Genomic DNA, 54,244 nt, shown 5'->3' with positions numbered 1-54,244 from the left:
GAACGGACTTTAATTTCTGTTCCACCTTTGGGCTCGCCCAGACTACCGGCTTGTTCTCCCCGGCGAGAAACTTTCTGCTTTTGAGGTATGCGAAGCTTGCGCCTATGAACCCTTCCACCTGTCTGCCGGGCATGATTTTCTCCATTTCCTGAAATGTGAGGCCAATGGGCGTCATCTTTTTGTAACTTCGATCAACTATGCCGAATCCATCAAGCTCAGGTATGTAGAAAATTATGAGCTGGTGAAGTGCCGTCAGTGGCGGGTAGCTAAGTACCGAGTGCAGCTTAACTCTTTCGATCCCGAATTTCCTGGCAAACTCGTTTACACCTTCAAACTCGTCAACGCCAAGCTGTCTACCTTTCGGAACCCTTATGAAGAGTTTTGAGCGCAGAGCTCTCTCGTAGGTAATTCCGCAGGGTGAAGGTCTATCGGGGGTGATTATGCAGAAGTGATCGGGTATGTGGCTTTGACATGATGTGCAGCAGAGGAAGAAGATAGCTTTTTCCTCCATGCTATTGATGATACTCTCCTATTATTTATAAGTTTTTAGGCCTTTTAATTGTGATATTCATAATCTTAAAGTTAATTATTTAAAATGTTATTAGTCAGTATCGACATCATAGCCTTAGGGTACTACACCAGAAACCGCAAACACGAAGTCAGCAGGATTGAACACAGAAACCAAAAGCGTAAAAACTTCGCAGTCAGTCCTGCTCTTGCATGGTTCAGGTAGGGGTTATTGGTTCGGGAAATTGTGATGGCGAGTTATTCAGCATTGCGGAGAGAGTTGGCGAGATTTTAGCTGAAAGAGGCTGCATTGTCATTAACGGCGGACTTGGGGGAGTTATGGAGGCGAGCGCCAAGGGAGCAAGAAGAAAAGGCGGAACAGTCATCGGTATACTCCCCACTGCCGATAAAAAGTACGCGAATCCCTACGTAAGTGTCACCATCGCGACGAATATGGGGCATGCGAGGAACATGATAATCGTTCATTCCAGCGATGCTCTCATTGCTATAGGTGGCGAGTACGGAACAATTTCTGAGATGGCAATAGCTCTGAAGGAAGGAAAGCGCGTGGTGGCTATACAACCCCCTGTCGTGCTTCCCGGGCTGATAGTTGCCGAAACGCCCGAGGAGGCGGTTGAAAAAGCTCTGGAGGGGTTCGAATGATTAGGGAGATTTCTGTGGAGCTGGGCATGAACGAGATGGCTGACATAACGGATGAGGTAAGGAAATTCGTAAAGGAGAGTGGCAAAAACGAAGGAGCAGTTCTCATCTTCAACGTTGGCTCAACTGGAGCGATAACGACTATAGAGTATGAACCAGGCTTGAAGAAAGATTTTCCGCGCATAATGGACAGAATAGCGCCGTATGGCGAGGATTACGAGCACCACAAGACCTGGCACGACGACAACGGTTCGAGTCACATCAAGGCGAGCATCGTCGGTCCAAGCTTGGTTGTGCCCTTCAGCAATGGCGAACTTTTGCTGGGCACATGGCAGCAGATAGTTGTTGTGAACTTTGACACGGGAAGGAGACGAAGGCGAGTAATTCTACAGATCCTCTAAAATTTGGCCTTCTTCAAAAACCACACTTCGAGCTTGAGACAGTTTCTTGCCTCACAATCTTTTTCGAGGCAGCCGAAGCAGGGAGGAAGACCCGTCAGATCTTCCATTCTCTCCATTATTGCCTGGAGGCTTAGCTCTTCCTCCTCTTCCTCTTCCTCCTCTGCTCCGGCCGGGACTATTTTGAAGGTTTTAACTCCGTCAACTACAACCTCTACTCTTCTTATCAGTCCTTCTTTTTCGAGCTTTCTCAGTATTCTCGAGCACTTGCTGCTATCTATTTTGAGTTCTTTCCACAGGTCTTTCTGGAGAATAGCCCCTTTCTCCTCGAGAATCTGTAGAATCTCTTCTCTTGTATCCATCAGGGGTTCTCCTTCTTTTTTTAAAATAAATTACTCTTCAAAGGGCTGAATCAGTATCACGTTGTTACCCCTGAGGACGAGATTTCCAAGGTTTCTCAGTTTCTCTCCGTTTTTGTACTCCACGGCATTCGACATGTAGATGTTCATGTAATCGTCAACGCTTTCGAGTCTTCCAACAAGATCGCTTTCCTCACCCTTCATTTCGACCCTGATCGTCTTGCCTACGAGTGACCTGACCATCTGATTCGGAAGCATAGTAATCACCTCCCTATTTTTGGCGACCATATATTTTATAGTTTGCCTTGCCAACAATTTGACCAGCGAGACAACAGAATATCAAAAACCGTATATATATCTTCTGCTACCCCTACGGCTATGTCAATTCTTGTTACAGGAGGAGCAGGCTTCATCGGTAGCCATGTTGTAGATAGGCTCGTTGAAATGGGTGAGGATGTAATCATTGTAGATAACCTTTCATCCGGCAGTAAGGAGTACGTTAATCCTGAAGCTGACCTTCACGTTATAGACTTGACGGATTCTGAAAAGCTTGAAGAGGTTATGAGAGGAGTGGAGGAAGTCTGGCACATCGCCGCAAATCCGGACGTAAGGATTGGAAGCGAGAACCCTCAGGCAATATATGACAACAATGTGCTCGCAACCTACCGCCTGCTCGAGGCGATGAGAAAGGTTGGGGTTGGCAGGATTGTTTTCACATCAACCTCAACCGTTTACGGCGAGGCTCCGACACCAACGCCTGAAGACTACCCCACGATACCTATATCCATCTACGGTGCTTCGAAAGTTGCGTGCGAGGCTCTTATAGCATCGTATTGTCACACATTCGAAATGCAGAGCTGGATTTATCGATTCGCCAACGTTATTGGCAAAAGGAGTAACCACGGAGTAATATATGACTTTATCATGAAGCTAAAGAGAAATCCAAACGAACTTGAGATACTTGGCGATGGGGAGCAGAACAAGTCGTACATATACATATCCGACTGCGTTGACGGGATGTTTTACGGTTTGAAGAGCAACGAGGTTGTCAACATTTTCAACATTGGTAGCGAGGATCAGGTAAAGGTGAAGAGGATTGCAGAAATCGTCTGCGAGGAAATGGGCCTGAATCCTGTTTTCAGGTTCACTGGAGGCAGGAGGGGCTGGAAGGGCGATGTTCCGGTTATGCTGCTTTCGATAGAAAAGCTCAAGGCCATTGGGTGGAGGCCGAAGTACTCTTCGGAGGAAGCAGTAAGACTCGCAACGAGAGATCTGCTGGACGACCTCGGTAGGGATTGACTGCCTTTAGCGTGTTAGCAAAAATTAAAGACTCTTCTCGAAAATCTTTCTCAGTTCTGTCTCGCCAACGGGTTTGGGACAGAGGACGAGTAACCTCTTTAGCTTGAGTGTTTTATCCACGAGTTCGGGGATATCATCTCTGCTTATTCCGAGTTCTGGCAGCGACGGTATTCCTGCTTCCTCCATCAGCCTGCTGATTCCTTCAGCAGCAGAATCGGCTTTGAGTAATTCGGCAATTCTTCTCACCTTCTCAGGGACTGCACTCTCTATGAATTCAAGGACTGCCCGGGCTGTTGAAGCGACGCAAACTCCATGCGGAGCGTGCTTTAACCCGCCTATTGCGTGGGATGCTGCGTGAGGGATGTGAACACCGGCGTTTCCAAAGGCCATTCCAGCCATGTAGCTCGCAATGGCCATGTTGAGTCTTGCTGTGGCGTTGCCGTTCATGGATGCGATAAAGTTCTCACCTATCAGCTCTATTGCCTTCTCGGCAGTAGCATCGCTCAAAGGAGTTGAGCCGGAGTAAAAGTACGTTTCAACCTCGCCGTATGGTCTGCACGTGTAAGCTTCAATCGCGTGCATCAGCGCATCCATCCCTGCACTGGCCGCAACGCTCTTCGGAGCCTCGATGCTTCCATCTATAATCGCCAGGCTTGGAAGCATACTCTCCTGAATTATCCCTACCTTCATGTTCAGCTCTGGCAATTTAACGACCGCAGCGCATGTGGTTTCGCTTCCCGTTCCAAAGGTCGTGGGGATTGCAATAAGCGGTTTAAGCTTTTCTACCTGCTTTCCCTTTCCAATAGGTTCAGGGATGTAGTCATAGATATCTGCTTGACCGTTCGTGCAGAGATTTATGAGCTTTGCCGCGTCGATTGAGCTACCGCCGCCTACTGCTATGAAAACATCTGGTTTGATCTCCTTTGCCGCACAGACTCCCTCCTCTATCACGTACACATCCGGCTCCGGCTTAACACCATCCCACAGAACAAACTCAACACCTTCAGCCTCGATGCTTTTAATGGCTTTTCTACACACATCGCTTTTTCCAACGTTTTTTCCCGTGACAACCATTACACGCTCTGCTCCGAGCTTTTTCAACTCACTACCCAGAACAGAAACTGTGTCAAATCCGATGATTGCCTTCGCTGCTCTAAACCTGAAAGAGAGCATGTTTTTCCCTGAACTTACTACTTTCTCCTTACCCTCGCCACAACGTCTCCCGGGGAGACCTTGCTCCCCTCTGTGACGTTCACGGATTCGACGACCCCATCGAAGGGAGTGGTTATGGGGTTTTCCATTTTCATTGCTTCGAGAATCAGTATTGCCTCACCCTCCTTTACCTCCTCGCCAGGGTTCTTTAGCACCTTTGTAACGATTCCTGCCATCGCAACTGTAATAGCTTCTCCATCGCCTGACTCTCCAGCCTCTCCAGAATCGAGGAGAATGAGGGGTGTGCCGGCGTTTACTTTTTCTCCCTCTTTTACGAGTATCTTCTTCACGACGCCGCTTGAAGGAGCAGCAATCTCACTTTCCATCTTCATCGCTTCGAGAACGAGAAGTGGCTGTCCCTTTTCGACCTTCTCTCCCTCTTCGACGACGATCCTGACTATCGTTCCGGCCATTTCCGCCCTCACTTCGTTACCACTAATGGCCTCAACTTCCTGAGTTTCCTCTATTATCAGCGTAGCACGCTTTCCATTGACAGACACTTCAAAAAGCGGTGGTTTTGCGCTTATAATTTCGACGTTGAATTTTTTATCATTGACTTTAATGTCGTACCTCATCGTATATTGCGGGGCAGGGGAGTTTATTAACCTTGCTCATTCGAGGGCAAAAGATTTTAATGAATTCGAAATATCACTGTTCATGGAAATTAGAAAACTCCAGCTTATCGGCGGCTCAAGCTATATGGTGAGCCTGCCCAAGAGCTGGATTACGGCCAACTCTCTCAGAAAAGGTGACGAACTCGTTCTCCACGTTGATACGAATCACATCAGAATTCACCCGAAGAAGTGCAGTTCGGTGTCAAAAGGCCATGTAAAGCTCCCTCGATGTGATTTCAGTTTTTTAAAGCGTTTCATGCATTCCCTCTATGTTCAGGGGCTTGACGAGATTATTGTTGAAGGGGACTTTAATCAGGGTTTTATTACGAGGATGAGCGACATAGCGAGAAATCTGATAGGAATGGAGATAATCGACGCAAAACCGAACAAAGTTACTCTCAAGTGTATTGCTGAGGTGGAACTTGTAGATGTGCTCAACAGGCTCTCTCAGATTGTATCCACGATGTTCCAGCTTCTCGAAACTGGTATAAAGAAAAACAACCCCCGTGAACTCCTTGAGGTCACTAAACTCGAAAGGGATGCTGATAGGCTCTACATGCTTGCAGTGAGACAGGAAAACAAACTTTTGAAGGAACTTTCTTGTCCAAGCAAGTGGAGTGACCTGCGCTTCGTCCTCGGTACGAGAGTAGTATCAAAGCATCTCGAGGACATAGCAGATTTGCTTTACAGCTTTTCCATTAAAGTTTCTGCTTCCCCGTCTGCTTTTTCCAGCTTCGTCCCAATTCTTGTGGAAGCGAAACGAGTCTTTGAAAGAGCCTACGCTGCGTACACGGGCAGTGATGTTCTGATGGCCGAAGATGCAATAAACGCCGCCGAACAGCTCCAGAAAGTTGCGAGCGGAGAGCTTCTGTGCGTTTCGATGCTGGTGAGGGGGGTTGGAGAGGTAGCTTTCAACAAGGCCGTCAGGGAGTCAGCGAGCGAAGATTGAGCAGTGAATTGACGCTTATAGCTGCCAGTGCCAGCGCTGGAAGAGCAGCAACTATGGTTGCACTTCTTCTGTCCAGATTCCTTGCGTGCATTATCCCGAATCTCCACAGGGTGAACTGCCACATAAGGGCTGCGAGCCCGAGCAGGGTGGATGCAAGCACCATATCGCTGCTCTTTAAAGCCTCCAGGCCATACTGCTCTACGAGTCTTGCGTTTTCGAGAGTAATGTAGAAGTTCGCCGGGAAAAGGGCTATCGAGGGAACGAAACTGTAGGCTGTCAGCTTCAGCGTGCTCTTAAACTCACCTTTTCCATCAAAAATTGCAGTGATTCCGTGGAAAATTGCCGCTATAACACTCCACATTATGAACACTCCTACTGCTGGCGAGATTATGGATGCAACATATGTGGTATCTGCAACAATCCTTGCCTGCTCTGCTGGCACTTTTTCCACCATTTGTTCGTAGATTGACTCTGAAATAGGTTCCGCGATCAGATATCCGTTTATCGATGCTAAAATTGCCGAAATCAGTACGATTGCGAAACCCCTCCAGAACTTCTGCTCCTTTTCCACTCTGAAGAACTCGTCAGGATTGAAAAGCAAATCAAGCATACAAAATAATGTGTTGCAGATATATATTAAATATTTGCTGAAGCTATTGAAGATTGTTGCTCCGCTAACCGACCCGGGATCATGCTTCATCACCCGGGCGTGGGAGCGGAGCAATGTACTGTTGCACTTCGAAGTATTTTAGCTTTATTGGTTGTTGATGTACTGTGTAGTATCCCAAAATTATTTCACAACCCTAAACCCAACTCTTGTGAGAAAACTAACGAACAAAAAGATCAGGTGGATAATCAGACAACTTGACAGAGGAACTCCAGTGAAGGAAATAGCTGCTGTGATGAGAGTAACACCAAGAAGAATCTACCAGATTAAAAAACAATACGAGGAAACAGGAGAAATTCCAGAACTGAGACAATCGGGAAGAAAACCCAAACAGATAGACAAAGAGATAGAACAAATAATCCTGCAAACCTACAACAAATACAGACTCAGCCCAGTTCCACTGGAAAAGCTGATAGAAAGAGATTATGGAATTCACATTCCGCACAACACCATATACAAAGTTTTACTCAAACACGGTTTGGTGGAGGAGAACATGAACAAGAAGAAGAGGAGGAAATGGGTTAGATACGAGAGAAAACACTCCATGTCCTTATGGCAGGGAGACTGGAAAATGCTTGGAGAGAAGTGGATAATAGCCTTTATGGATGATGCTTCTCGCTTCATAACCTGCTACGGTGTTTTTGATTCCGCTACAACTGAGAACACAATCAGAGTTCTGAGAAAGGGATTCGCTGAATATGGCATTCCAGATGAGATTCTTACTGATCACGGAACCCAATTTGTTGCTGCAAAAAGCAGAGAGAAGGCTAGGCACAAGTTTAAAGAATTCTTGAAGGAGAATGGAATAAGGCACATTCTGGCGAGGGTAAACCACCCTCAAACCAATGGAAAGATAGAGAGGTTCTTTGGTTTGATGGAGCAGAAAATTGGTCTTTTTGAATCGCTGGATGAGTTTGTTTACTGGTATAATTACGTGAAGCCTCACATGAGCCTGAATTTTGATGAACTGGAGATTCCTTATCAGGCGTTTCTGAGAAAGTTGCCCGCTGAAAGGGTGTTTGAGTTTAGCGGGAGGTGGTTGATTGAGGAGTGAAATTATTTCGGGATACCACAGTTGTTGATGTACTGTGCGTGTTTCTAAAAAATGGGTATAGAGAGTCGTTGGGAGGATTTCTACCATCGTAAAACTCTCTTAGCGTTTGAAGTTACAGGTTATTTTTGAAATACCTTGTGAGGCTACTCCCTTAAGGTCCGACCGAAGCCCGGCTCTATCAGGACCTCGCCCCCCTCAAGAGCTTTAACGCCCCGTACGTAAACCTGAGATGGAAATATTGCTTCAAACCCCTCGTAGGGCGTCCATCCAGCCATGGAATGGAGGGTACTTCCTCTGATCTTTTCAACCTTGGAGAAATCGAAGATGGCCAAGTTCGCATAGTTTCCGACTTCTATTCCTCCGTACCCTCTCAGTCCGAATATCGCAGCCGGATTCGTGGACAGTCTTTCGGTGACAGTTTTTATTCCCACAACTCCTTTTCTTACGAGGGCGAGCATGAGTGGGTACATCGTTTCGACTCCGGGAAATCCTGGCACACCCTCTTTTTTCTCTTCTGGTGTGTGTGGGGCGTGGTCAGAGGCTATTATGTCCACTGCTGCGATATTTTCGAGCAAGGCTATGGCATTTTCCTTGCTCCTGAGTGGTGGATTAACGTTGACAAAGCCGTTCAGCCTTTCCGCGTCGGCAATGGAGAGCAGCAGGTGATGCGGTGTTACTTCTGCCGTAGAACTCGAGCTACCTATAAGTTCCACGCTTTCTACAGTCGAAATGTGGCAGAAGTGGAAACTATCCATTTCAACACACTTCTTCACAGCCTTAATCTCTGCTTCCGGAGGCCTGCAATCGAAGTTGGGGATGTCGTTGCACTTCACGAGTTCTGCATCCTCTGCGTGGACTGTTATTCTGTGAATACCCGCGACTTTCTTTAAGGTCTCGTAGCTAACCTGCATCGTTGAATGCTGGAGGAAAACCTCTCCAACTGCCGGAATAACGTAACCTTTCTCCTCGATTTTCTTCAGAATTACTCCTATTTTCTCGGCGTTTTCTTCGGTCAGGGCAACGTTCAGGCCGTAGTCGATGTATGATTTCTTCTCTGCCCTCTTTACCCTCTCTAAGTACGCGTCTGCATCCGTTATCGCTGGATTGCAGTTGGGCTGGTCTACTGCGAGACAAACTCCTCCATGAAGTGCTGAGAGTGAGCCAGTTTCAATCGTTTCCTTGTGCTTTTCTTTGAAGTCTCTGAAGTGAACGTGAACATCTATTGCAGCAGGTAGAATAATTCCTCTTACATTTTTACCGTCGAGTTCTTTTCTTATCTGGAGGATTCTCTCTTCAAACTCGATTCCCGCCTCAACAATCTCGCCGTGGTAGAGGATTTTCCCTCTGAGAATCATTTAGGGTCATAGGGAACAAAGATTTATATACTATTCCGTAAAGTTTCGAAAGTAGTTTTATGCCGGAAATGTGTGATGGCGAGAATACCGGAACGGAGAATGTAATATGCTGGGAATGTAATATATCTGGGTGAGGGGAGAATATCATGAAATCAATAGTTGAGGAGGCTCTGGCAAGGGCTGAAAGAGAGAAGGAGAGACGATACGAGCCGGCTGAGAATGTAGAAGACGAGATACTGCAGATGCTGCACGAACTGAAGACCGAAATCAAGGTAATCGGTATTGGTGGCAGTGGTTGCAACACAATTTCGAGAATGTTTGAGGAGGGTATTGCCGGCGCGGAACTCATCGCAATAAACACAGATGTCCAGCACCTTTACTATACAAGGGCTCATAAGAGGCTCCTGATTGGAAAAAGGCGAACGAGAGGTCTCGGAGCTGGAAGCCTGCCGCAGGTAGGTGAGGAAGCGGCGAGAGAAAATGAGGAGGAAATCAAGGGACTTGTTGAAGGAGCGGACCTCGTTTTCGTTACGTGCGGTCTGGGTGGTGGAACCGGAACTGGAGCTGCTCCAGTTGTATGTGAGGCTGCTCAGGATGCAGGAGCACTCACTATTGCTATTGTTACATTCCCGTTCTCTGCTGAGGGTGCAATCAGAAGGGCTAACGCCGAAGCAGGCCTTGAAAGGCTGAGGGAAGTAGCCGATACCGTAATAGTAATCCCCAACGACCGCCTGCTTGAGGTAGTCCCCAACTACCCGCTGCAGCTTGCATTTAAGGTTGCAGACGAAATCCTTATGAGAGCTGTTAAGGGCATAACCGAACTTATCACCAAACCAGCGCTCGTTAACCTCGACTTTGCGGATGTGCGCACAATAATGGAGAAGGGCGGCGTAGCGATGATAGGTCTTGGAGAAGCAAGCGGCGAGGACAAGGCAGCAGAATCGGTTAGAAAGGCTTTGAAGAGTCCACTGCTTGAAGTGGATGTGTCGGGAGCGAAGGCTGCGCTCGTGAACGTTACTGGCGGCCCTGACATGACCATAGAAGAGGCAGAGAGTGTGGTCGAGGAAATCTACAGCAAGGTCGATCCAGACGCAAGAATTATATGGGGTGCCATGGTTGACCCCGAACTCGAGAACACAATGAGGACGCTGGTAATTATTACCGGCGTCAGGTCGCCGCAGATACTCGGGAAGAAGACCCAGGTGACCAAGAAGTTTGGAATAGACTTCGTAAGGTGATCATGGAATATGATCGACACAAACGTCAACGTCGGTAGTTTCAGAGAGAAACTCAAGGAGTACATCAACGTCCTCAAGATGACAAGGAAGCCGGATAGAGAGGAGTTCCTGATGACCGCAAAAGTAGCTATCGCAGTGATGTTCACTATAGGCTTTCTGGGCTTCGTGATCTACCTGCTTATGGATGTGCTGCCGGGGGCACTGCGATGAATAGGTTCTTTGCAATAAAGACGACAGCGAACCAGGAGAGGGTTGTGGCGAACCTGATGGAAATGGCTGTTAAAAAGTACGAGCTTGGAGTGTACTCGATTCTCGCCCCCAAAGAGCTGAAGGGATACGTGATTGTCGAAGCAGAGAAAATGGAAGATTTGCTCAAGGCAATAAGGGGCCTTCCACACGTGAAGGGTGTTGTTAAGGGCGAAGTAAACTTCTCTGAAATCGAACACTTCCTCACACCAAGGAAGGCCGCTGAGCAGATTAAGGAAGGCTTTACGGTCGAAATTATTTCAGGCCCCTTCAAAGGGGAGCTTGCAGTTGTGAAGCGCGTTGACGAAGCGAAGAACGAGATAACCGTCGAACTTATCGAGGCGGTAGTTCCAATACCGGTCACGGTTAAGGCAGACCACGTCAGAGTCGTGGATAAGAAAGAAGAGGAGGTGTGACAATGAGGGTAGTTGAAGTTCTCGTTCCTGGCGGAAAGGCAACACCGGGACCGCCCCTTGGCCCGGTAATCGGTCCTCTCGGTCTGAATGTCAAGCAGGTCGTTGACAGGATCAACGAAGCTACCAAGGAGTTTGATGGGCTTTCAGTTCCCGTTAAGATCATAGTAAAGGAAGACAGAACTTTCGATATAGAGGTAGGTATTCCACCAACGTCCGCCCTCGTAAAACGAGAGCTGAAAATTGAGAAAGGTTCAAGCAAGACGGGAAGGGAGTTCGTCGGCGATCTGACGATGGAGCAGGTCATAAAGATTGCAAAGATGAAGAAGGACGAAATGCTCAGCTACACAGTGAAAGCAGCGGTAAAGGAAGTCCTCGGCACGTGTGTTTCCATGGGTGTGACCGTTGAGGGCAAGCATCCAAAGGACGTACAGAAAGAAATCGACGAAGGTCTTATTGAGATTCCGGAAGAATAATTTTTTATCCTTTTACTTCTTTGTCTATTGTGTGGATTGCTTTTGCAAGCCTTAGCTTAATAATTTCTGCAACCCTTTCTGGTCGTTCTGCGAAATAAACGTACCCGACCCAACCTCTTTGAATGAGCTTCCTTTTTACGATTCCTTCCTCGAGCATTCTTTTGAGCCTTGTGCGGACTATTCTCGTTGAGAGCTGTAGCTCTCTCGCAATCTCGCTTACGGTCATTCCTCCCTTCTGTAGGAGTAGCTTGTAGATTTCGACCTCCGACGTGTGGAAAATCATTGACCTCAGAAGTCTGTTTACCGTGTCGAGCATGCTGTTCACCGCCATCGTTCTATGAACTACAAAGTTCATCGATGGTAAATAGGTTTTTCGGGGTTTCATTTATGGATATTAGCAAAGTTTTTAACTGCTCGTAGCAAGTGTGAGCAGGTGATTTGATGGATGAAGAATTTCAGAAATTGTTTGAGAAAGCCATGAATGCGAGAAATCCGGAAGAAGAAGTCGAATTTTTCTCGAAGTGTCTTGAAATGGAGCCCGAGAACATATATGTCCTGAATAATCTTGGAATAGCTCTTTACGAACTCGGAAGAATTGATGAGGCTATATCATACATAGATAGAGCGCTCGAACTCAATCCCGATTACGCTGATGCATGGTATAATAGAGGTATTGTGCTATCAGATGCGGGAAAGTATGATGAAGCGATTGCCTGCTTTGAAAAGGCCATTGCTTTAAACCCCGATGATGCGGCTGCGTGGAATAATATGGGTCTTGCGTACTATGAATCAGGAAATATGGGAAAGGCAATTGAGTGCTACAGGAAGTGCGTCAGCATTGACGAAGAGCACGCTGCAGCGTGGTACAACATGGGTCTTGCATACTACGAATCTGGAAGGTTCAACAAAGCAGAGGAGAGCTTTAAGAAAGCCCTCGAGCTGGATGAGTCTGTTGATACTCTGAACAACCTTGGTATAGTTTACGGAAAGCTCAGGCAGTATGAAATGGCCATGGAGTGTTTCAACAGAATCCTCGAAATCGATCCCGAGAACTCTGCTGCAACTTACAACCTTCTTATCCTGAAAAGGCTGATGGAAAAGGAGGGCTGAGCGGCTTGTCGGGGTTAGATCTGGGAAAAGTTAAGAAGGTTCTCGAGAACGTAAAGGGACTCGAAAACGTGGTAGTGTACCTCGTAAATCCAACTCCGGAGATGGAGGAATTTGCGAAGCTGGAGGAGTTTGGAGTAAAGGTAGAAGTTCAGGAGGACGGTGGAGAACCAGCAATCATTCTTCAGAGAGACGGTATCTCCATAACGTACAACGCAGCGCCACTTCAGATGGAGTTCGAGCCGTTTCTAAGGACTTTATCAAGGCTTGCGGAAATGAACAGCGGGCTCAGTGATGAGAATGTTAAAAAGCTTGAAGGATGCAAAGCAGAGGTCATCGTTTTCGTAGCTCCCTTCTGCCCCCACTGTGCGAAGGTCGTCGAGATAGCGAACAAAATGGCCATAGCAAATCCAGACATAAAAGTCAGAATAGTTGACGTTTCAGTCCTTCCCGACCTCGGGGGCAAGTATGGTGTAACGTCCGCCCCCACCGTAATTATAAATGGAGAAATAAAACTCGTGGGTGAGCTGAGCGAAAACGAGCTCGTTGAATGGGTCGCAAAGGCTAACAAGGACTATAAGCTCGATTACATCGTTACGCTCCTCAGAGAAGGAAGAATCGATGAAGTGAGGGAAATGGTTGAGAGAAACCCGGAGGACTTGGATGTTCTGGGGGATGTACTCAAACAGCCGGAGATAATGGCAAGGGTTGGAGCAATGGTTCTTCTCGAGAGGTTATTCAGGGAAGACCCAGAGAAAGTCAGGGCTGTAAAGGAGAAGATAATGAAACTCCTGCAAAGCGAGGATTCAACAGTTCTCCAGGATGCGGCCTTTATACTCGGCAAAATCGGCGAGAAGAAAGACATATCAGCTCTTGAATCGCTCCTCAAAAGCGAGGACAGTGATGTCAGGGAAGCTGCCAAGGAGGCCATTGAGGAAATCGAGGGTAGAAACTGAAGTTTATCTTAACGTTAAACCTGACAATCTAAAAGGGAGGTTATGGCCACTGTCGCCATAGGAAGGATTTTTGGGGATTACGAGGAAGCTGGCTCGAATGCAACCCTTCTATGCCCACCTCACCCGGAGTTTGGCGGTAGTAGGTACGACGTAAGACTCGAGAGAATAGCAAGCAGGCTACACCCTGTAGGTTTCTCAACGCTTCGCTTTGACTACAGCAAGCCATTCTGCGCGAAAAAGGCGGTTGAAGACGCGGTACTGTGTTTGCGCTATCTTAGAGAGCGGCACAGCTTTGTAGCAGTTGTGGGATATTCCTTCGGAGCAGTTGTGGCATCAAACGTGGCCTCGAGCACGGGATGTGATGCCGTCGTCCTTATTTCACCTCTTCTAAGAATCGACGGACTGACCATTAAAGATTCAAGACCTCCAAAGCTCATAGTGGTGGCAACAAGAGATGAGATTGCTACAGTAGATGAATCGGAACGGATTGCAGCGATGCTATCTCCACCAAAGGAAGTTGTTACGCTTGAAACAGACCACCTCTACACCGGGAAACATGACGTTCTTGCGGAAATCGTTGGAGATTTTCTTTTGAGGCTATCGAACACTGAATCCGGGATAATCTGAATTTCAAAAACTTTTAATTTGACTTCTGCAAAGTCAGTATGTGGAGAGGGTAGAAGAGTATCTCGAGGCAATCTACGACATTCAGAGCGAGAAAAAAAGGGCAGCCAAGACGAGCGACCTCGCAAAGAAGCTCAGCGTTAGACCTTCGAGTGTAACGGAAATGCTCTCCAAGCTCAGTGAAAAAGGATACGTGGAGTACCAGCCTTACAGAGGAGCGATCCTTACCCGAAAGGGTGAAGAGGTGGCGAGAAGGATAAAGAGGTACCATCGCATATTCGAGGCATTCTTCAGAGATTTCCTCGGGATTGATGAAAGCGAAGCTCACAGGATAAGCTGCGAACTTGAGCACCACGTAACCGACGAGATTGTGGAGAAAGTATGTGAAATAATTGCGAGCAGTTGCAGCCTTTGCGAGAGCTGTGAGTACAGAATCGTCCGCCTCAGTGAGGCTGAACCCGGAAGATACGTCGTGGTTGCGTGCCCGTCTGCTGCTTCTGCTATTGGTATATTCCCGGATGTTGAGATTATCGTTGGAGAGGGTGGCGAGGTAGAAATAGAGGGGGAGTCCGTAAGACTATCAGAAAAACTCGCTTCTAAAATTATACTCGAAAGGCGTTAGAGGCTCTTTTTAGCTTTCGATGCAAGTTCATGTGCAAACCTTACCGGTTCAGGCAGTTTATGTCTTCTGAGGCACATTTTTACGATTTCGAGCGCTGTTTCTGGTGTAAAGCCGTGACCGGGGGACACGTATATTGGCCTGCATCTCTTACACGTTTTTATAGCGTAGCCTATCACACTTCCGTCAGCTTCGTCGTAAATCGGTGAACTTTCCATTACTTCCTGCGGTTCATTGACTCTGCCGTAGAGCCTTTTTTTCGTTATGCCGATGCTTGGTGTGGCAAGCTTTAACCCCACGTACGTTGCAAGGCCACACTTCCTTGGATGCGCAATTCCGCTGCCATCGACCATTATGATAGCTTTTCTGCGAAGAAGCTTTTTTACAGCCTCAACTGCGGGTTCGCCCTCTCTGAACATGAGAAAGGTTGGGATGTACGGCATTGGTGCTTCTGCGATGCTGACGTTGCTGTCAACGTGCTCAAGCTCCGGAAATGTCAGAAGAACACAGGCGGATACGACGGTCTCTCCTGAAAAAGCCTGATCCACACCAAGCACGTACTTAATTTCGTCTATACTGTACAAGTCTCTCAAAACGACTCGTTTGGCCATTTTTTCCTGCTTTTTCTTAAGCTCTTCGAGCTGCATTGCCATAGTATAGCTCGTAAGAACTTTATCTTTTCGAAGATAACTGTATGTATGGGACAAATTGAGTTTGGTGAATTTGAGAGAGAGTACCATCTTTCAAGAACCGAAGTGGCCGGAATCCTTAGAAACATTGCGGAACAGCTTGAGAAAGGAACAAAGATATATGTTTCCGGAAAAGACTGGGAGGTTGAGCTGGAGTATACCGAGCCTGTCAAGTTCAAAGTGGTGTTTGAGGAGGGCGAGAAGGATAAGAAGCTGAAACTTAAGGTTGTTCTCAAAAGCAGAAGAATGCTGTAATTTTACGCTGCACAGCGTAAATCGTGATAATCATGGCACCAATCAAAATGTTTTTCTATCTTTTCGTGAAACAATTATAATAATGAGATTAAAGCTAAAGTTCAGAGAAGAGGCGGCACCTCAGGCGGAGGTTAGCTTTGAAGAGCTTGCAAAAGAGCTTGAGAAAGACTTTCAGCCTCCTGAGGGATGGGTTCAGCTTGAGAGTTATCCCGTTTATGGGAAGTATGTCTTCTCGAGTGTACACATTCTCGCAAAAGAAGAAGAGGACGACCTGCTCTACTTCCTGAGAGAGCCCCCGCTGAATGATGAAGAAAGACTCGTTGTAAACGATCTTCTCTCGAAGCTTCACTACCTCCCGGTAACTCCGGATGAGATGAGAGTTAAGTCAAAGGCTGAGGTTCTAAGGGAGAAGATGGATGGTGTCCTGAGAGACTTCAGAATAAAACTGGATGAGAAAAGCTATTACAGGGTCTTCTACTATCTGCTTAGAGACACGATCTTTTACGGCCCGATAACACCTCTGATGTACGATCCGATGATTGAGGATATATCCTGTAACGGCTATGAGAAGCCTATCTACATTTTCCACAGAAGTTACGCGAACCTGAGAACGAACATAACCTTTCAGAGCGATGAACTCGACAGATTTGTGATAAAACTCGCTCAGCAGTGCGGAAAGCACATAAGCATTGCAGAGCCAATGGTTGATGCGACAATGCCGGATGGCAGCAGAATTCAGATGACCCTTGGAAAGGAGGTCACAGACCACGGTTCAACGTTCACAATCAGAAAGTTCAGACAGGAACCTCTCACTCCCATAAATCTCATAAAATGGGGTACTTTCTCAGCGGAGCAGATGGCGTACCTCTGGCTCTGTATAGAGAACAAGAAGAGCCTGATTTTTGCTGGAGGCACTGCAAGCGGTAAAACAACCTCAACAAATGCTGTTGCCCTCTTCATTCCGAGAAAGGCCAAAATAGTAACCATCGAAGATACAAGAGAACTCATGCTTCCACACAAGAACTGGATTCCCGCCGTTACGAGAGAGGCTTTTCAGGCTGAGGCGCGCTCCATAGACATGTACGACTTGCTGCGAGCAGCACTCAGGCAGAGACCTGAATACATAATAGTCGGTGAGGTCAGGGGCAAAGAAGCCCTAACTCTCTTCCAGGCCATGTCAACAGGTCACACCACGTACTCAACCCTACACGCCGACTCAGTTAACGGAGTCATACACCGTCTCGAAAACCCACCCATAAACGTCCCCCGCCCGATGATTGAAGCCCTCGACATAGTGAGTATTCAGGCTCAGACGTACGTCAACGATAAAAGAGTCAGGAGAAATACAGAGATTGCGGAAATAGTCGGACTTGATCCGCATACAAAGATGTTGAGAACCACGACGGTGTTTCAGTGGGACAGCGTAAAGGACGAACACGTGATGGTTGGTGCGTCGAAGGCTCTGGAAGACATCAGGAAGAATAGGGGATGGAGTGTCAGGGAGCTGCAGGAGGAGCTGGAGAGGAGACGGCAAATTCTCGAATACATGGCGGAAAACAACATAATGGCCTTCAAAGACGTTGCTAACGTTATATATACGTATCAGGCGGATCCGGATAGGGCTATGAGAATCCTGGGGATTTTGGAGTAGGGTTTTGAGAGCAAGTATAGAGCGTAAAAAAGAATACCCCTTCTCTCAACCCTACTGCCGTGAGACTCAGGGACGTGTTTGCAGAACTTCTCAGGGAGAGAGGAATCGAGAGAATCTGGGGACCGGAGAAAAGCCTGCAAAAGCTTGCTGTACTCGTCGCCACTGGAAAAGCTGTTGTTTGTAGGGCGAAAGGCTGCAGATGCTCTATAGATCTGAATGGCAACTTCCTGAACGAGCCAGCCCAAGCGTACGTTGGTGATGCGAGCAGTACAAGTGGATGTGATGAAGTCATCCTGACGGGCAAAGAACTCGTTGAGAAATGTAGAAAGTACAGGTTTCCCTACATAGCCGTTGACTGTTCATACTTCCACCTCCACAGCGAAAAGGAAAGGAAAAAGCTCGTTCTCCAGCTCAAGTGCGCGCTGGGCGTCGTGAGGGAGTTCATGTGGGATGAAAAGATGGTAATAACTGGAGCGAGATTTGAGGAGCTAAACGTGTTGTACTATTCGTCTCTCGAGGATTTCCTCACAGAAAAGAGGTTTGATAAAGTCATTCTTCTCGATCCAAACGCTGAAAACGTTTTTGATGGCCAGAGAGCTGACTGCTACATAATCGGAGGAATAGTTGACATGTCCGGCAACAAGAAAGGTCTGACGACTGAAATAGGAAAGAGGCTCGAAAAAGCTGGAATCGACTTCGAGGCGAGAAAGATACTTCTTAGGGGTGATGTCATTGGGGTGCCGGACAGAATCAACAGCATAACCGAGATAATTCTAAGAACTGTTCTCGATGGAGAATACATTGAGGATGCAATAAGGGCTGTTCAGAGTCACGTTGTTGCCAGATGGCGACTGAAAAAGGAGCTTCCCAAATACACGATACGAGTTGACACGTCAAGACCGTTCAGACTTGTCAAGAAGTCTACCTTTGCAGAATTTAACTGGCTGAACCTCGGCTGGAAAGACTTTTTCGAAGTGTGCAGACAGCTTGAATTTGTTGTTGTGGATGATAGGATCGTTGACGAAATAGTGGCAAATTCGAGCTACGACAGCAGGAAGAACAGATACATTCTAAAGTCTACTTTCAATAACTCTTAGTCCTTTGCTGTTTATTGTGTACGGAATCGGTGTCTCGACGTGGGAAGTAAATCTGAGATTGTGTATCAGAATGTATCTGCGTTTTGAATTTCCTTCAAACCTCGTTAGGAACTCTATATAGCCTGAGGCTATGTGCCTCAGAATCTTCATCAACCTGTCTTCCACCGAAAAATCCGTTATGAGAAGGGTGGTGTAGTTTGAATTTCGTGATTCCACTACAAAAGCCTCTGTAAACCTTATAAGCCCCCTATACTCGCTTGTAAAGTTCAATGCTATGGACGCCCACGAATCAATTATTATTCTTCCACCCTCTCCGAGATACTGTCTTGCATCGCTTATGGTCTTTGCGATGGAGTTGAGGTCTCTCGGATCTTTTATAACGTATCTCTCTCTGCTACACGTTCCGACTCTTTTTCCGCTCACACCGTCAACAATGATTAGTCTGCCGTCTTCCTCGTACTTCTCTGCATCAAGTCCTAACATGTGCATTTTTTTCCTGAGTTCTCCCGGTAGAATATCGAGTTCGACGAATATGCAACTTTCACCGTTCTCCAGCCCATTTTTTGCAAACTGAATTGCAAAGGAAGTCTTTCCACTCCCCGGATCACCGTGGACCACAACATCGATACCTTTTGGTATCCCGCCCCCCATAAATGTGTCAAGCCCTGGAACACCAGTCCCAACTCGCTCTATCTCCATCTGCTTAACCTCTCTTCAGTTTCTCGAGGGTTGTGCGAATCTGGAGGGATATCGGAATTCGCCTGCCCTTCACGCAAGTTTTGCCTTTTTTTATACTATGGAGCGCGGAAGACACGTCGAAAGCGTCAATTACCGTTATTCCATACCCTACCGCACTTCTGCTATGGGCATCGCTTCCCGCGATGCCTGGCTTGTGGTACTTCTCCGCGATAATACCTGACATAACGTTGCATAACCCTATATAAAACTTTGCGTTAAATATTTCAACGGCATCAACGACGTCTATCGCTTTCCAGAACCTGACAATTCCGTGCCTGTAAAACTGGAATGGGTGGGCCATTGCCGTGACACCCCCAAGCTTTTTTACTGCAATTGCCGTTTCTTTCATGCTCATGCCTGGATCCACGTCCTCAGTTATACCGTAAGCGAGCAGGTGACCATCGCTTGTTGATATTTCCACTCCTGGAATTATGAGAATTGGAAGCCCTTCTTCTTCAACGTACTCAATCGCTTCGAGAGAACCGTTTACGGTATTGTGATCAGTAATTGATATGCAGTTGAGCCCTTTTTCGAGAGCAGCAGCTATGAGAGCTTTGATACTATCCAGCCCATCATTGCTGTGGTCGGAATGAACATGAAGGTCTGCTATGAGCATGCGCATTCTAATGGCGTGGGTTATTAAAAAATGTGGGCAAAGTATTTTTCAGATTGAGAGAACATGAACTCATGCGGATTCTCGCAGTTACCGGCAGACTTGCAGAAAAGGATGTGAGAAGGGCGGTTAAAGGCTATGATTGTGATGTCTACGTTACAAACGTTGATGTCGCTGCGTTCATCACGCCATCTCACCTCAAAGATATTGACTTAAATGGTTACGACCTCGTTCTCGTTCCCGGCCTTGCCAGGGGAGATTGGGAGAAGCTGGAGAGGGAGAGAGGAGTAAAGATAAGGCTTGGCCCGATACACGCAGCCGATCTTGCAATGGTTTTGAGGAACATCGACCGCATCGAACTGTCCCACGAAACTCCGGCGTGCAGGCTATTGAATGCTGTTATGGCGGAGGAGAACATCTCGGCAGTTGACGGAATTGAAGATTATGCGTTTGAAATCGGCAGTATTAAGGTTGGTCGCAACTCGAGAATGAAAGTAGTTGCAGAGATAGTTGACGCGCCAGTACTTTCGAGGGACGAGCTCATTCAGCGGATTGAATACTATTTAGAGAGCGGGGCTGATATAGTGGATATAGGCATTCCTCTCGAATGCGATGTTGACAGCGCTGTCAAGTCGGTAAAGGTTGCTCTTGATTACTGTAATGCCGTGAGTGTTGATACCTTCAGCGAGAAGATAATCGAAGCCTGTGTTAAAGCGGGAGTGCACATGGTTATGAGTGTTGGAGGGGAGAATATCAGAGCCCTCGAGAAGATCGGTAACGCGGCGGTTGTAGTGGTTGAGAGAGATGTTGGAAAACTCGTGAAGCTTGTAGAGTTTGCAAAAAAGCATACGGAGAAGGTGATAGCAGACTGTATCCTTGATGCTCCCCTCAAGACAGCAGAATCTATTATGAGGTATATTCATTTCAGACAGCTTGATGCTGAAACTCCCCTCCTGTTTGGTGTGGGGAACGTAACGGAGTTGAGCGATGCAGATTCGATTGGGATGAACGCTTTGCTTGCCTTTATGGCCGAGGAGATTGGAGTAGATCTGCTGTTTACTACGGAAGCGAGCCCGAAAACGAGAGGCTGCATTAGGGAGCTGAGAGTCGCGAGCTACATGGCTAAGGCTGCCAAACTTCGCAGGACTCCTCCAAAAGATCTGGGCTTCAACCTCCTTGCTTTGAAGGAGAAAGTAATCTACGAAACGTGCAAACCTGAGAATGCAGTCGAGGCAAAGCCCGGGAGGTTCGAAAGAGATCCGATGGGTGACTTCAGAATATGGATTTACAACGGCAAAGTTGTCTGCAGTCACGAAAAGCTGACGGTTGTGGGGGATGCGAAGAGTATTGCCGATACGGTAATCGCAAAAGGCCTCGTTTCACGCCTTGATCACGCAGCGTATTTAGGAAGGGAGCTAAAAAAAGCGGAGATCGCAGCAATGCTCGGTAAGAACTATGTACAGGATGCTGAGTTGAATTTTGGGATTTACACTAATGCAAACCAAGCTCATCCTTAACCTTGACAAGCCCCCTTATGGCGATCTCGTAGAACTTCGGCAGTTCAAAGCCGAGCCTTTCAGCCTGCCTGATCCTATCTCTGTCACAGCCAGCGGCAAAGCTCTTCTCTTTAAACTTCTTCTTTACGGTCTTCGGAGTCACATCCGTAATCTTGCCACCCTTCACAAGTGCACACGCTATAATGAGCCCGGAGACGCTGTCTGCTGCCTGTAAAGCAATTTCGACCGGCTTTTCGTAGTCGCCGAACAGGGTGTGATTGTGTCTCTTCACGACCTCTGCTATCTCCTCATCGACTCCATGCTCCTTGAGAATCTCGTAACCTGTCGGGCCGTGCTTCTGCATGTCCCCTTCCACAACTTCGTAGTCTATGTCGTGCAGAATTCCAATGAGCTCCCACTTGTCCGCGTTTTCTCCAAGCTCCTCAGCAACTTCTCGCATTATTGCAGCAGTAGCGATGCAGTGTTTGACGAGCTTCTCGTCTTTCACGTACTTTTTGAGAATGGAAAGAGCTTCGTCTCTCTGCATGGATATCGATCTCACTGCAGTCTATTTATTTTCTTTGTCTGCGTTGGCTGCTGGTAGTACGATAGGGGTAGTACTGTGCTGGCACATCGAAATCCTTATATCAAGTATGTTTGACGCAATGTCAATGATATCGAACAAGACGTTAAAGGTTTTCATTGAGATACTGGTACTTGCTGTAGTTGCAGCAGGATGCGCTGAAAAGCAGCAGGTTGCAGGCAACTCAGAACTCGTGAAGTATGCGGAAAACTTTGCCATAGAGTACCATGGGGATTACAAGGTTCTGAAGGTAAAGGATGGCAATATCTGGAAAATGTACATTCTCTACCACGACAAAAGGCCGGATTTAGAAGGTATAGCGATAAAAGTCCCGGTGAAAAGGCTTGTTGTAATGTCTTCGACTCATCTCGCTTTGCTTGAGGCAATAAATGCAACAGATTGTGTCGTGGGCTACACGTACGGCGGAAAGTACAAAGTTTACTTCTCTGACGTCGCAAAGAAACTCAAATCGGGAGAAATCATCGACCTTGGTTCTTCGAAGGCTCCGGACTACGAGAAGCTCATAGAGCTGCATCCTGACCTCGTGGTCTGCGTTTCCGGTTACAACGAGGAGGTTAAGAACAAGCTTGAAGAACTGGGAATTCCGTATATTGCTAACAGCGAGTGGCTCGAAAAAGACCCTCTCGCGAGGGCTGAGTGGGTCAAGTTCTTTGCAGCCTTGCTTGATAAAGAAGATGAAGCAGAGAAGTACTTCAGCAGGATTGAGGAGAACGTTAAAGCGATAAGGAATACTGTGAATTCGACAGAGAAGGTGAATCTCCTGTGGGCAACAATATACCGGGGCAAGGTGTACGTTCCGAGGGGTGACAGCTACGTGGCGAAGATGGCTGAATACGCGGGCTGCAACTACCTCTTCAACATGCCGGGTACAGGCAGCGAAGTCATAAGTCTCGAAGACCTGCTTGTGAGGGGTGAGAAGGCTGATGTAATGGTCTATTCGTCTTACAGGGTCAAAAGTTTGAAGGACATCGAGGACATAGACAGCAGGCTTGCAGACCTTAAAGTATTCAGGGAAGGAAGAATTTACAATATAACGCCAGACTACTGGCAGCTTGGATTACTGCATACGGATGTAGTAATCAAAGACCTTGCCGCCATAGCACACCCTGACCTCTTCAAGGGCTACACTCCAAGGTTCTTTGTAAGGCTGTCGTAGGATGAGGGCCATTGTTTTCACTCTATTGTCTTTTATTGCCGTTCTTTCCTTAATTTCAGGCATATTGGTCGGTTCGGTAGATGCTGGTCTTGGAGACCTGATGGACACTCTGCATGGAAAGGAGAATATGAAGGGCTATATCATCCTAAATGTTCGCATGCCCCGAACACTCGGAGCGTTTTTTGGAGGCGCTGCATTAGCCGTCAGCGGTTTGCTTTTGCAGACGTACTTCCGCAACCCCCTCGCAGGTCCATATGTTCTTGGCATATCCTCCGCGGCAGCTTTTGGTGTAGCACTCTACATACTCGCGGGCATTGGAGCGGGTTACGGAATTGTGGGTGCGGCCTTTGCAGGTTCAGCGATTGCAACTGTCCTTATCCTCTACATCGCCGCGAGGGTGAGAAGTGCCGTAACCCTGCTCATTGCGGGTCTCATGCTCGGCTATGTATTTTCAGCCTTCGAGAGGATTTTAATAACTCTCGCTGAGAGCGAGAAGGTTCATGAGTTTGTTCTATGGACATTCGGGAGCTTTTCTGGAATAACGTGGGACGATTTGCGAGTTCTTTTCACACTCTCAATTCCAGTTTTTGTGCTTACGTTCCTGCTATCAAAACCCCTCAATGCGATGCTGCTCGGGGAGGACTACGCCAGAAGCATGGGCGTTGATGTTAGACTCCTCAGGATCGCTGTAGTTGCGACTTCGAGCTTTCTCGCATCTCTTGTAACGGCTTTTTCCGGCGTTGTTGCTTTCATAGGGCTTGCAACGCCACACATCGCAAGGCTGCTGTTCAGGACTTCAGATCACAGGATTTTAACTCCTGCGACAATTCTACTCGGGGCATCGATTGCGGTGTTATGTGATGTGGTTGCGAGAGCACTTCTCTCTCCAATCGAGCTGCCTGTGAGTGTGATAACGTCGATATTCGGCGCTCCAATTGTCATATTCCTTGTCATGAGGAGGAAGAGAGTGTGATGAAGTTTGGAGACATCGAAGGTGTAGAATATGAAGATTGAACGCGTAAAGACTGCAAGGGGTAGTGTGGGGAATGTGTGCAGCACGAATAACAGCAGCATGAACGCTGCCGGCCTCTCCGTTGGTTACACAAACGAAATTCTGAAGAATGTTTCTTTCGAGGTCAGAGCTGGAGAAATTCTCGGCATTCTCGGCCCAAACGGTAGCGGAAAGTCCACTCTGCTCAAGACCCTTGCAGCAGGTCTGAAACCTCTGGGAGGGGCTGTTTACGTTGATGGCCGGGAAGTTCATGGGATAAAACCGGGAGAACTTGCAAAGCTCATTTCCATAACACTTACGGAAAGAGTCGATGCTGGCTTCCTTACAGGATTTGAAGTAGTAAGTCTGGGCAGGTATCCATATGTCGATGCCATTGGGAGACTCAACGATGCAGACGTGGAGGCGGTAATGGGGTCTCTGAGACTCGTGAATGCCGAAAACCTCGCAAATAAACTATTTTCTGAGATGAGCGATGGAGAGAGACAGAAAATTATGATAGCAAGAGCCTTAGCCCAACAGCCTCGCATCATGCTCCTTGACGAGCCAACGAGCTTTCTCGACGCAAAACACAAGGTCGAGATAATGCTATTGCTCCGCAGAATAGCAAACGAGAAGGGCATAGCGATAGTGCTAACGACGCACGATATTGAGCTTGCTTTGAGGATATGCGATAGAGTCGTTATGGTCAGAGATGGAAGGATCGCCGTGGAGGGCCTTCCGGAAGAGGTAATAACTGGAGAGGTTGTGGGAGATATATACGACGTGGGCAGCGCAAGGTTTGATCCATCCATTGGCTCTTTTGAGCTAACTTGTAAAAATGGCAGTACAAAAACAAGAGTTCATGTGGTTTGCGGAGGGGGGAGTGGAGCCAACATCATGCGATTGCTGGCGAAGAAGGGTATACCCTTCACTGCTGGAGTCGTTCACGAAGGTGACGTTGACTGCTGCGTTGCAAAGCTCACAGCTCTCAACACAGTATGCGAGAGACCTTACACGGAGATAGGCGATAAGGCATTCGAGAAAGCCCTGAAGCTTGCTGAAAGTTGCGATCTGGTTATTGATACAGGCTTTGTCATTGGCAGCATAAACAGAAGAAATCTGGAACTGCTAAATTCAGCCAGCAACGTGCTCAGTTTGAGGAGTAAGGACGAACTCGGAGAATTGGGAATCGATGCAAAGCCGGTAGGCAGTATCACCCAGCTTTTAAAGGAGCTTGGGCTATGACCATCCGCAGATAAGTCAGCCTAAAGGTCAACGTAGATTATTTCCTCCTCTGCACCGCCTGCCTCTACAACAACTCCATCCGGCGCAATTGCAGCACTTTTAACGCCAAACTTCACGCCGTTGAAAAGACCGATTCTGGAAATCTTTACAACTGTTACTCCGTACTCTCTTGCTATACGCTCCGATACGGGATGTCCCTCAACCTTTGGATGAGATGGCGAAGTGAGCGAGATCGGAAGAAAGACGACATCGCTTCGGTTTGCAACGCTTTTCACAACTTTACTACTGAGACAGTCTGCACAGATAAGCAGGCCGATTCTGCAGAATTCCGTATCGAATACAACAGTTTCTTCGCCTGGAGAAATACCTATCAGCCTTTCTTCTTCAGTGATATTGATTTTCCGGTACTTTGCGATGATTTCTCCTTTCCTGAGCACGTAGCACGTATTGTAAAACGCATCGTCTCTCTCGATGACGGTTCCTGCTATAATGTATCCACTGAATTCTCTACTCGCTCTGACAATTTCGTCCAGTGTATGCTTGCTTTTCTCGTAAACTCTTTCGACGGGCATTTTTATGTAGTCTGCGGGAAGAGCAAAGAACTCTGGTAGGCAAAGAAAATCTGCTCTCACCTTTGGTATGGTTTTGCATGCCGCCCTGATATTACCTTCGACACTCCCCCTGTCCTTCATCTGGTAAATGCAAATCCTCATGTGCCCACCTGTTTCGAGCTTAACGCATCGAAAGCTTTTTAAAATTTGCTTGATTTCAGCTAAAGTATATTTTACAAATTTATCAATAGCAGGGGTCTGAGATGCCAGCAATTCTGTTCATCGTCTGGAACTACCAGCACATTCACATGGCTGTGGAGGAGGTGAAGAAAGAGTGCAGGGAAGCGGGGAAGTTCAGAATAGATGTAATCGACGTTCAGACGCTCAACAGGACAAACGTACTGCCTGATGTAAGCGTATACGATGCGATTGTGGTCAACCAGATGGGAAAGGGTGACTGGGAGAATGAGCTTGTAAGTAAAGCCGGCGATAAGCTGATAGTAGCCTTCAAGTCGGGCATCGACAACTACTCGAACGTATCCCGAAAGGACTACGAAACTCTCGCAAGATACCTCGCATATGACGGGCTGGAAAATCTGAAGAACTTTGTGAAGTTCTGCATGAAGTACTTTGACAGGGGCATTAACACTGAAGAGCCAAAACCTATGCCCTGGAACGGGATATATCATCCAGAAGGTGGACTTTTTCAGAGTGTTGAGGATTATTTGGAGTGGTATCTGAATAAGTATCCCTTTCAGAAGCTTGTGGGTTTGCTTTTTTACAGAGCAAGGTATCTCTTCAGAAATACGGCCCATGTTGATAGCCTGATCAGGGAGCTCGAGAAGCATAACATCGGCGTTATTCCCGTCTTCTGCCTGACTTTCCCTGATCCGAGCGTTGGGATGCCTGGAGTTGAAGATGCGATAGAGAGGTACTTCTTCATCGAAAATAAACCCATTATTTCCCTTCTCCTGTGGGGGCTGTACTTCAGGGTGAGCAGAAAGCCGGAGCTGCTGAGGAGACTGAACGTGCCGGTTCTGAATGCAATAGAAATCTACGCAAACAGCCCCGAAGAGTGGGCCGAAAACCAGCAGGGGCTTAACATCGCAACTATCTCGATGGCGGTAGCGATGCCGGAGTTCGATGGTGTAATCAATCCGACGGTCTTCTCGGCCGAAATTAGAACGCCAACGATTCTGAAGGCCGTGCCCATAAGCGAGAGAATAAAGAGGATTGCGGAGCAGGTAGAGAGATGGCTCAAGCTTAGAGATAAGCCAAATTCGGAGAAGAAGATTGCGATAGTCCTTCACTCCTCGACGATAGGTAACAGCGAGGCAAATATAGGAACTGCTCTTGGCCTTGACTCTTTTGAAAGCGTCGTCGAGATTCTGAGGGCTATGAATGAGAGAGGATACGCAGTCGAGAATATCCCGTCAAACGGTGAAGAACTTGCAAGGCTATTTGTGGAGAGTAAGCAAATCTGGCAGGGAAACTGGAGTTTAAACACCAGCTACGCGTTTCTTGTAGAAAAAAAGACGTACGAACAGTGGTTTGAAGAATTGCCTGAGAAAGTCAGGATTTCGATGCTCGAAGAGTGGGGCGATTACGACGATATACCAATCCCAGGACTGCTCTTTGGAAACGTCTTTGTTACGATACAACCTCATCGCACTCCTGTTTTTGAGCCTGAGGACTGCCATAAGCTGATACACAATCCAACACTGCCAGTACCGCACTACTACTATGCGTTCTACCGCTTCATCAACGAGTTCTTCGATGCGGTAATTCACGTGGGTAAGCATGGAAGTGTTGAGTGGTTACCCGGCAAGTCTGTCGGGTTATCGGATGCTTGTTTTCCTGACGTCTGCCTTCGGAGCATACCCAACGCGTACATCTACATAGTCAACAACCCTGCGGAAGGCACGCAGGCAAAGCGAAGGGGATACGCGACGATCATCGATCACCTGCCACCACCCATGCAATCCTCTCAAAGGTATGTGGAGCTTGAAACGGCGGTTGAGGAATACTTAAAAGCAAGGGAAAGAGGGCTGGAGGAGCAGTGTAAGGAAGCGAAGCGCAGAATCGTTGAACTCGCAGCAAGGCACAACTTCAACATAGCTGAGGAAAACTTCGACGATGAAATACTACAGCTTCACTCTAAACTCGCGGAATTAAACGACTCTCTGTACAACTATGGCTTACATACCTTTGGCAGGCTTGATGGAGATATCGACGACTTCATCGCATCTATCGTGAGGCCCGAGAGATTCATACTCGAAAAGCTCGGCGTAGATTACAGCGAAGCAACAAACAACCCGTCTAAACTCTATAATGGCTACACTCTTGGAGAGCTCGTCAGAATGAGTAGAAGTGCATTCGTGGCTATTGCCAGAGAGGATGGAGTGTGCAGGAGCTCTCCGGACGTGCCAGAATTTCTGCTAAGGGCCGTGCTCGATGCCAGAGATGTAATGAAGCTGTGGGAGGACGTCCGCACGAGACTCGAGAGCATACAGGAAATTGAAAACCTGCTTGAATGTCTTGAGGGCAAATTCATTGAACCCGCCGCATCGGGTGATGTAACGAGGGGGAGAATAGAGGCAATACCGACTGGTTTCAACTTCTATTCTGTCGATCCCAAGGCAATCCCATCGAAAACTGCGTGGGAAGTTGGAAAGAAGCTTGCAGACCAGTTGATTCAAAAGTTTGCCGAAGAGGGTAAAATGCCGGAAAGCATTGCGTTCGTGCAGTGGAGCAGCGACCCGATGAACACCGACGGCGAACAGATTGCGGAAATACTGTACCTGCTCGGAGTCGAACCGGTATGGGATGGCAGTAGAGTTTCCGGTCTGAGGGTAATCCCACTCGAAGAGCTGAAAAGGCCCCGCATAGACGTTGTTGTGAGAATAAGCGGACTCTTCAGGGACGTCTTCATGAACCTCGTGGAGCTGATTGATGATGCGGTCATGAAAGTTGCAACCCTCGACGAGCCCTTGGAAATGAACTACGTCAGGAAGCACTTCCTTGAAGGCATAAAACACAGAATTTTCGGCGACATGCCTGGAGCGTACGGAGCTGGCGTTAACCACGCGATAAACACGTCTTACTGGGAGAAAGAGGAGGAACTTGCGGAGATTTTTATGAACTGGGGCTGTTACGTCTACGGAAAGAACTCCTACGGAGAGAGGAACGAAGAAGAGCTGAAAGCATGTCTAAAAACGGTCGAAGCAGTAGTCAGAAATCACTACACCGATGAGTGGGACATATTCGACGATGACTGTCCCTACGCGTTTCAGGGTGGCATGGCTCTTGCTGTGAAGCACGTTTCGGGCAGAGACGTTAAGGTTCTGATTGGGGATACAAGGAAGCCGGAAGCTGCGAAGGTAGTTGATGCTCGAGATGAAATAGAGAGAGTTGCAAGAAAGACTCTCCTGAACGAAAAATGGCTCGAAGGAATGAAAAAGCACGGCTACAAGGGTGCGGGAGACATCATGAAGAGGGTCGTCAACCTGTTTGGCTGGCAGGCAACGACGAAGCTCGTGGACGACTGGATTTTCGACAGGATTGCAGAGAAGTATGTGCTCGACGACGCAGTGCGGGAGTGGTTCATGAAAGTAAACCCCCACGCCGCCGAGGAGATAGCGAGGAGGCTGCTCGAAGCGTACAGGAGGAACCTGTGGAGCGCAAGCGACAAGGTGATTGAAGAACTCGAAGAGATTTACGGAGAAATCGAGGGACACCTTGAAGACATTGAAGTTTGATGGAACTTTGATTAAATTTAATAAAAAATTAAGAATTTAATTCTTTAGTGCCTCCTCAGCAGGTACGCCACTGCGAGCAGGCCGGTGATGGCGAAAACAACCTCGAATCCTGGTGTTTCGGTTTCCTTGCTTGCTGCTTGTGTTGATGGTTCAGCAGTCTCGGTGGTCTCAACAGCCACGGTTTCCACAGTCTCAGTAACTACTGGTGTTGCCTGAGGTTTGGCAGTTTCAGTGGCTACAGTTTCCACGGTTTCTACAGTCTCCACAGTCTCAACCGGCGTCGTGGAGAGTTCTTCCACGACCTTTACTGTTTTCGCGACGAGAATGTCATCCTGAGCGTAGTACTTCTTCGCGTATGCGTCCGACGGCGGTATGCTGTAGAAGTCCTCAATATTGCCGTTAATACTGCCCATCGTGTCTCTGATGTAGACATCGTACTCTCCAAGTTCGAGCATTTCGGTTTCGAAGAGTGCAAAGGCTATTCCGTTCTCATCCGTGCTAACCTTCTTCGCGTAGACTTCAACGGGTGTCTTCAGAACGACGTATATTCCACTGTATCCGCTACCTCTGTTTGTCTTAACTGTTACTTTGAGCCACTCTCCCTGTTTAACTTCCACCGGCACTTCTGCATCGAGCGTGGGCTCCTTCACGATGACGGGGATTTCTGTTCTTGCGTCTTTCACTTCCTCTCCATTGCAGTAGAGCTTGAGTGTGAGGGAGTACGTTCCTGCTGGAAGAAGCTCGTTTGGCGAACCAGATGCGACGAGGCTGTCGCTGCTTTCATTGTAGAATGGATACAGCTTGAGCTTGAACAGACCTTTTTCGCTACCTTTCGTAAGCTCCTTTGTCACACTGACTCCGTACCCCTTGAGCGTAGCTTTAACGCTGACGTCGTCGGCAACACTCTCGCTAACTCTAACTTCAACCGTTGTCGCTTCGCCCTTCACGAATTCAACGCTGGACGGAACTTCAGTAAAGCCTATTTCCGTTACCTTAACGATGAATGTCGTCTGGGCGTCGCTTACCGGATCAATCTCGCTGCTGCTCGCCGGAGCAAAGACGTAGAGCCTGTACGATCCAGTTGAGGCTGACAGTTTGGCTTTGAGTGTGATTGAAAAGTTACCGCCTGACACTTTTGCGTAAGCTCCAGCAGTACTGAATACCTCGGTCTTCGATGGCAACTCTTCTACATCTCTTCCTTCGTCGTCTTCGAAGATCCCTGCTTCGTCTGCAAACACGTAAACCTTGCTTGAAGTGGCAGTACCGCTTATAGTGAGCTTACCACCCTTTGCAACGCTCGTCCTGTCTATGCTCGCGTCCAGCTCGTGGGGGACGATTTCAACATCAATGCTATCCTCAACGAAAATCTCTCCATTCTGGAGGACGTATGCCTTTATTGTGTAAGTTGAATACGGAGCGTCGCTCTTTACTGTAATACTCTTGCAGAACTTTCCGTTTGCGTCAACCTTAACCGTGTAGCTCGTTGTTGAAGCGAGTTCCGAAGGCACCTCTATTATAACTTCTGTGTTCTCGGGCAGGCTTGTGGTTCCCTTCACGCTTATAGACTTGCCTGGCTGGTAGCTGTACTTGCTCAGGTATATGTCGAAGCTCGGCTTCTCAACCGTGATCGTTATGTCATCACTGCCCGAATAGCTCGAAGTCGTGTAGACCTTTGCGACGACCTTATACGTGCCCGTACTCCAGCTAATATTGAATCTCACGTCAGCGGAGAAGTTTCCGTCAGCGTCGACCTTAACGCTCTTTTCATCCATTACATGTTCTTCGCTCGTGCTGTTGTAGACTATGATTTTTACATAGTTCTCTTCTCCTCCATCGCACACGTCGTCGCTTGGGGCCACGTTGGTGGTACCGTAGAACGTTACTTTCTGCCCGAGGTAAACTTCCTCAGCATTGCAGTAAAGGCTGATGTCTGGACTTACTATGTAGAATACCTTTTCAACCTCAGTGTTCAGGCTGCTCACCACGAGCTTGTATGCTCCTTTTGACGTACCGGTCTGGCCACCGGCGTTCACGATCTTTGTTGTGTCAACAACGACTCTGCACCTGTGTCCTGAGAGCGAGAGAGGTTTGTTTACGTATTCTGTGAGTTCGGTGGTGTCGTACGGACCGGTAACGCTGTATGTTCCGCTGTCTGCTCCGTAAACGTAAACATCGAAGATGGCAAGGTCACCTTTAGCTACTTGGTTAGAGGGGTTTAGCATTTCTATCTTGACGATGGGCTTGTTTATGTCCCTCGGGCTGACCTCTATTACGTAGCCCCTTTCATCGCTTGTAAGGTCATCACCTGTAACGCTGTTTACTGTTGCTTTGTCTGTCAGGTTCATGTAGTTCTTATCAGAGCCGTAGCTTGCATAGACCTCGATTGTGTACCTTCCGGGCATTATTTCGTCCGTCGTGGCCCACTCAAAATCTCCGTGGCCAGAGACGCTCGCAGCCTTTACGACGTCGCCAGTGTCAAGGTCAACGAGCTTGATTGTTGCTTCATCGGCCGTATCGACAGCGAAGGATATACTATCGCCATAGTAGTACTCTATCTTATTGAGTGCGACGTTCTGCTTTGCATTTTTGAACTTGACGAGGATGTACGGTGTCGTCGAATTCTCCAGGGTAACATCGCCTGTGTTTATCTCACACGTAACCCTCGTCGTCAGCGTTATGCTCGCGCTGTTGTTCGTAGTAACCACTATGCTGTGCTCTCCGAGGATTCCCTCAATGCTTGAGAAACTGTTCAGGTTAAACGTTATGTTAATCCAGTGAGTTTCGTTTGCGTTTGCCGAGGCTGTTGAAGACGAGACGTTGATGTAGTTGCCACTTGTTGTCTTATCCCAGTCTGCTGGATCTGCTGTACCGTTTATCGTAATGTTAACTGTTGCACTGTTGAGGTCAAAGCACGTTGGAAAGCTCACATTGAACCAGGCGGTAGCGTTGGTCGTATCTTTGATGGATATGTTGAAGTAAATCGTTGCCGGAGTATCGCCAACTGTGACGACGTCCTGTATGCTCGCTGTCACGTTTCCGTAGCTGCCCTCACTTGCACTCGCGGCAGACATTGCTGCGAAAATCACCATGCATGCAGTCAGCAGTTTTACGATATTCTTTTCCATTTCATCACCTCAACTTTCCTTGACGAATCTACCAATTTTTTTGATTTAGAAATTTTTCTGCTTTCTTCACATTTCGTGTTAATTTTTTTGGAATTCTGGCGACGAGCTATGCTTTAAAAAATTTGCTATTTGTTATCAGTACTCAGGAAAGGATTGAGATTTTTCCGAAATTTCGAAAATTATTTATTTCATTGTTAATACTTGCAATTCAAATGGTGTTATATGGTATTCGAAGAACGTTCAGACTTGTTAATCACGGAGCGTGGAAGATATTTGGTAGGCTTACGGTATATGCAGACGAATTGACGAAGATTTGCGATAAGGGAAACAATAACGACGACATTGATGATTGTAACCGAATAAATGGGGATTGAGATGTCTGACGTAAAAGAAAAAATAAGGGAGTACTGGGATTTGAGAGGAAAAGACTACGATAAGTCTCCAGGACATGCAAGCCTGCCAGAAGTCTGGAGAGATGTTCTGGCCAGCGTGTTCGAAAGAAGGATGCAAATTCTCGATGTTGGAACGGGAACTGGCTTTCTCGCTTTGATACTGGCTGAGTTAGGTCACGAAGTTGTTGGAATTGATTTATCGAAGGGCATGCTTGAAGTTGCAAAGAAAAAAGCGAGAAAGCTTGGAGTTGATGTAGAATTCAAGCTTGGAGATGCGGAAAACCTGCCATTCGACGATTGTTCTTTTGATGCAGTGATTTGCAGACATTTGCTCTGGACTCTTCCAAATCCGCAGAAAGCCATAGAAGAGTGGAGCAGGGTTGTAAGGGATGGGGGAAAAGTTGTTGCAATAGATGGCAAATGGCTTGATAGTTCTCCGCCTGCGAAGCTCAGGAGGTTCATCGGGAGAATAGCAGTTGCAGTTTACGAAAGGAGAAATCCATGGAAGAACTACCACTACAGAAAGGAGATAAACAAGATGCTCCCCTTCTACGGCGGCTCAGATCCAGAGAAAGTTGCTGAGATGTTTGGAAGGGCAGGTCTGTCTGACATCTCGGTAAAGGACCTGAGCTGGATAAGGGAGATGATGCTGAACAGCCAGCCCTTCGTTTATCGTCTTGCATGGGGTGGCAGGAACTACTTTATGATTGAGGGTTTTAAGAGGGTGTAATGATTGATATTTTATTACTAATCTTATCAATAAGTATTAAAAATCGAAAGATTTTTATGAGAATGTATGAGCTAAGGCTGAATGCGTTGCGATAGAATGACAGACCTCATATGTGAGGGCTTAGTACAGGGGTGATTGAATGAAGAAACTGATGAAACTTGCCGCTCTGGTTTTGGTTGCCTTGCTCCTGCTTGGATGCGCAGGTGAAGAGAAGGTTAAGGAAGAAACCAAGGTTACACAAACGCCAGAAGTTCAAGCTGCAGAAGAAGCGAAAGTCGAACAGGTGCTCAAGATTGGAGCGGTTAAGGACTTTAAGAAGGCAACTGAAGGCAGGAGTCTCGTATTTGAGACTTTGGTAGATGTAGACAGATACGGTAATCCTATACCTTTGCTTGCAGAAAGCTGGGACATAAGCGATGATGGCCTAACTTACACCTTCCACCTGAGAAAGGGTGTTAAATTCCACGATGGTACACCATTTGACGCAAAAGCAGCGAAGTTTGCCCTTGAGTGGTGCATGAATCAGGGAGCTGCTTATGCAAAATACGTGGACAGGGTTGAAATCGTTGACGATTACACGATCAAAGTATACCTCAAAGAGTACTACTATCCGTTCTTGCTCGATCTGGCAAGCGAGTTCAGGAGCAAGATAGTAAGTCCTACAGCCGTTGAACCTGCATGGAATACGAGCGGAAAGCTCGTGAAGTACATTGGAACTGGTCAATTCAAGCTCGTTGAATATGTCAAGGATCAGTATGCTGTGCTTGAAAGAAACGATGAGTACTGGGGAACAAAGCCAAAACTTGAAAAAATAGTCTGGAAGGTAATTCCCGATCCGCATGCGCTCGTAATGGCTCTTAAAGCTGGTGATGTGGACATAATCGGCGCTCCTGAGCATCATTCAGCAGTTCCCTATGAAGAAGTTCCCAAGCTTCAGGCAGAGAAGGACATTGAAGTGAGCTGGCAGAGCTATGGGAGATATCAGGTTATAAGGTTCAACTGCTATGTTGAGCCACTAAACGATGTGAGGGTGAGGAAAGCGATAAATTATGCTGTCGATAAGGAGACTATGGTCAAGGAGCTGTTTGCCGGAATAGCAGAACCAGCAAATCTTCCAATGTGCCCGTGGTTCAAGTACGGGCCAGCAGACATTGAAGGATACAGCTACGATCCTGAAAAGGCAAAAGCCCTGCTTGAAGAGGCTGGATGGGTTGACAGCGATGGGGATGGAATAAGGGAGAAGGATGGAAAGAAGCTTGAAGTCGAACTGTTAGTCCCGCAGGGAGAAGCAAACGCTGATGCAGTAGCAATCTACCTGCAATCAGAGCTCAAGAAGGTGGGAATAAAGCTCAACATCGTTTCTCTGGAATCGAGCGCCACATGGGAAAAGAGGAAGAAGGGCGAGTTTATGATGTTCGTCCACCATTCCGGCTGCATCCCGTGGGCACCTCAGGGCATACTGTGGCAGAACCACTACACAAAGGCTGGAGGATACTACAAGCACTACCACAGCGAAGAGCTTGATGAGTTAATAAAGAAAGTTTACACCACAAGAGACGATGTGAAGAGAAACGAGTACTACCAGCAGATATGGAAGATTCTGAACGATGAAGCTGCCCAGCTACCGCTTTACGACATAGTTAAGGTTGTTGCCTACAAGGACTACGTTAAGGGCTACAAGCACGCTGCGACAATGTACAAGATGGATCTGACAAATGTTGAGATAGTGAAATAAGTACCATGATCGTCAAAAGGCTCGCAACAGCCTTGCTTGTGATGTTTTTTGCCTCTTTTCTTTCTTTTTCTTTGCTGTACCTCGCCCCGGGAAATGTTGCCGAGGCGGTACTGAAAGAACAGCTTGGTTTTGAGCCGACAGAGGATGAAGTTGTTGCGTTTATGGCGAGATACAACCTCGACCAACCTTTCCTTGTCCAGTACTACATCTGGCTGAAGCTGTTCGTTACCGGAAAGCTCGTCTGCCCGCAGACTGGAGATAGTGTTATAGGTGAGTTTCTTTACAGATTTCCCGTCACGCTAACCCTCGCGTTTTCAGCAGTTCTGTTTGCCACAACCCTTGGCATTCCTCTCGGCATCGTATCCGCTATCAGGAAGGACTCTATAATTGATAACGTTTGCAGAATCATAGCGAGCCTTGGCGTTTCAATTCCAAGCTTCTGGCTCGCTTTACTGTTGATCCTGTTCTTCTGCGTCAAACTCAAGCTTTTACCGGCTTTTGGCCTTGGAGGATTGAAAAACATGATCTTGCCAACAATTGCTTTGGGTTTGCACATCTTTGCATCCATAACAAGGGTCATGCGTGGAAGCATGCTCGAAGTGCTAAATGAGCAGTACATTCTCGTTTCAAGGGCGAAAGGATTGCCAGAAAGAGCAGTCATTATCAGACACGCTTTGAGAAACGCTGTAATTCCAGTGGTAACGCTTATCGGCCTTCAGTTTGGACACCTGCTTGGAGGTGCTGTAATAATCGAAAGCATATTCTCTCTGCCCGGAATAGGCAAGTTCCTCATGGATTCCATATTTGCGAGGGATTACATAGCTGTTTCTGGCTTTGTCGTGTTCATCGCTTTTCTTTTTGTTGTGGTGAACCTGATTGTTGACATCGTTTACATGATCCTCGATCCGAGGGTGAGGGTGGAATGAACAGCATAAACAGCATGAACAGCGTGAGGAAGCTGAAGACTAGTATTGCCATGATTCTACTCCTACTAGCCCTCGGCATATTTGCCCCGCTAATCTCGCCCTACGATCCCAACGAGTTGAATTTAAAGGAGAGATTGGTGTATCCGTGCGTAAAGCACCCCTTCGGGACTGACAACTTTGGCAGGGATGTTTTTAGCAGAGTTTTGCATGGTGCAAGGGTTTCGCTTTTCGTTGCAATGTCTGTCGTCATGCTCACAGCCTCAATAGGCGTGGGGCTCGGTATTGTAGCTGGCTATTACGGCGGAGTTGTTGACAACGTTATTATGAGAATAGTTGATGTCTTGCTGGCATTTCCCAACATAATTTTAGCCATTGTAATCTTGGGAATTTTCGGTCCATCATACCTGAATCTTGTGCTTGCACTGGCTGCGGTATGGTGGGTGAGCTATGCGAGAATGGTCAGAAGCGTGGTGCTATCGTTAAAGGAATCGGAGTTTATTCTGGCTGTAAAGGCTTTAGGAGCGAGTAATTTTGAGATTATGGTGAGGCACGTACTTCCAAATGCATTGTCGCCTATCCTGCCACTCATGACCCTCGATTTGGGCTCAGCCATACTTGCGATTTCCGGATTGGGCTTTCTTGGTTTGGGCTTGCAACCTCCCACACCGGAATGGGGAGTTATGCTCAGAGATGCACTTCCATTTATGGAAACGCATCCCTATCTGATGGTGTTTCCGGGTTTTATGATTATGGTTTCAGTTTTAGCGTTCAACATGCTCGGAGACAGCTTGAGAGATGTGCTGGATCCGAGGGCGTTGGAGAGGAAATTTGAGTCGTGAGGATATTTATTCTAAAATTAAGCAACCCCATACCCCTTGAAGATCTTCACTTGGTTTTTCATCCTTTAATAAAGATTCATCAATTCTGGGTTTTTCTTCAGCGACTTTAAGAAAGCTATACTTTTTTGTGTTTCCAGAGACCTCAGAATCTTGTCAAACCCATTCGATAGCAACTCCAAATAAGGTTTCTCTGGAGTAACACTATAATTTCTGAACAATCTTATCGAATGCAAACCGGGATAGCAAGGTAGGTTTTTCTTAGATAAGTTGAGCCCCCACTCTGGTTTACTTTTTTTGCCTTCATAATCACGGCTCACAAGAAGAGCATTTGGTTTAAGCCACTCTTTTGATGGAATGAGGTATAGTTGTGGTGGCTCACCATCGAAGAAAAGTACAATTGCTGCCAACAGGTTATCACGCGGACTGAACTTGTCTTTCGGGAAAAAGATATAATTTAGCCCACGAGCTGACTTGACTTGTACATCGTAGTACCGGTTATCCTTGCGGACAACAAAGTCGATACCTCGGTCATCTACTTCGGCCGTGTAGACTTCGAAGCCAAACAAAGTAAACTCCATCTTGACGAAGTATTCTGCGTATCGACCTATTTGCAGACGATTTAGACGACTCCAGTTATATTTCCTCATCATTTATTTTCTCAGTAGCTTCACTAATAATAGCTTTACTTCCAAACATCAGTATAAATGACACCTAACCCTCCGTCCATCAATCTCAACAATTTCTGGTGGCTTTAGACACTTATCCATTCGTTTCGGACAGAGATGGTAAAATTTGCATCCAGTCTGTTTGGAGGAATGGGTGTTCAGCAGATCTTCGGCCTTAAACTTGAAGTTTTTGGAATCCACATTCATATCAAGGGATTCAACGAGCATCCTCGTGTAGGGATGCAAAGGTCCATCTAAAATTCTAACACCTTCCTCGACTATTTGCCCAGCATACATTACCGCTATTCTGTGTGCAATTGTGTTGGCAACCTCCAGATCGTGGGTTATGAAGAGGTATGACAGACCAAGCCTGCGCTGCAAGTTCATAAGCAGGTTGATAATCGCTGCTTGAACGGAAACATCCAGCATTGAAGTCGGTTCGTCGCACACAATAAACTTCGGATTTAGCGCTATTGCCCTCGCTATAACTGCTCTCTGCAGTTCTCCTCCGCTCAACTCGTGGGGATATCTGCTTAAGTGCTCTTCCTGCAGTCCAACGGTCTCTATAAGCCTGTAAACGATTTCTTTCTCTTCGTTTCTATCTGCGAGTTTATGAATTCGCAGGGGTTCTGCAATGCTATTGTATATTCTCCATCTCGGATCCAGAGCACTTTCTGGATGCTGCGGAATGAGCTGCATTTTCTGCCTGATTTTTCTCAGCTCACTTTCCTTCATTTTTGTGAGGTTCATTCCATCGAAATAAACATCTCCGCTCGTTGGCCTTATCAGCAGTAGAAGCATCCTGCCGAGCGTTGACTTGCCGCTCCCGCTTTCTCCTACAAGAGCGAGGGTCTCTCCACTCCCTATTTCGATGTCAACGTTGTCAACGGCAACAACTCTGCGTTTCGAAATAACTCCGGACTCGAAGACCTTGCGCAGCCGTACACCTCTGACCAGCATTTTCTTGTCAGCGATGGCTATGGCTTCAGTCATAGAGCCAGCACCTCACTGAATTGCCATTGAGTTCGATAAGCGGCGGCTCTTTCCTGCATCTGCTGTTTGCATATTCGCATCTCGGATGAAACCTGCAGCCTTCTGGCGGGCTTACCATGCTTGGTGAGTTGCCCTTTATGGGCTTTAACCCCCTTGATGGCAGAGAATCGAGCAGAGCCTTTGAGTAAGGGTGCAGGGGTTCTTCGAAGAAAGTGTCAGCGTTGCAGATTTCGACTATCTGCCCGCAGTACATTACTGCAATTCTATCGGCAAGAGTTCTGGCGAATGGCAGGTCGTGGGTTATGACGAGCATCGATAATTTGCCGTTTTTCTTAATTTTTCTGAAAAGTTCCACGACACGAACTTTTTTCGATGCATCCACACCCTTCGTTGGCTCGTCTGCAATGATCAGCTTGGGCTTTGTTGAAGTGCCCATTGCAACGAGTGCCCTCTGTCGCATCCCTCCGCTGTACTGATGCGGATACTCGTTAACTCTTTTTTCCGCAGGCTCTATATCAAAGAATTTAAGTAACTTTATGACTTTTTTCAGGGCGCTCTCTCTATTCATGTTAAGGTGGGTTTCCATCGGTTCGGCAATCTGGATGCCCACCTTTAATACGGGGTTAAGAGACGTTGCAGGATTTTGTGGAACCCACGCAATATCTCTGCCTCTGATTTTTCTCAGATCGTCTTCTGGCAGGTTGAGCAGATCCAATCCGTTAAACAGGATTTTTCCGTCAATTCTGGCATTTGGCGGGAGAAGTCTCAGGATTGAGGTTCCGAGGATCGATTTTCCACTTCCACTTTCCCCGATCAACGTGAGAGTTTCGCCTTCATGCACCTTAAGGCTGACGCCATCAACTGCTCTGACTGCTGAGTCCTCGAGTATGAAGTGAACACGGAGATCCTGTATGTCAAGCAAGCATGTATGGGTATGAGAGTTTATACTGATTGTTCCAGTTTCGACACTTTTATTGGAGAAGGCCATATCAATCTCAAGAATAGTGTTAACTATGCCATAAAAAAATTTCGTAATTTAACACTCATGAAGTTCTGACGAAAAAGTTCCAGAATGCCATTAGAGGAAAAAAGGGCCTATCCATACGTATTCTCGATTTTTCCAATTCGATCATTAATTGTCTGAAAAGAGCAACTTGCAGGATTCATTGGGGTTCGGGAAAGTCTTATTACATCCTTGCAATGCATCATTTAGATACTCTTTAGAGTTTTTAGGGGCTGCAGTGGTGCTGGGAAATGAAGCCAAGACTCAGCTACGAGAGGGGCACGATAAGGATTGAAGGCAACATTCACGTCCCTTTCGCTAAATACGATTCTCGTTCGGGATGCTACAGGGCTTTTGCCTACAAGTACCGGGACATAGTAGATTACCTCGAAAAATCGGGAATTGAATACGCCGATGAGGTTCTCGACCCCGTCCCAACACCTTTTTTCGATGCGGAAATAGAGTTGAGGGACTACCAGCAGCAGGCTGTTGAGAGGTGGATGCTGGATAGAAGAGGATGCATAGTTTTACCGACAGGCAGCGGCAAGACGTATGTAGCAATGGAGGTGATAAAAGATCTGTCAGTTCCGACGCTCATTATTGTTCCGACCCTCGATTTGCTTGACCAGTGGAAGGAGAAACTTTCAATCTTTGGCAAAGAATGGATAGGTGAGTTTTCAGGCAGAAAGAAAGAGCTCAGGCCGATTACAGTTTCAACCTACGACTCAGCGTACATAAACGCCGAAACGCTGGGCAATAGGTTCATGCTCCTTGTTTTTGACGAAGTTCACCACCTACCCTCAGAATCTTACAGTCAGATTGCAGAGATGAGCGCAGCTCCCTATCGCCTCGGCTTAACAGCAACCTACGAAAGGGATGATGGCCGCCATTCTTTGCTGCCTGAACTGGTTGGAGGTAAGATATTCGAGCTCAGGCCCGAAGATCTTGCAGGAAAACATCTCTCAGACTACACTGTGAAGAGAATCTACGTCCCTCTGACGGAGGAGGAGAGGAAGGAGTACGAATCGAAGGCCAGAATATTCAGAGAGTACGTAAGAAGAAAGGGAATAGTGCTGAGAAGTGTGGATGACTTTAACAGAGTTGTTATGGCAACCGGATACGATGCAAGGGCCTACGAAGCGTTGAGGGCGTGGGATGAGGCCAGGAAGATTGCATTCAACTCGAAAAACAAGCTTGTTAAGCTCAGAGAACTGCTCGAAAGGCACAGGGGAAACAAGATAATAATCTTCACACGTCACAACGACCTCGTCTACGCGATATCGAAGCTATTCTTGATTCCAGCCATCACGTACCGCACCTCGAAGGATGAAAGACAGGTAATCCTCGACGGCTTCAAAAAAGGGAAGTTCAAAGCCATCGTCAGCAGTCAGGTGCTTGACGAAGGAATAGATGTGCCCGATGCAAACGTTGGAATAATCATGAGCGGGAGTGGGAGTGCGAGGGAATTCATCCAGCGCCTTGGCAGAATCCTCAGGCCAGCGAAGGGCAAAGATAAGGCGATTCTCTACGAACTCGTGTCGAGAGATACCGGAGAAGTTCACACGGCAAGGAGGAGGCGAAGACATGCTTCCAAAAGAACTCCTTGAAGTCAGGAAGTCGAGGGGAAAGATACTCCCGAAGTTTGCAGGCGATAAGGACTACGCCTTAGCGGAGAGGATAATAAAAATTTTCAAAGCCGGGAAGGGCAGAAAGTACGGCTCTATCCTTTCAGCACTGAAATCGCTGGAAAACGCGGAGAACTACAGAAAGGTGAGGGGACTGGCAAGAGTTATGGAGAACTTCTGCGCTGACAAGGCCTGCATGTTCTATGTGTCTTCTCCCCTCGATCCCGTTGAGGTGAGATTGTACCTCTTCGAGAAAGGCTACGTGACAACAAAGAAGGAGAGACAGCGCGTTATAGAGTATGCTGCCAGATACTTCAACACTACGCCCGAAGAAATCGAGAGAGCCATGTTTGCAGATAGGGATGAGGAGCTGATCCTCGTCGATGTCAGACAGATCAATGCTGACACTCTCATCAGACTTTACAATCTATCTTTGCTTCAGACAGCTCTGTTCAACTGCCTCCGCATGACCTTCTGGACTTCATCCAACCACAAGGAAATCTTCCGCCGCATCAAGTGGCTCGGGCTGATGTACGAGCTTTACGAGGAAGGCGATCAGATTCTTACAGATGTAACTGGCCCAGCATCCATTTTAAAGATGACCAGGAAGTACGGCACATCGATGGCCAAGATAGTCCCCTCCATCGTAAAAGCCGACAGGTGGTGGATAAGGGCTGAAATCCTCGACGATTCGGGCAAGATCTACATTCTTGAGATAGACGATAGCTACAAACACCTGTTTCCGGAGCGGGACGAGAAGGTCGAGTACGATTCCTCGCTCGAAGAAGAGTTCGTGAGGAAACTAAGGGCGATAAAGCCGGATATTGAGGTGGTAAGAGAGCCAGACGTCGTTAAAGCCGGTAGATATGCATTCGTTCCGGACTTTCTCATAAGAAAAGGCGAAAAGGAAGTCTACGTAGAAATTGCTGGCTTCTGGACTCCAGAATATGTGGAAAAGAAGATTGAGAAAGTAAAAGAAGCTGGAATCCCCCTGATTCTGATTGCAAGAGAGGAATTCGGTGAGGGGAAATTGAAATCCGAGGATGTTATCATGTTCTCGAAAAAGATGCCGTACAGCGAGATTGTAAAGAGGATAAACGCCTATTTGAGGCGAGATGTAAAGGAAATTGAGTTCAGAGAGGATGTAGTCAACCTGAAGGAACTTTCAAACGCATACGGTGTTTCCGTAAAAGAAATTGCTGCTCTTATCCCTGAAGATTATATTTTAGCCGGGAGTTATGCGGTGAAAAGGAAAGTCTTTGAGCGAATGAGTGTCGAAGTGGAGCATGCAAACCCTGAAAAGCTATCCGATGTGGCCCACATCTTGGAGAAGTATGGTGTAGGCTGTGACATCCTTCCAGATATGGGCTACAGGATAAAATGGATAGGACTCACTGAGGAGGATGCAATTATTGAGAAAGTGTCTAAGAACTGCAAAACTTATTAATCTATGAGTGTAATGTTCTATGGGCCCGCGAACCGGCAGGGCTGACAAGCATGAGGCTCTGCGGCTTAACGGGCCCACATCCCGTGTTTTTATTTTTGTTCAACATTTACATAAATCGTCGCACAGCATCAAACACTTTCGCGTCACACCCAAGCGTTAAGCGTTCCGTCCCCTTACCCATGATATGCGTTTCTCCGCGAGCTGGGCGCTTCGCTGCATGAGATGGAGCTACTTCTCGTACTTCATGCCAGCGAAGCTCGACAGGAAGCTCATGGAAAAGGGAAGAAGAGCTGAAGAGGTTGTTGAGAAGAAACTTTCGCATCTCGGGCTCAGGAGAGCGAGAAACAGAGAACTGTACTTCAGAAACTATACGCTGGTCGGCAGACCCGATTTTGTTACGAGAGATTTCGTCGTGGAGGTCAAATCCAGCGTAGCGCAGCAGTACCTGTTACCAAATCTTGCACAGCTCAACCTCTACATGCTTATGGAAGGCAAGAAGCTCGGCCTCCTCGTCTTTGCGGGCAACGGGATGGATAAGATGAAGATAATCTACACGAGCTTCTCCCGCAGCATCATCAGACAAACGATAGCCTACTTCGACGCTCTATGGGGATACATAAGAGAGGGTGTTATACCCGAGATTGTTTTCGAAGTTGCCCAGCCAGTGTGTCGTTCGTGCAGCTTCGCGCGATTGTGTGGTGTGAAGGGGTATAAGAGGTTTTGAGGAAAAAATAAGAGTCTTGGATACCATGTTGGGGGTTCAGAGAAAAGGGAACTGATATTAAGGGCGAAAATAACATCTTCTGCGTTAAGTCCGTAAAAGGTGATGCCATGGGATTGAGCATAAAAGACATTACAGAAGACAGGAGGAGCGGCTCGTCGAGGATAATTGAGAAGGCTCTGAAGTACCTCGAAGGCCTCGACAGAGAGAGTCAGGTTGAAGCTGCAAGGCAGATAGCCAGCGCACACCCGAGCATGGCGGGGCTTGTGAGCATAATGAAACTCTTAGAGATGTATGATGTCGGAGAAGTCCGGAAGATGATAGAGGAGATGAACGAGAGGGCTGGCAGCAAGCTTGCAGAACTCGTAGAAGGAAAGAGGGTGGTAATCATAAGCAGGAGCCACATCGTCGAAAGGGGGCTATACACAGCTAAAAAAGTCTTCGTCCTTCGATCTGAGCCGGGAGGAGAGGGTGTAGATGCATACGAATTTCTGAAGAGAAAGGTCGAATCAGAACTCGTCTTCGATGCAGAGATGGGGTATGCCGTGATGAAGAGCGACGTCGTCGTCTGCGGGGCAGATGCCATATCAATGGATGGCTTTGTGAACAAGGTCGGAACGCTACCACTTGCACTCACTGCGAAGTACCTCAACAGACCGTTCTACGTCGTAGCTCCGAGTTACAAGGCCGGAAGGCTCAGGGTTGTTGAGCCTTTCGAGTTCGCTCCTGCAGACCTCGCGACGCTGATAACTGAAGATGGAACGACGGACTGGCGGGATGTTAGCTCCGTATAATCTGCTGAGGTGGGATTGTGCCGGCGTCTCTACTTTAATCTGTGTTCGAATCAAAAACCACGAACTGAAGTTTCCGGGTACACGGCAATCCTATCGCCGAGGTGATGCTTGTTTCAGAGTATCACGCCTGTTCCTTTAAGTCTGCTTTGCTGTAGAGAGTTCTTGTATCCTCAACGCCGTAACCTCTCAGGCTCTCTCTTATCTTCTCGATAGGCTCTCTTCGGGTTGCGTGAACCATAAAGTACAGCGGATATTGCCATCCGTCGGGAACCTTTCTTTCGACGAGATGGGTGATTTGAGGAAGTTCTTCGACGAGCTTGAGAGCGAGCTTCTCTGGATTATCGGTCTTTATCACGGTCATACCGTTCTCTAAAAAGCCAATCTTTCTCTCCTTCAGAACTCCGCTGAAGTCTCTCACGACACCCTTTTTTATTAACTCCGCAATCAGATCAACAAGTTCACTTTCGGTGTATCCATTTTCTGCAAACTTCGAAAAAGGCCTCTCGCAGACATCGAGGCTCTCGAGTCTTCTCAGCAGAGAAGCATCGAGGCCAAGCTCCTCCACCTTCGGCACGTCGAATTTCTCCAAGCTCTTTTCACTCCACGAAATACCCTTTATGAGGTCGTACTTAACGTCCATCTTGTAAACTCTCTTCGTTGGCAGAACGACGTAATCTTCAACATTGCATTTTTTCATAAGCTCATCTATCTTCGAGAAAAGCTCCTCCTCGTTCCTTGCCTTTATGGTGAACCATACGGAGTAGTGCTCATGTTCTCTCCAGTAATTGTGCTTAGGATTTGCAGCATTTATTATGCGCGCAACCTCTTTGATTCTGTCCTCTTCAACGTTTGCCCCAACGAGGGCTGCTTTATGTTCTGTCGAGAATGCCCTGTAGTTGAGATTCGCACCATAGCGCTTTATGACACCTTTTTCCCTGAACTCTTTAACCCTGCGCAAAACGAAATCGGGATCAAGCTTCTCACGCTCAGCAAGTTCCAGAAGTGGTTGCTCACAGAGGGGCAACCTGTACTGAATAGCCATTAAAAGCCTGACATCGTTTTCAGAAAACATTTCAGCACCTCAGAACTGCATTTTTACGAGGCTCTCATCAATCTTCCTCTTTCCAGAAACGTACTCTTCCACAAGTTTTTCTACGTACCTCCTCGCTCCCTCTATGTCCTCTCTGCTTACGAGCTTCCTGAACTCTGGATCGGCAGCAATTACAAAGTAGAGTTTCATTCTGAGCTGTACAGGTACGTTGTTGGCTTTCATGTACTGCTTGAGGTGGTACATCGCCTTGAGGAAGTAGAGGGTTTCTTCATCCTCCTCGAGCATTTTTCTGAAAGAATCTCTAACTTTTCTTGCAACGACACCACTCTTGCCCTCAGTAGTTACGGCAAAGCGGATTCCCTCAACTTCCCCCTCGAACGGCACAACGACTTCTGTCTTCTCTGCATCGTTTGCGAGGTTTACGAGGGTTTTGTGCTTTTTTGCAATATCAATTATGAGGTCGTTAACTTCAAGATTTGGAATGGCTACTGTCACGAGATCACTCCAGGAAAGTAGCTCCTCGAGCCTCCTCCTGTCGAATGCATCACCCTCAATCAACTCAACTTTTCCGGCCTTTTCAAGTTCCTTCAATTCATCGCTGAACGCGAGGCTGAGCACCTTAACGACGGCTCCAGCCTCTATGAACTTCTTAGCTCTTGAGGTACCAACTCCGCCTCCACCGATTATCAAGACTTTCTTTCCTTCGAATTCGATGAAGAGGGGAATTCTCATCGGCGTGAGTTTAGTAGGGGGTTAAAAATACTTTTCATTCTCCGGCCTCGGCGGCTCTGAACACGAAGGTGCAGTGCTCGTTGCCCATTGCTATACATTCTACTTCCTCGCCTTCAAGCTTCTTGTCCAGAATGCCCTCAAAGAGACCCCACATGTAGCCAAATATCATCCAGCACATGGGCTGCTTCGCAGGTTCTCTTCTCAGCCTTCTGTAGCCGTCACCTTCAAATGAGTCAAAGATTCTCACCTTTATTTCCTCGCAATTCACGTCTGCATCTATGTTGCCCCACGCAAAGCCCTTCGCCCATATCGCCAGCATGTTCTTTGCGATCTTGCAGGCTTTATCTCTTGTAAGTTCACCCTTCTCCTTCTGGTATCTCTTCCTTATTGCCTTTCCGGCCCTTAGACCACCGTTTCTGGCTGCGTTGAGGATCAGTCCCTTTGCAGCAACACCAACGATTCTCATGAGATCAAGGTAAAGACCCACAAGAAACGTGTTGTACATCGCCGCCACGTGAGCCTTCTCTATGAAAATCACCTTGCCATTTTCATACCTCAGAAAGACATTTACTATCTCTTCCCTCGTCCAGTTAGTGATGTCCTCACTGACGAGAACCTCAAACGGATCTACCATGTTCTCACCCCTTCAGGAGTTCTTTAACTTTTTCACTCGCTCTTCCCAGTTCGAGAAGAACCAGTCCGAGATTTGCCTTTGGAGTGGTCATAGCAACCAGCAGAGCCTTACTTCCAGCCCCAGTTGCTATTATTTTTCCGTCTTTACCCTCTACAATCACTCTGTCGGGAATCCCTTTTCCAAGTTCTGAAGTTGCTGTCTCAGCAGCACCGAGCATCGTAGCAGTCATTGCTGCGAAAGCTTCAGCGTTAACGCTTTGCGGAATGTCTGCAGCGATGAGCAACCCATCTCTCGACACGATGGCCGAGGCTTCAACATCTCCAACTGATTTCAAATCCTTCAGAACGTTTTCGAGCATCTCCCTAAGACTCGCCATACTTACCACCTATGAGTAGATTTAACAGAGCATCTATAACTTCGTACACACCTTTCTTATCTCTCGCAACCGTAGGAATTACCGGTACGTTTTCGGGCAGAGCCATTCTTTTGCGAATCTCCTCTGGACTCAATGCACCTGGTAGGTCTTGCTTGTTTGCAGCGATAACGTAGGGTAGGCCAAAGCGGGTAGTTGCTTCGAGCATCTGCTTCGCCCTCGGGAATGTCTCCGGGCGAGTTGAATCAACAACGAGTATAACTCCAAGCGCTTCTTTACCCAGAAACTTGAGCAGTGGGTCGAACCTCTCCTGTCCAGGCGTGCCGAAGATGTCTATAGAGAAACCCTTGTACTCAACGTGTCCGTGGTCTAAAGCTACAGTTGTGCCGAGTCTATCGACGGATACAGCCCTGTCCGAGACGGCATGTACGAAACTCGACTTTCCTGCGTTAAATGGCCCGGTAACGAGAATCTTGGGTATGTATGCTCTAATTCCTCCGGGCTTTACGAGCCTGAAAAGGACGGCCTTTCCTTCAACGTCAACCCAATCGGCCTTTAAAAGGCCATAGTAGTGTCCGAGCACAACCCTGTGGTGGATTCCTCCAACACTAACGACAGCATTGGACATGTCTTTTACTTGTTGGATGACCTTGTCTGAGTAAGGCCAGGCGACGAAGCTTATAACGAGACACGAATCGTTCAGGGCTGCATGCTGTACCCACCCTTCTGCAATCCCAACGAACTCCTCGCCACAGACGTCAATCATGGCGGATAGAGTAATAACGACGAGGTCGTTTTCTTTAACCACTTTTCTGATTGTTTCGTCGAGTTCGGTGGGGTTGGAAGGGTCTTTGACAACGTATCTTTCTCCTGAAATGTCTCCAACAAAACCGGAGTACGCATCAACCATTGAGAAGTTCGGAAAGTCATCGAGTTCCCAGCCGAATTCCCTAAATCTGTTCCTAACGCTTGCAGGGGTCATTGTTGAGGTTACGTAGGCGCACTTGTAGCCTTCCTCAAGGTTTGTGTAGAGAGTTTGCATTGCAAAAACGTCCCCCTCGACTTCGGGATCAATGTAGTACGTCAGCGTCTTTCCTCTGGGTAGCTCACGTAAAATCTCTTCGAGAACAGGGATACCTACCTTCATGCTATCACCACTATTCTGTCTTCCTCAACAGTAAACTCCATCCATTCCGTCCTGACAGAAGAACTTATGAACCTGAAAAATCTCCTGCCGTCTTCTTCCTTGAGTTCAATTATTCCACTAAATAGCTGCTTTAGTGTTGCGGTCGTCTTGTCGTCGTGCATACCCTCTTCTACAACATAGAGCCCGATGGCTCCAGCGGCCCTCAGCCTGCTCGTTAGCACGTGAAGAAACCTGAATACCGTTTGAGGGTTGAGATACATTAGAAGAGTAGATATCGTATCAAAAGTCAGGAGAACTTCTCTTACACCAGATCTCCAGTAGTCTTCGAGAAATCCATTAACCCTCACCGAGATTCCAGTCAAATCCATTATCGAGACTCTTTTTATCGTATCTGTGTCGGAGATATCGTCCATCATCGCTTTCGATACGCAGTCGATAATCCTGAAATCCTCGAGACCCACACCCTTGAACCAGTCTATGAGCGTCTCTGCTGTATCTTTCGTGGAAATGTAAATCCCGCCAAAACCGCTGCTGACCTTCTCATAAAAGAGGTTCCTGACGAAAATGGATTTTCCTATAAGCGGAGGGCCGTAAACCATGAGGTTGCTGCCCGGAGGAACGTCAACATTTATGATGTCAAGTTTCACCATGATAATGATTAGCAGCAGCGACTATTTAAACCTTTGCCCCCTTAATCTTATCCCGGTGCACGATCCTCGTCAGGAGCAAACTCAACTCGAAGAAGACAACCATTGGAAGGGCTACCATTAACTGCGTGAAAACGTCTGGTGGAGTTATTGCAGCCCCTATCACAAAGAATGTCACGTAGAAGTGTCTTCTGTAGTACGTCAGCGTTCTGTATTCGACTATGCTGTTTCCGACGAGAAAGAGCATCACAAGAGGCATCTGAAAAACGATGCCAAAAATCGTGAGCATCAACACAACAAAGCTGACAAATTCAGAAAGAGAATACAGGGGAATTACTCCCTGTTTCTCAGCGCTACCGTAGAGAAATACCAGAAAGAACTTCAGAAGGAAATAGCCGTAGATCACACCGAGTACAAAGAGAATAGCCGATACCAAACCATACCTAACTGCCTGGCTTTTTGTAACTGAAACATTTTCCAGCAAATCTGTTCTCGTTTTTAAGGTTCTATAGGAAAGGTGCAAAATGTATGGCAGAGCTACAACAATTCCAAATATTAGCGAGATTTTAAGCTTCAAAATCAGCCCTTCAAGGGGTCTCAGGTATATGGGTGAGGCACTAACTTTCAAAGCTATCTTTGAAAGCTCTTTCAACGCCTGAGATGCATTTTTCATAGCCGACTCGTTGTTTGGATTCGCTACATAACTATCGAGGATACTTGCAATTCTTTTTAGCTCACTTGAAACGTGAGAAATTTCCTCCAGGTTTCTGCTCTGTTCTACATTTCCGGGATAGAGGTCATCCACGACCTTTGTAAGAAGAGGATCTGCAACGAAAGCGAAGACTATCGCCCACGTAATAGCGATGATAGCAAGGACCTTGATGAGCTTCATTCTAATGGCAAGAAGTACTTCAGCTGCCTCGCTCGCAGTAAAATCTGCCATCGCTGGTTGTTGGACAAGGAGTATTTAAACTTTGGTCATCGCAGCATCGTCAGCTACCAGCAAAATTTTTTTATCCCCTTTGACCAATTAACGCCCAAGCCGCCGTGGCTCAGCTGGCAGAGCGGGTGACTTGTAATCACCAGGTCGCGGGTTCAAATCCCGCCGGCGGCTTGCGATTTTTTAGATACGATTTTCTTACGAGTAGTTAAGAGTATTGAATTAATTTGGGAAATATAATAAAGAATTGTTCCTCTCTGCAACCCGTAAGGAGCATGGGCGAAGTATTAGATTTTATCAGTCTCCACTCTCGTAGTCGTTGGTAATTTCGTAGTTGTAGCGGTTCCAGTATCCGAAAGAGGGGACACTCTGCAGACACTTCAGTTTTTGCCACCTCATTCCTTTGTGCATTACGAGAACCTTTAACGTCACTGGCATGGCTATCGACTTGAAGCTCGAGGGCTCCTCCATTTCGTCCTCGCCTATAGTGTTGAGCAGAAAGTACCTGTAACTTGTAAAGCCGGTCAGGCATAATCCGGAACGGCTACCCCACTCCATCAGTGCTGTGAAATCGATGGGGGCTGCCACTGCCTGCTGTCCCACGTGGGAGTAGGGATTGTGGCCAAAGCTGTCCTCGCTGAAGCACGCTATTCTGAGTTTCCTCGAGTAATACTCCTCCACGGGCAAACCATAGTCGATGGCTATAAGAAAACCCTTCTCAATCGCCTCACCGATTCTTTCGACAATCTTCGCAGCGTCAACACATGCAGGAAAGCGCGTAACCTCTATATAAGGGGCTGCGTATTCGAGAAAGCTACGAAGATCTTCAGAGGGATCTCTGAGGATTTCTGTAAGTTCAGAATCGACATAGACTTCTTTTCCTCCATCTACGAGGTGAAATGGAAGAGACGTAAAGAACTCGTTGGCAACTACAACGCCTGTAAAGCCATCTTCAAGCCCTTCAACGTCGTTCAGTGTTCTCAGCTCGATGATGTCCCCACCACACTTTTCGAGCATATCCTCAACCGCTGCTTCGAGTGCCACTCTCCTGAGGCACTTTTCGTAGTTGTCTTCGTACTCGCATCTCACGTAGTATCCTACCTCGGGATGGTAGAGGAGAAGCCAGACGAAGTCCCTGAAGCTAACAGGGCCATTTTCCGCTATAAACCGGGAGATTATCTCTTCAGGGTTCATGGAAGAATACCCCTTGCTTCTTTACCAGCCTTCTACCACCGCAAAAAGGACAGTAGAGGTTGGGTATATGCATAGGGCCGGAATAACCGGTCGTCCTTCTAACCACTATGTCAAATTCAGACCCGCATCGTGCGCAGTAGAGATTATCGAGCTTCATATTTGAATTTTGCACGTTAACGTATTAAAACTTTTGTCGTAATTTTATTTTTACGTGACATCTGCTGTCTATGCTGGTTGATGAAAAATGGGTTAGATTTCGTCCGGGATACTCGGGCTCAGGACGTTGAACATTACCTGTGATGCAGTCTTGAGCTTTCTTCTCACAGGGCGCATTTCGTATGGATATATAACGAGCACGTCATCGACGAATCTGTCATAGCCAAATGCCTTTTTCAGAAATGCAGCGTGACGCTTATTTCTCACGTAAACGAGCACGTTTCCGGAAATGTTGCACATCTCGAGGATTATGGGGATGCTAAACTTGTCCCACTCATCCCTGTCAACGTGCTGGGCTATAAACTCCAGTTCCTTCCTCTCAATGAGGTACTCGTTTCCATCCCTTGCCCTGATGGTTGGATACTCCTCCTGCAGAAGTTCGGCAAGCGACTTGCTCTGCCTCGGCAGGTGCTTGTTAACAGCTTCAATCATTCTGGCAAGCGCTCTTTCCGACATCATTTCCTCCATTTAAGCACCACCTTTCCCGATTTCAGATCATAAGTCCTGCTTGCATCCCCGTTTCTAACGCTAAGCTCGAGAGTATCGAAGCTCCCTATCAGTGCGAGGGGCTCGCCTTCTTCAACACACGAGTACGTTTTTACGAGAGGAAATTCTGCACTACCAATGTAAAAGCCTTTTGCATCCAGCTTTTTAACGAGGTCTGCTGGAACATTGGTAACGGCATTACCGAACCTGTCAACAAAAAGAATCCGGCAGTGAATTTCGTCACCGCTAACCCTGCAATCGTACAGCTCCAGCTTTTTCATTTCCTCTGTTTCAATTTCTTCAGCCACATCCTCCAGCTTACCCTCGAAGGCAAGGGCTGCAGCGGGGGCGAAGACGTCCCTTCCGTGAAAGGTTGTTGAGCTGGATGCAAAGGTGAACGTTTTGTCTTCAATTATCTTCCATACCCTTCTTATTCCATCATCCACGCACGCAGGATAGAGAATGCCGTTGTCTGGGCCGATGAAGAGGTGATTTTTGCATTCGATAGCTATTGCTCTCCTGCTGCTTCCAACGCCCGGATCGATGACGGCAACATGAATGGAGGGAGGAAAGAATCGGTAGGAATGGAGGAGTAGAAAAGCTCCCTGATATACGTTCTGAGGCTCAACTCCGTGCGTAATATCAATTATCTTTGCGTCGGGAGCTATGCCGAGGATAACTCCTTTCATTACTCCGGGATAAAAGTCTCCGAAGTCCGTCAGGAACGTAATGGCGTTGAACTTCTTCACCATCTCCCCCAGTGCGTTAGCTCCTGAATCGGATACCTGCTTCTTCTCTCCGGCTTTTCTGCCGGGTAGCCAATGGGAACAATGGCTATCGGCCTTGCGTATTCGGGAATCCCGAGGATGTTTGACACGGCAACCTCATGGAACGCTCCAACCCAGACTGCTCCAAGCCCGAGGGCGTGGGCTGCAAGCAGTATGTTTTCAACTGCCGCCGTCGCGTCCTGCTCCGCGTAGAGCCTTCCCCTGTCGCCGTAGATGCGCATACTCCTTGGATAGTTTGCACAGACAACAATTACGACGGGCGCGTCAGCGATAAACATCTGTTCAAGAGCAGCGATGGCAAGCTTCTTTTTCGTGGCAGGGTCTTTAACAACGATGAAATCTCTCGCCTGAAGGTTTCCCGCTGACGGAGCAGCGTTACCAGCATTCAGAATTTCAAGAATCACGTCGTCAGGCACTTCAGCGGGCTGGTATCTTCTTATTGAAACCCTGTCGTAAATAAGCTTTAGACACTCCCGCATTTCAACCATGGGAATTCGTAGGCGTAGTAGTATAATTATGTTATGTTGTGTTATCCTGAATCTTCTGAACTAATGTAAAGACTCATGTCCACAGGCTTTGCGGAGTGAATAATGTAACCGGATGAAAGGACATCAACGCCCGTCGAAGCGTACTCTTCTACGTTCTCTGGCCTTATTCCCCCTGAAGCTTCGAGGATTACCTTGTCTCTCAGGCCGAGCTGTTCAAGAGTTTCCACTGCCTTCCTAATCTCGTCAGCGTCCATGTTGTCAAACATGATTATGTCCGCCCCCTCTCTTGCTGCAGCAATCGCCTCATCGACTGTTCTGACTTCGATCTCGATTTTCTTCGTGAAGCTCGCAGCTTTTGCAAGCCGTATCGCCTTCCCAACGCCTCCCGATACTGTGATGTGATTGTCCTTTATTAAAACACAGTCACCGAGGTTAAAGCGGTGTGGGTCGCCACCACCTATAACGACGGCTATTTTCTCGAAAAGTCTGAACCCTGGTGTAGTTTTCCTCGTCGCAGCCACTCTGATGGATGGGTTGATCTTCTTTGCCTTCTCGACAATATCTCTCGTTGTCGTAGCTATCCCGCTCATGCGCATGAGAATATTTAGCACTGTCCTTTCAGCCATGAGAACGTCTCCCGCCCTGCCTGTAACTGCCATTACTGTCTGTCCTCTCTCAACTTCTTCCCCGTCTCTCAAAGCTTCAATAACTTCAACCCCGACGATTTCAAAGGCTATTTTCGCAACTTCAATGCCTGCAACAACTCCTCGCTGCTTTGCGACTATTTTCGCCTTAACATCCTCCTTGGGAACAGGAGTGATATCCCCAAGATACAGGTCTTCCTCAAGAAATCGCCTAACGTGTTCTTCGATTATGAAGCGGGGAATAGTGAACATATCAGGTCCCGATTACAATCTTCTGTCTCAAGTTCTTAAGAGTTCTCACAGCAGACAGTG

At 47.3% G+C, this 54,244-nt stretch carries 62 protein-coding genes and 1 tRNA gene (3 of these 63 only partly in view); 32 read left to right on the top strand and 31 right to left on the bottom strand.

What is annotated here, in order from left to right; all coding sequences use genetic code 11:
* On the top strand, positions 1-2 hold a 2-nt sliver of the coding sequence (locus ARCVE_RS08360) for a bifunctional hexulose-6-phosphate synthase/ribonuclease regulator (protein WP_013684338.1). It extends 1,291 nt beyond the left edge of the window; just 2 of its 1,293 coding nucleotides fall inside the window; its start codon lies beyond the left edge, outside the window; only part of the stop codon is in view: it crosses the left edge, with 2 bases visible at positions 1-2.
* Here ARCVE_RS08360 and ARCVE_RS08355 read toward each other — a convergent pair.
* Positions 1-511 carry the 5' portion of a hypothetical protein gene (locus ARCVE_RS08355; RefSeq protein ID WP_052302981.1) on the bottom strand. The gene continues 23 nt to the left of window position 1, outside the view, so only the first 511 of its 534 coding nucleotides appear in the window; it begins with the start codon at positions 509-511; its stop codon lies off the left edge, out of view. The two genes, ARCVE_RS08360 and ARCVE_RS08355, sit on opposite strands and share 25 nt — an antisense overlap.
* Positions 512-720: 209 nt before the next feature.
* On the opposite strand from ARCVE_RS08355, the gene ARCVE_RS08350 reads away from it, so the two are divergent.
* Entirely contained in the window at positions 721-1,170 is a 450-nt protein-coding gene (locus ARCVE_RS08350) for a TIGR00725 family protein (protein ID WP_013684337.1), read from the top strand.
* The gene (locus ARCVE_RS08345; protein ID WP_013684336.1) at positions 1,167-1,568 is read left to right on the top strand and encodes a secondary thiamine-phosphate synthase enzyme YjbQ; all 402 of its coding nucleotides are present in this window, start codon (positions 1,167-1,169) and stop codon (positions 1,566-1,568) included. Before ARCVE_RS08350 ends, ARCVE_RS08345 begins: the two co-directional genes overlap by 4 nt.
* Here the strand turns inward: ARCVE_RS08345 and ARCVE_RS08340 are convergent.
* Entirely contained in the window at positions 1,565-1,927 is a 363-nt protein-coding gene (locus tag ARCVE_RS08340; protein WP_013684335.1) for a helix-turn-helix transcriptional regulator, read from the bottom strand. The genes ARCVE_RS08345 and ARCVE_RS08340 overlap by 4 nt on opposite strands.
* Before the next feature lie 30 nt (positions 1,928-1,957).
* Complete coding sequence (locus ARCVE_RS08335; RefSeq protein WP_013684334.1) at positions 1,958-2,182, bottom strand: LSM domain-containing protein; 225 nt, start codon at positions 2,180-2,182, stop codon at positions 1,958-1,960.
* Between the two features lie 120 nt (positions 2,183-2,302).
* On the opposite strand from ARCVE_RS08335, the gene ARCVE_RS08330 reads away from it, so the two are divergent.
* Entirely contained in the window at positions 2,303-3,223 is a 921-nt protein-coding gene (locus ARCVE_RS08330) for an NAD-dependent epimerase/dehydratase family protein (RefSeq protein ID WP_013684333.1), read from the top strand.
* Between the two features lie 24 nt (positions 3,224-3,247).
* Here ARCVE_RS08330 and ARCVE_RS08325 read toward each other — a convergent pair whose 3' ends face one another.
* Together ARCVE_RS08325 and ARCVE_RS11550 are read right to left on the bottom strand one after the other, a co-directional pair.
* Positions 3,248-4,396: a hydroxyacid-oxoacid transhydrogenase gene (locus tag ARCVE_RS08325; protein ID WP_013684332.1), complete on the bottom strand. Its 1,149-nt coding sequence runs from the start codon at positions 4,394-4,396 to the stop codon at positions 3,248-3,250.
* A gap of 17 nt (positions 4,397-4,413) precedes the next feature.
* Complete coding sequence (locus tag ARCVE_RS11550) at positions 4,414-5,010, bottom strand: biotin/lipoyl-containing protein (protein ID WP_013684331.1); 597 nt, start codon at positions 5,008-5,010, stop codon at positions 4,414-4,416.
* Positions 5,011-5,092: 82 nt separating this feature from the next.
* On the opposite strand from ARCVE_RS11550, the gene ARCVE_RS08315 reads away from it, so the two are divergent.
* Entirely contained in the window at positions 5,093-5,998 is a 906-nt protein-coding gene (locus tag ARCVE_RS08315) for a phosphate signaling complex PhoU family protein (protein WP_013684330.1), read from the top strand.
* Here the strand turns inward: ARCVE_RS08315 and ARCVE_RS08310 are convergent.
* Positions 5,973-6,608, bottom strand: a complete 636-nt coding sequence (locus ARCVE_RS08310; protein WP_013684329.1) for a Yip1 family protein — start codon at positions 6,606-6,608, stop codon at positions 5,973-5,975. The two genes, ARCVE_RS08315 and ARCVE_RS08310, sit on opposite strands and share 26 nt — an antisense overlap.
* Before the next feature lie 208 nt (positions 6,609-6,816).
* Between ARCVE_RS08310 and ARCVE_RS08305 the strand changes: the two genes are divergently transcribed.
* Positions 6,817-7,719, top strand: coding sequence for an IS481 family transposase (locus ARCVE_RS08305; RefSeq protein WP_013683952.1), 903 nt, complete (start codon positions 6,817-6,819; stop codon positions 7,717-7,719).
* A 143-nt stretch (positions 7,720-7,862) separates the two neighbouring features.
* Here ARCVE_RS08305 and ARCVE_RS08300 read toward each other — a convergent pair whose 3' ends face one another.
* Positions 7,863-9,074 (bottom strand): dihydroorotase, encoded by a 1,212-nt coding sequence (locus tag ARCVE_RS08300; RefSeq protein WP_013684327.1) that lies wholly within the window; start codon positions 9,072-9,074, stop codon positions 7,863-7,865.
* 146 nt (positions 9,075-9,220) lie between these two features.
* On the opposite strand from ARCVE_RS08300, the gene ftsZ reads away from it, so the two are divergent.
* The 4 genes from ftsZ to ARCVE_RS08280 are packed head-to-tail and all read left to right on the top strand — an operon-like array spanning position 9,221 to position 11,447.
* On the top strand, positions 9,221-10,312 hold the full coding sequence (gene ftsZ, locus ARCVE_RS08295) for a cell division protein FtsZ (RefSeq protein ID WP_013684326.1): 1,092 nt from the start codon (positions 9,221-9,223) through the stop codon (positions 10,310-10,312).
* 9 nt (positions 10,313-10,321) lie between these two features.
* Positions 10,322-10,522 carry a protein translocase SEC61 complex subunit gamma gene (locus ARCVE_RS08290; protein WP_013684325.1) on the top strand — a complete coding sequence of 67 codons (201 nt, stop codon included), beginning with the start codon at positions 10,322-10,324 and terminating at the stop codon, positions 10,520-10,522.
* Positions 10,519-10,974, top strand: a complete 456-nt coding sequence (locus ARCVE_RS08285; RefSeq protein WP_013684324.1) for a transcription elongation factor Spt5 — start codon at positions 10,519-10,521, stop codon at positions 10,972-10,974. Before ARCVE_RS08290 ends, ARCVE_RS08285 begins: the two co-directional genes overlap by 4 nt.
* The gene (locus ARCVE_RS08280; RefSeq protein ID WP_156786043.1) at positions 10,971-11,447 is read left to right on the top strand and encodes a 50S ribosomal protein L11; all 477 of its coding nucleotides are present in this window, start codon (positions 10,971-10,973) and stop codon (positions 11,445-11,447) included. The genes ARCVE_RS08285 and ARCVE_RS08280 overlap by 4 nt, the downstream gene beginning before the upstream one ends.
* A 4-nt stretch (positions 11,448-11,451) precedes the next feature.
* Here ARCVE_RS08280 and ARCVE_RS08275 read toward each other — a convergent pair whose 3' ends face one another.
* Positions 11,452-11,763 carry a winged helix-turn-helix transcriptional regulator gene (locus ARCVE_RS08275; protein ID WP_013684322.1) on the bottom strand — a complete coding sequence of 104 codons (312 nt, stop codon included), beginning with the start codon at positions 11,761-11,763 and terminating at the stop codon, positions 11,452-11,454.
* 125 nt (positions 11,764-11,888) lie between these two features.
* Here ARCVE_RS08275 and ARCVE_RS08270 point away from each other — a divergent pair, with 125 nt between their 5' ends.
* The 4 genes from ARCVE_RS08270 to ARCVE_RS08255 are packed head-to-tail and all read left to right on the top strand — an operon-like array spanning position 11,889 to position 14,756.
* Positions 11,889-12,557, top strand: coding sequence for a tetratricopeptide repeat protein (locus ARCVE_RS08270; protein WP_013684321.1), 669 nt, complete (start codon positions 11,889-11,891; stop codon positions 12,555-12,557).
* Positions 12,558-12,562: 5 nt separating this feature from the next.
* The gene (locus tag ARCVE_RS08265) at positions 12,563-13,510 is read left to right on the top strand and encodes a thioredoxin family protein (protein WP_013684320.1); all 948 of its coding nucleotides are present in this window, start codon (positions 12,563-12,565) and stop codon (positions 13,508-13,510) included.
* Between the two features lie 42 nt (positions 13,511-13,552).
* A complete protein-coding gene (locus tag ARCVE_RS08260; protein ID WP_013684319.1) occupies positions 13,553-14,137 on the top strand; it encodes a dienelactone hydrolase family protein in 585 nt (194 codons plus the stop codon).
* A gap of 40 nt (positions 14,138-14,177) precedes the next feature.
* On the top strand, positions 14,178-14,756 hold the full coding sequence (locus ARCVE_RS08255; protein WP_013684318.1) for a metal-dependent transcriptional regulator: 579 nt from the start codon (positions 14,178-14,180) through the stop codon (positions 14,754-14,756).
* Here the strand turns inward: ARCVE_RS08255 and ARCVE_RS08250 are convergent.
* Positions 14,753-15,400 carry an endonuclease V gene (locus ARCVE_RS08250; RefSeq protein ID WP_013684317.1) on the bottom strand — a complete coding sequence of 216 codons (648 nt, stop codon included), beginning with the start codon at positions 15,398-15,400 and terminating at the stop codon, positions 14,753-14,755. The genes ARCVE_RS08255 and ARCVE_RS08250 overlap by 4 nt on opposite strands.
* 51 nt (positions 15,401-15,451) lie before the next feature.
* Between ARCVE_RS08250 and ARCVE_RS08245 the strand changes: the two genes are divergently transcribed.
* The 3 genes from ARCVE_RS08245 to ARCVE_RS08235 all read left to right on the top strand — a co-directional run bounded on the left by ARCVE_RS08245 (position 15,452) and on the right by ARCVE_RS08235 (position 18,445).
* Positions 15,452-15,697, top strand: coding sequence for an amphi-Trp domain-containing protein (locus ARCVE_RS08245; RefSeq protein ID WP_013684316.1), 246 nt, complete (start codon positions 15,452-15,454; stop codon positions 15,695-15,697).
* 82 nt (positions 15,698-15,779) lie between these two features.
* Positions 15,780-17,348, top strand: a complete 1,569-nt coding sequence (locus ARCVE_RS08240; protein WP_013684315.1) for a type II/IV secretion system ATPase subunit — start codon at positions 15,780-15,782, stop codon at positions 17,346-17,348.
* 59 nt (positions 17,349-17,407) lie between these two features.
* Positions 17,408-18,445 (top strand): tRNA (guanine-N1-)-methyltransferase, encoded by a 1,038-nt coding sequence (locus ARCVE_RS08235; RefSeq protein ID WP_013684314.1) that lies wholly within the window; start codon positions 17,408-17,410, stop codon positions 18,443-18,445.
* On the opposite strand, the gene ARCVE_RS08230 is transcribed toward ARCVE_RS08235, so the two are convergent.
* Both ARCVE_RS08230 and ARCVE_RS08225 read right to left on the bottom strand, forming a co-directional pair.
* Positions 18,419-19,144 carry an RAD55 family ATPase gene (locus ARCVE_RS08230; RefSeq protein WP_013684313.1) on the bottom strand — a complete coding sequence of 242 codons (726 nt, stop codon included), beginning with the start codon at positions 19,142-19,144 and terminating at the stop codon, positions 18,419-18,421. The two genes, ARCVE_RS08235 and ARCVE_RS08230, sit on opposite strands and share 27 nt — an antisense overlap.
* A 4-nt stretch (positions 19,145-19,148) precedes the next feature.
* A complete protein-coding gene (locus ARCVE_RS08225) occupies positions 19,149-19,799 on the bottom strand; it encodes a CehA/McbA family metallohydrolase (RefSeq protein ID WP_013684312.1) in 651 nt (216 codons plus the stop codon).
* 71 nt (positions 19,800-19,870) lie between these two features.
* Here ARCVE_RS08225 and ARCVE_RS08220 point away from each other — a divergent pair, with 71 nt between their 5' ends.
* Positions 19,871-21,313: a dihydropteroate synthase-like protein gene (locus tag ARCVE_RS08220; RefSeq protein ID WP_013684311.1), complete on the top strand. Its 1,443-nt coding sequence runs from the start codon at positions 19,871-19,873 to the stop codon at positions 21,311-21,313.
* On the opposite strand, the gene ARCVE_RS08215 is transcribed toward ARCVE_RS08220, so the two are convergent.
* Positions 21,288-21,839 carry an HDIG domain-containing metalloprotein gene (locus tag ARCVE_RS08215; RefSeq protein WP_013684310.1) on the bottom strand — a complete coding sequence of 184 codons (552 nt, stop codon included), beginning with the start codon at positions 21,837-21,839 and terminating at the stop codon, positions 21,288-21,290. The two genes, ARCVE_RS08220 and ARCVE_RS08215, sit on opposite strands and share 26 nt — an antisense overlap.
* A gap of 124 nt (positions 21,840-21,963) precedes the next feature.
* Between ARCVE_RS08215 and ARCVE_RS08210 the strand changes: the two genes are divergently transcribed.
* The 3 genes from ARCVE_RS08210 to ARCVE_RS08200 are packed head-to-tail and all read left to right on the top strand — an operon-like array spanning position 21,964 to position 25,288.
* The gene (locus ARCVE_RS08210; RefSeq protein WP_052302979.1) at positions 21,964-23,052 is read left to right on the top strand and encodes an ABC transporter substrate-binding protein; all 1,089 of its coding nucleotides are present in this window, start codon (positions 21,964-21,966) and stop codon (positions 23,050-23,052) included.
* Between the two features lies 1 nt (position 23,053).
* Entirely contained in the window at positions 23,054-24,025 is a 972-nt protein-coding gene (locus ARCVE_RS08205; protein ID WP_013684308.1) for a FecCD family ABC transporter permease, read from the top strand.
* A 30-nt stretch (positions 24,026-24,055) separates the two neighbouring features.
* Positions 24,056-25,288, top strand: a complete 1,233-nt coding sequence (locus ARCVE_RS08200; protein ID WP_013684307.1) for an ABC transporter ATP-binding protein — start codon at positions 24,056-24,058, stop codon at positions 25,286-25,288.
* A gap of 20 nt (positions 25,289-25,308) precedes the next feature.
* Here the strand turns inward: ARCVE_RS08200 and ARCVE_RS08195 are convergent, their stop codons facing one another.
* The gene (locus tag ARCVE_RS08195; RefSeq protein ID WP_013684306.1) at positions 25,309-26,001 is read right to left on the bottom strand and encodes a carbon-nitrogen hydrolase family protein; all 693 of its coding nucleotides are present in this window, start codon (positions 25,999-26,001) and stop codon (positions 25,309-25,311) included.
* A 101-nt stretch (positions 26,002-26,102) separates the two neighbouring features.
* On the opposite strand from ARCVE_RS08195, the gene ARCVE_RS08190 reads away from it, so the two are divergent.
* A complete protein-coding gene (locus ARCVE_RS08190; protein WP_013684305.1) occupies positions 26,103-29,597 on the top strand; it encodes a cobaltochelatase subunit CobN in 3,495 nt (1,164 codons plus the stop codon).
* 44 nt (positions 29,598-29,641) lie between these two features.
* On the opposite strand, the gene ARCVE_RS11635 is transcribed toward ARCVE_RS08190, so the two are convergent.
* Positions 29,642-32,722 carry a PGF-CTERM sorting domain-containing protein gene (locus ARCVE_RS11635; RefSeq protein WP_013684304.1) on the bottom strand — a complete coding sequence of 1,027 codons (3,081 nt, stop codon included), beginning with the start codon at positions 32,720-32,722 and terminating at the stop codon, positions 29,642-29,644.
* 212 nt (positions 32,723-32,934) lie between these two features.
* Here ARCVE_RS11635 and ARCVE_RS11380 point away from each other — a divergent pair, with 212 nt between their 5' ends.
* The 5 genes from ARCVE_RS11380 (at position 32,935) to nikC (ending at position 37,344) form a co-directional block, all read left to right on the top strand.
* Complete coding sequence (locus ARCVE_RS11380; RefSeq protein WP_013684303.1) at positions 32,935-33,096, top strand: hypothetical protein; 162 nt, start codon at positions 32,935-32,937, stop codon at positions 33,094-33,096.
* 1 nt (position 33,097) lies between these two features.
* Positions 33,098-33,844: a class I SAM-dependent methyltransferase gene (locus ARCVE_RS08175; protein ID WP_048085897.1), complete on the top strand. Its 747-nt coding sequence runs from the start codon at positions 33,098-33,100 to the stop codon at positions 33,842-33,844.
* 139 nt (positions 33,845-33,983) lie between these two features.
* The gene (locus ARCVE_RS08170) at positions 33,984-35,579 is read left to right on the top strand and encodes an ABC transporter substrate-binding protein (RefSeq protein WP_013684301.1); all 1,596 of its coding nucleotides are present in this window, start codon (positions 33,984-33,986) and stop codon (positions 35,577-35,579) included.
* A gap of 5 nt (positions 35,580-35,584) precedes the next feature.
* The gene (locus tag ARCVE_RS08165; protein WP_013684300.1) at positions 35,585-36,505 is read left to right on the top strand and encodes an ABC transporter permease; all 921 of its coding nucleotides are present in this window, start codon (positions 35,585-35,587) and stop codon (positions 36,503-36,505) included.
* Positions 36,502-37,344, top strand: coding sequence for a nickel transporter permease (gene nikC / locus ARCVE_RS08160; RefSeq protein WP_013684299.1), 843 nt, complete (start codon positions 36,502-36,504; stop codon positions 37,342-37,344). Before ARCVE_RS08165 ends, nikC begins: the two co-directional genes overlap by 4 nt.
* Before the next feature lie 65 nt (positions 37,345-37,409).
* Here nikC and ARCVE_RS08155 read toward each other — a convergent pair whose 3' ends face one another.
* From ARCVE_RS08155 to ARCVE_RS08145, 3 genes are read right to left on the bottom strand one after another with little or no spacing between them, the layout of a single operon-like run.
* The gene (locus tag ARCVE_RS08155; protein ID WP_013684298.1) at positions 37,410-37,994 is read right to left on the bottom strand and encodes a hypothetical protein; all 585 of its coding nucleotides are present in this window, start codon (positions 37,992-37,994) and stop codon (positions 37,410-37,412) included.
* A gap of 45 nt (positions 37,995-38,039) precedes the next feature.
* Complete coding sequence (locus tag ARCVE_RS08150; protein ID WP_013684297.1) at positions 38,040-39,002, bottom strand: ABC transporter ATP-binding protein; 963 nt, start codon at positions 39,000-39,002, stop codon at positions 38,040-38,042.
* Complete coding sequence (locus ARCVE_RS08145; RefSeq protein WP_048086250.1) at positions 38,995-39,924, bottom strand: ABC transporter ATP-binding protein; 930 nt, start codon at positions 39,922-39,924, stop codon at positions 38,995-38,997. Before ARCVE_RS08145 ends, ARCVE_RS08150 begins: the two co-directional genes overlap by 8 nt.
* Before the next feature lie 332 nt (positions 39,925-40,256).
* Here ARCVE_RS08145 and ARCVE_RS08140 point away from each other — a divergent pair, with 332 nt between their 5' ends.
* From ARCVE_RS08140 to ARCVE_RS10850, 4 genes are all read left to right on the top strand, one after another.
* Complete coding sequence (locus ARCVE_RS08140) at positions 40,257-41,612, top strand: DEAD/DEAH box helicase family protein (RefSeq protein ID WP_013684295.1); 1,356 nt, start codon at positions 40,257-40,259, stop codon at positions 41,610-41,612.
* Positions 41,590-43,077: a DUF790 family protein gene (locus ARCVE_RS08135; RefSeq protein WP_013684294.1), complete on the top strand. Its 1,488-nt coding sequence runs from the start codon at positions 41,590-41,592 to the stop codon at positions 43,075-43,077. The genes ARCVE_RS08140 and ARCVE_RS08135 overlap by 23 nt, the downstream gene beginning before the upstream one ends.
* 184 nt (positions 43,078-43,261) lie before the next feature.
* Complete coding sequence (locus ARCVE_RS08130; protein WP_156786042.1) at positions 43,262-43,801, top strand: CRISPR-associated protein Cas4; 540 nt, start codon at positions 43,262-43,264, stop codon at positions 43,799-43,801.
* A gap of 107 nt (positions 43,802-43,908) precedes the next feature.
* Positions 43,909-44,592, top strand: a complete 684-nt coding sequence (locus ARCVE_RS10850) for an initiation factor 2B-like protein (protein ID WP_013684292.1) — start codon at positions 43,909-43,911, stop codon at positions 44,590-44,592.
* Between the two features lie 121 nt (positions 44,593-44,713).
* Here the strand turns inward: ARCVE_RS10850 and ARCVE_RS08120 are convergent, their stop codons facing one another.
* From ARCVE_RS08120 to tatC, 7 genes are read right to left on the bottom strand one after another with little or no spacing between them, the layout of a single operon-like run.
* The gene (locus tag ARCVE_RS08120) at positions 44,714-45,664 is read right to left on the bottom strand and encodes an Lrp/AsnC family transcriptional regulator (RefSeq protein ID WP_013684291.1); all 951 of its coding nucleotides are present in this window, start codon (positions 45,662-45,664) and stop codon (positions 44,714-44,716) included.
* 9 nt (positions 45,665-45,673) lie between these two features.
* Complete coding sequence (locus tag ARCVE_RS08115; protein WP_013684290.1) at positions 45,674-46,375, bottom strand: precorrin-2 dehydrogenase/sirohydrochlorin ferrochelatase family protein; 702 nt, start codon at positions 46,373-46,375, stop codon at positions 45,674-45,676.
* A gap of 34 nt (positions 46,376-46,409) precedes the next feature.
* Positions 46,410-47,009, bottom strand: coding sequence for a V4R domain-containing protein (locus ARCVE_RS08110; RefSeq protein WP_013684289.1), 600 nt, complete (start codon positions 47,007-47,009; stop codon positions 46,410-46,412).
* A gap of 4 nt (positions 47,010-47,013) precedes the next feature.
* A complete protein-coding gene (locus ARCVE_RS08105) occupies positions 47,014-47,385 on the bottom strand; it encodes a roadblock/LC7 domain-containing protein (RefSeq protein WP_013684288.1) in 372 nt (123 codons plus the stop codon).
* Positions 47,372-48,529 carry a GTP-binding protein gene (locus tag ARCVE_RS08100; RefSeq protein ID WP_013684287.1) on the bottom strand — a complete coding sequence of 386 codons (1,158 nt, stop codon included), beginning with the start codon at positions 48,527-48,529 and terminating at the stop codon, positions 47,372-47,374. The genes ARCVE_RS08105 and ARCVE_RS08100 overlap by 14 nt, the downstream gene beginning before the upstream one ends.
* A complete protein-coding gene (locus ARCVE_RS08095) occupies positions 48,526-49,179 on the bottom strand; it encodes an RAD55 family ATPase (RefSeq protein WP_013684286.1) in 654 nt (217 codons plus the stop codon). The genes ARCVE_RS08100 and ARCVE_RS08095 overlap by 4 nt, the downstream gene beginning before the upstream one ends.
* A gap of 25 nt (positions 49,180-49,204) precedes the next feature.
* Positions 49,205-50,119, bottom strand: coding sequence for a twin-arginine translocase subunit TatC (gene tatC, locus ARCVE_RS08090; protein ID WP_013684285.1), 915 nt, complete (start codon positions 50,117-50,119; stop codon positions 49,205-49,207).
* A 98-nt stretch (positions 50,120-50,217) separates the two neighbouring features.
* Between tatC and ARCVE_RS08085 the strand changes: the two genes are divergently transcribed.
* Positions 50,218-50,290, top strand: a tRNA-Thr gene (locus tag ARCVE_RS08085).
* A 123-nt stretch (positions 50,291-50,413) separates the two neighbouring features.
* On the opposite strand, the gene ARCVE_RS08080 is transcribed toward ARCVE_RS08085, so the two are convergent.
* The 7 genes from ARCVE_RS08080 to ARCVE_RS08055 form a co-directional block, all read right to left on the bottom strand.
* Positions 50,414-51,310 carry an SAM-dependent methyltransferase gene (locus tag ARCVE_RS08080; RefSeq protein ID WP_013684284.1) on the bottom strand — a complete coding sequence of 299 codons (897 nt, stop codon included), beginning with the start codon at positions 51,308-51,310 and terminating at the stop codon, positions 50,414-50,416.
* Positions 51,300-51,467: a hypothetical protein gene (locus tag ARCVE_RS11545; RefSeq protein WP_013684283.1), complete on the bottom strand. Its 168-nt coding sequence runs from the start codon at positions 51,465-51,467 to the stop codon at positions 51,300-51,302. Before ARCVE_RS11545 ends, ARCVE_RS08080 begins: the two co-directional genes overlap by 11 nt.
* A gap of 92 nt (positions 51,468-51,559) precedes the next feature.
* Positions 51,560-51,994 carry a DUF61 family protein gene (locus tag ARCVE_RS08075; RefSeq protein WP_013684282.1) on the bottom strand — a complete coding sequence of 145 codons (435 nt, stop codon included), beginning with the start codon at positions 51,992-51,994 and terminating at the stop codon, positions 51,560-51,562.
* Positions 51,982-52,764: an SAM hydrolase/SAM-dependent halogenase family protein gene (locus ARCVE_RS08070; RefSeq protein WP_013684281.1), complete on the bottom strand. Its 783-nt coding sequence runs from the start codon at positions 52,762-52,764 to the stop codon at positions 51,982-51,984. Before ARCVE_RS08070 ends, ARCVE_RS08075 begins: the two co-directional genes overlap by 13 nt.
* Positions 52,758-53,288 carry a nitroreductase family protein gene (locus ARCVE_RS08065; protein ID WP_013684280.1) on the bottom strand — a complete coding sequence of 177 codons (531 nt, stop codon included), beginning with the start codon at positions 53,286-53,288 and terminating at the stop codon, positions 52,758-52,760. Before ARCVE_RS08065 ends, ARCVE_RS08070 begins: the two co-directional genes overlap by 7 nt.
* A gap of 41 nt (positions 53,289-53,329) precedes the next feature.
* Positions 53,330-54,184: a carboxylating nicotinate-nucleotide diphosphorylase gene (gene nadC, locus ARCVE_RS08060; protein WP_013684279.1), complete on the bottom strand. Its 855-nt coding sequence runs from the start codon at positions 54,182-54,184 to the stop codon at positions 53,330-53,332.
* A gap of 1 nt (position 54,185) precedes the next feature.
* Positions 54,186-54,244 carry the 3' end of an aspartate dehydrogenase gene (locus ARCVE_RS08055; protein WP_013684278.1) on the bottom strand. Its footprint extends 742 nt past the window's final position, so 59 of the gene's 801 nt are visible here — the last part of the coding sequence; its start codon lies off the right edge, out of view; its stop codon occupies positions 54,186-54,188.

The organism is Archaeoglobus veneficus SNP6 (genome assembly GCF_000194625.1).
GTDB lineage: Archaea > Halobacteriota > Archaeoglobi > Archaeoglobales > Archaeoglobaceae > Archaeoglobus_C > Archaeoglobus_C veneficus.
The sequence above is the reverse complement of the archived record's forward strand: the minus strand, read 5'-3'. Positions and strand labels throughout refer to the sequence as shown.

Bases quoted from the DNA above. Each gene is read 5' to 3' on its own strand.
- ARCVE_RS08215 (WP_013684310.1), bottom strand. From the start codon at position 21,839: ATGCAGAGAGACGAAGCTCTTTCCATTCTCAAAAAGTACGTGAAAGAC.
- ARCVE_RS08175 (WP_048085897.1), top strand. From the start codon at position 33,098: ATGTCTGACGTAAAAGAAAAAATAAGGGAGTACTGGGATTTGAGAGGA.
- nikC (WP_013684299.1), top strand. From the start codon at position 36,502: ATGAACAGCATAAACAGCATGAACAGCGTGAGGAAGCTGAAGACTAGT.
- ARCVE_RS08245 (WP_013684316.1), top strand. From the start codon at position 15,452: ATGGGACAAATTGAGTTTGGTGAATTTGAGAGAGAGTACCATCTTTCA.
- ARCVE_RS08260 (WP_013684319.1), top strand. From the start codon at position 13,553: ATGGCCACTGTCGCCATAGGAAGGATTTTTGGGGATTACGAGGAAGCT.
- ARCVE_RS08310 (WP_013684329.1), bottom strand. From the start codon at position 6,608: ATGCTTGATTTGCTTTTCAATCCTGACGAGTTCTTCAGAGTGGAAAAG.
- ARCVE_RS08100 (WP_013684287.1), bottom strand. From the start codon at position 48,529: ATGAAGGTAGGTATCCCTGTTCTCGAAGAGATTTTACGTGAGCTACCC.
- ARCVE_RS08150 (WP_013684297.1), bottom strand. From the start codon at position 39,002: ATGACTGAAGCCATAGCCATCGCTGACAAGAAAATGCTGGTCAGAGGT.
- nadC (WP_013684279.1), bottom strand. From the start codon at position 54,184: ATGTTCACTATTCCCCGCTTCATAATCGAAGAACACGTTAGGCGATTT.
- ARCVE_RS08170 (WP_013684301.1), top strand. From the start codon at position 33,984: ATGAAGAAACTGATGAAACTTGCCGCTCTGGTTTTGGTTGCCTTGCTC.
- ARCVE_RS08070 (WP_013684281.1), bottom strand. From the start codon at position 52,764: ATGGTGAAGAAGTTCAACGCCATTACGTTCCTGACGGACTTCGGAGAC.
- ARCVE_RS08315 (WP_013684330.1), top strand. From the start codon at position 5,093: ATGGAAATTAGAAAACTCCAGCTTATCGGCGGCTCAAGCTATATGGTG.
- ARCVE_RS11545 (WP_013684283.1), bottom strand. From the start codon at position 51,467: ATGAAGCTCGATAATCTCTACTGCGCACGATGCGGGTCTGAATTTGAC.
- ARCVE_RS08110 (WP_013684289.1), bottom strand. From the start codon at position 47,009: ATGGTAGATCCGTTTGAGGTTCTCGTCAGTGAGGACATCACTAACTGG.
- ARCVE_RS08240 (WP_013684315.1), top strand. From the start codon at position 15,780: ATGAGATTAAAGCTAAAGTTCAGAGAAGAGGCGGCACCTCAGGCGGAG.
- ARCVE_RS08270 (WP_013684321.1), top strand. From the start codon at position 11,889: ATGGATGAAGAATTTCAGAAATTGTTTGAGAAAGCCATGAATGCGAGA.
- ARCVE_RS08115 (WP_013684290.1), bottom strand. From the start codon at position 46,375: ATGAGAATTCCCCTCTTCATCGAATTCGAAGGAAAGAAAGTCTTGATA.
- ARCVE_RS08075 (WP_013684282.1), bottom strand. From the start codon at position 51,994: ATGGAGGAAATGATGTCGGAAAGAGCGCTTGCCAGAATGATTGAAGCT.
- ARCVE_RS08345 (WP_013684336.1), top strand. From the start codon at position 1,167: ATGATTAGGGAGATTTCTGTGGAGCTGGGCATGAACGAGATGGCTGAC.
- ARCVE_RS08275 (WP_013684322.1), bottom strand. From the start codon at position 11,763: ATGCTCGACACGGTAAACAGACTTCTGAGGTCAATGATTTTCCACACG.
- ARCVE_RS08300 (WP_013684327.1), bottom strand. From the start codon at position 9,074: ATGATTCTCAGAGGGAAAATCCTCTACCACGGCGAGATTGTTGAGGCG.
- ARCVE_RS08080 (WP_013684284.1), bottom strand. From the start codon at position 51,310: ATGAACCCTGAAGAGATAATCTCCCGGTTTATAGCGGAAAATGGCCCT.
- ARCVE_RS08105 (WP_013684288.1), bottom strand. From the start codon at position 47,385: ATGGCGAGTCTTAGGGAGATGCTCGAAAACGTTCTGAAGGATTTGAAA.
- ARCVE_RS08205 (WP_013684308.1), top strand. From the start codon at position 23,054: ATGAGGGCCATTGTTTTCACTCTATTGTCTTTTATTGCCGTTCTTTCC.
- ARCVE_RS08250 (WP_013684317.1), bottom strand. From the start codon at position 15,400: ATGCAGCTCGAAGAGCTTAAGAAAAAGCAGGAAAAAATGGCCAAACGA.
- ARCVE_RS08325 (WP_013684332.1), bottom strand. From the start codon at position 4,396: ATGCTCTCTTTCAGGTTTAGAGCAGCGAAGGCAATCATCGGATTTGAC.
- ARCVE_RS08195 (WP_013684306.1), bottom strand. From the start codon at position 26,001: ATGAGGATTTGCATTTACCAGATGAAGGACAGGGGGAGTGTCGAAGGT.
- ARCVE_RS08140 (WP_013684295.1), top strand. From the start codon at position 40,257: ATGAAGCCAAGACTCAGCTACGAGAGGGGCACGATAAGGATTGAAGGC.
- ARCVE_RS08190 (WP_013684305.1), top strand. From the start codon at position 26,103: ATGCCAGCAATTCTGTTCATCGTCTGGAACTACCAGCACATTCACATG.
- ARCVE_RS08155 (WP_013684298.1), bottom strand. From the start codon at position 37,994: ATGATGAGGAAATATAACTGGAGTCGTCTAAATCGTCTGCAAATAGGT.
- ARCVE_RS11550 (WP_013684331.1), bottom strand. From the start codon at position 5,010: ATGAGGTACGACATTAAAGTCAATGATAAAAAATTCAACGTCGAAATT.
- ARCVE_RS11380 (WP_013684303.1), top strand. From the start codon at position 32,935: ATGGTGTTATATGGTATTCGAAGAACGTTCAGACTTGTTAATCACGGA.
- ARCVE_RS08095 (WP_013684286.1), bottom strand. From the start codon at position 49,179: ATGGTGAAACTTGACATCATAAATGTTGACGTTCCTCCGGGCAGCAAC.
- ARCVE_RS08165 (WP_013684300.1), top strand. From the start codon at position 35,585: ATGATCGTCAAAAGGCTCGCAACAGCCTTGCTTGTGATGTTTTTTGCC.
- ARCVE_RS08130 (WP_156786042.1), top strand. From the start codon at position 43,262: ATGCGTTTCTCCGCGAGCTGGGCGCTTCGCTGCATGAGATGGAGCTAC.
- ARCVE_RS08330 (WP_013684333.1), top strand. From the start codon at position 2,303: ATGTCAATTCTTGTTACAGGAGGAGCAGGCTTCATCGGTAGCCATGTT.
- ARCVE_RS08350 (WP_013684337.1), top strand. From the start codon at position 721: ATGGTTCAGGTAGGGGTTATTGGTTCGGGAAATTGTGATGGCGAGTTA.
- ARCVE_RS08220 (WP_013684311.1), top strand. From the start codon at position 19,871: ATGCGGATTCTCGCAGTTACCGGCAGACTTGCAGAAAAGGATGTGAGA.
- ftsZ (WP_013684326.1), top strand. From the start codon at position 9,221: ATGAAATCAATAGTTGAGGAGGCTCTGGCAAGGGCTGAAAGAGAGAAG.
- ARCVE_RS08230 (WP_013684313.1), bottom strand. From the start codon at position 19,144: ATGGAGATAGAGCGAGTTGGGACTGGTGTTCCAGGGCTTGACACATTT.
- ARCVE_RS08065 (WP_013684280.1), bottom strand. From the start codon at position 53,288: ATGGTTGAAATGCGGGAGTGTCTAAAGCTTATTTACGACAGGGTTTCA.
- ARCVE_RS11635 (WP_013684304.1), bottom strand. From the start codon at position 32,722: ATGGAAAAGAATATCGTAAAACTGCTGACTGCATGCATGGTGATTTTC.
- ARCVE_RS08210 (WP_052302979.1), top strand. From the start codon at position 21,964: ATGATATCGAACAAGACGTTAAAGGTTTTCATTGAGATACTGGTACTT.
- ARCVE_RS08120 (WP_013684291.1), bottom strand. From the start codon at position 45,664: ATGTTTTCTGAAAACGATGTCAGGCTTTTAATGGCTATTCAGTACAGG.
- ARCVE_RS08135 (WP_013684294.1), top strand. From the start codon at position 41,590: ATGCTTCCAAAAGAACTCCTTGAAGTCAGGAAGTCGAGGGGAAAGATA.
- ARCVE_RS08340 (WP_013684335.1), bottom strand. From the start codon at position 1,927: ATGGATACAAGAGAAGAGATTCTACAGATTCTCGAGGAGAAAGGGGCT.
- ARCVE_RS08290 (WP_013684325.1), top strand. From the start codon at position 10,322: ATGATCGACACAAACGTCAACGTCGGTAGTTTCAGAGAGAAACTCAAG.
- ARCVE_RS10850 (WP_013684292.1), top strand. From the start codon at position 43,909: ATGGGATTGAGCATAAAAGACATTACAGAAGACAGGAGGAGCGGCTCG.
- ARCVE_RS08200 (WP_013684307.1), top strand. From the start codon at position 24,056: ATGAAGATTGAACGCGTAAAGACTGCAAGGGGTAGTGTGGGGAATGTG.
- tatC (WP_013684285.1), bottom strand. From the start codon at position 50,119: ATGGCAGATTTTACTGCGAGCGAGGCAGCTGAAGTACTTCTTGCCATT.
- ARCVE_RS08335 (WP_013684334.1), bottom strand. From the start codon at position 2,182: ATGCTTCCGAATCAGATGGTCAGGTCACTCGTAGGCAAGACGATCAGG.
- ARCVE_RS08225 (WP_013684312.1), bottom strand. From the start codon at position 19,799: ATGCTCATAGCAGACCTTCATGTTCATTCCGACCACAGCAATGATGGG.
- ARCVE_RS08285 (WP_013684324.1), top strand. From the start codon at position 10,519: ATGAATAGGTTCTTTGCAATAAAGACGACAGCGAACCAGGAGAGGGTT.